Genomic DNA, 57,671 nt, shown 5'->3' with positions numbered 1-57,671 from the left:
TTGTTTCCTAAAATTTGTTTGAGGATTGCTGAAGAACCCATCCCCAAAAGGATATATCCCGTATTGTCAAAATTAACACCGTCTAAGAACTGTTCCGCTTCATACCGCGGATCATACATACTTGCAGAGAAAAATTCATTCCCTTGTTCATCTGCCAGCTTAAAGGCAATATCATCTCCGACGTGAATGATTTCAAGATCATCGGCACTAATCAATTCCATTTGTTCCAACAGCCATTCGTTGTATTCAGTTAAGAATTGTGCATTGCTGTCGTAATAGTTCATACTAAGCTCCTTCTATTCGGAAGAACCGGCAACAGCCTTTATTCGACCGAGCAATTCATACATTAATAAATCAGCTGCAATTAAATAGTCTCTATTATCCACAGCTAGTAAAATTAGCTTCAGCAGTTCTATCAAATCCTGCTGCTGCGCTTCAGAGATATGTTGATTCATCAAAATGCAGTCTATTTCTTCTGTTAGAGCCTCGAACTGACTCAGACCATTCTTAATTTCATAGCGGTAAAAAGCGTAACAAACACGCTTCACTTTCTCATGCAGTGCCTCGACGCTTTCGTCGTACATAATTTCCTCCATTCATTGGCCCTAAATCAATTGTTTTAAAAAAGCCAACCGCAAACGGGTTGGCTTTTTGATAAATCCGAATGTATTAACGCAGCAATTGAAGAACACCTTGTGGTTGTTGGTTTGCTTGTGCCAACATAGCTTGTGCTGCTTGGGAAAGAATGTTGCTCTTCGTGTAGTTCATCATTTCTTTCGCCATATCTACGTCGCGGATACGGGATTCAGCGGCGCTCAAGTTTTCGGAAGAAGTATCCAAGTTAGCGATAGTGTGCTCCAAACGGTTTTGGTATGCACCAAGGTTTGCACGAATTTTGGAAACCGAGCCAATACCTTTGTTGATAGCGGCAATGATGGAACCAACAGTACTCGACTTGATCGAGGAGAACTTGGATCCGTAATTCGCACCAACCAATAAACTTGCTTTCGCGTTTACAAGTACAGACATCGTGATGGTTTGACCGGAGTTCGCACCAACTTGGAAACCAACTTTACTGATTTTGGAGTTCAGCAATTTCTTAGTGTTGAACTCTGTAGCAGAGGAGATACGGTTGATTTCTTTTTGCAACTGTTGAACTTCCAAACCGATTTTGTTACGGTCAGTCGTTGTATACGTGTCGTTACCTGCTTGTACAGTTAGTTCACGCATACGTTGCAGAATGTTTTGCGTTTCGCTCAATGCGCCCTCAGCTGTTTGAATCAAGGAGATACCATCTTGGGAGTTACGGGAAGCTTGGTCCAAACCACGGATTTGGGAACGCATTTTCTCGGAAATTGCCAAACCAGCTGCATCATCGCCAGCACGGTTGATACGCAGACCGGAAGACAACTTCTCCATAGCTTTAGCAGTGCTGTTGTTGTTAACAACCAATTTGTTGTACGTGTTAAGTGCTGGTAGGTTGTGGTTAATAATCATTTGATATTCCTCCTTGAGTTGTAAAGAACACATCCATGTGTCCTAATGTATTGCACACCTCTGGTAGGTCGGCCGCCCTCCAGAGGAGCGATTAATATATATATCGGCTTTTATATAAAAAATGTTTAGAGGAATTTTTGCAAAAATGGAGGAAATTCGACTTTTTTATCACGGAAATTTTTACAAATTTTGCAACGGCATGTGAAAACACAATCTCTACCTCTTCTTTTCCTAAAAATGAGATGAAACGACTCTAAATTCGGTTTGTTATCACTTTTTAAGATCCATTAACTTTTTCAAATTATCTAGATCTATTTTGGAGCGTATCGCCTCTTTATTACTTTTCTGCACTTCCTCATACAACTCCTTTCGCAAAATACTGACTTCCTTAGGAGCACTAATACCGATCTTCACTTGATCTCCGTCAATAGCCGATATTACAATCTCAATATTGTTATTGAGAATGATTGATTGCCCTTTTTTTCTCGTTAAGATCAGCATTAACGCTCACCGCTTTCTTCAGGGGCTTCTTTAAAGAGAGGATCGTTCGTACCATAGGTAGATTGTGGAGGTAGCACCAATTGACGAGCTTGCTCAGTCGCAATGTTCAACACCAGCGGTGCTAGCAAATTCACAGTGGACTTTGTGTACGGCTCCTTAATCGTTACAATATTAATAACAGCAACCTCTTCATTCGAATTCAACTCAAGCAAACTTTTGTCATTGTCCTCGATCTCAAATGTATAGTTGGGATAGAAAACAAAAGGTGTCACTACCAAAAAGCTTATATTTTCATCTTGCACACTTTGCAGATATGCATACGGGCTGCCCTCTTCAACGACAGAGACTTCAAATTCATCCAGTTCTTCGAATCCTAGAATGCTTCCATTAAAACGAAGAACTTTGCCTTGTAAAAGATCAAGCATGCAATAATCTCTCCTAAATACATAATGCTATAGCTTGCGCTATAGCATTATGTTTTATTATTTGTTTTTACCGTGTGTTGGCCAAACTTCAAGAAAGCTAGGTTTTAATATCAATTTGTGGTGGAATTATCTCCACCTTAGGGTACTGAATCATATAAATATCGAGTTTACCCCGAATATAATTAATCTCAGGGGGGTTCGGATGTGTATTTACGTTAACTTTGCCTTCCTTGAATTGAATATCCAGTTTGCCTGGTTCGTAATGCAACTCAACATTGTCCATGGAAGCATCACCTAAGAATTCAAACTCGAAAAACTCATCGCCCTTCTCTTTCGCAATTTCTGCAATAGCGTTTCCACCATTTTGAATAGCCGCTAATCGATTGCCGTTTTCTACAATTTTGGCAATTCCCTGCAGTGCTACATCACGAGCTTTTGAATAAATTCTACTCATTGTTTCCAGGGACGATCCCAATCCCAGTGCATCCCAAGCTTTGCTGGAATCAATGTAAAGCACACCTTTTTCCGAGTGGATTTCCAACTTGGACGGTTCGGTCGTTATTTCGAGAGTAGCTTTAGGCTGCTTGATGTCCAGTTGACCTAAATCAGCATCAATACCTATCTGAGCACGTTGTTGACGTATCTGAATTTGAGGAATTGGAAACGTCATGCTAAACCGCTCCTATCGTAGAAAATCAACGAGACTCGTGCTAATAATTTTAGAACCTACTGAAAGGGACGCATTATAAACATTTTCATCCGTCTTTAAATTAGTAATGACAGCCGGAATATCCGCATCTTCTTCCTTAGCTTGGAGAGTTTGAAGATTGGTGCCTATATCTTCAAGACGAGATTGTGCTAATTCAATTCGATTTTGTCTTGCCCCTACATCTGCACGCGCCTGTAAAAAAGCTTCATTTCGGCTATCAATCTTGCCAATACAAGCACCAATATCATTTTGATTGCCGGAAGCTAAAGCAGCCGATAAATCCTTCATAATCATGAAAATGTTGTCGCTAGCTCCAGCAGCACCAAAAATTTTATCGCCAGAAACATTAGCCGTTACTCTTACACCTACACCAATATCAAACTTAATTTCCCCTTGATCAGCAACATCCGTCGATGCTGTGGCTGAGTTATATGGCGCTTTATCGGTTAACTGGCCATTGAAAACGTACTTCCCGTTAAATTGACTATTACCAATCGTAACCATCTGTTCTGATAGCTGATCGATTTCTTTCTTAATTGCATCTAGTGCTGATTGCGGATTAGTCCCGTTGGAAGCCTGAACCGTCAACTCTCGAACTCGCTGAATAACAGTATTCGCTTGATTTAACGTTGTATCTGTGAAATCAAGCCAGGAAACTGCAGAGTCCGCATTACTCTTGTACTGTTCGTTCGCGGCTCCCTCGCTGCGATAACGCAAAGAGAAACTTATCCCGACAGGATCGTCTGAGGGTTTATTAATTTTTCTACCAGTTGAGAGCTGGTTCTGATTTTCATTAATTCTCGATAAATTTGCAGTTACATTTCGCAGTAATTGATTATTCATCATGCCTTGAGTAATACGGGTGGTCATGTTAGCATTCACCTACCATACAATATTAGTCTTTCTTATCTGCCTACTGTCCCCATGCTATTAATTACTTTATCCAACAGCTCATCAAACGTTGTCATTACACGAGCCGCAGCACTGTAAGCTTTTTGAAATTTAATCATATTAGACATTTCCTCATCCAACGAAACGCCGCTTACTCCTTGTCTGTTAGAGTCAACTTGATCAACTAAAGTTTGCTGGTTCGTTGCCTGCCTCGTAGCTTCCTGACTTTGAACACCTAGTTGTCCGACAATCGACCGGAAAAACTCATCAAAAGTACCATCTTTTAAAACGGTGTTTCCGCCGGCTGCATCTTCGAAACTGATTTTGTTATCCTTAAGACCTGCCAACAATAGTGCCATATCGTTATTACCCTTAACGACTTTTTCTACACCATCGGTATCTATATATGTTCGAGTCGATGTGGAGACATTGGACGGATCACTTAGAATAGTAGGATTAACTGTGATACTGTCGGCAGTAAATTCCGTCGCTCCAGGCTTTAAAGTAAAGAACGGAACACCCGACTTCAAAGGGCTTGAACCAGAATACCCTAATTGGTGCAAACCATTAAACCCTTTGACAACAACCTTAAGATCGCTTGTCAATGTACGTCCCGCACCACTAAATTGCTGCTGAGAAGTTGTCCCGTCAGAGTTAACGACAGTTAACGTAGTCCCCTCCGGGACAACCATTCCTTTTGGCAGTGTCGTTTCAACATCACCTTGAACCATCGTCTTCAACATGGCATCAAGCTGAAATTTATAACCGGCAACATAATTATCTCTAGATTGCAGCATTCCATAGACCTCACCACTATTGAGATCTCCTGAATTAGCAGAACTCGTTAACGAGTCTGTAGATAATGTATTAGCCACATCTTTACCACTAACTAGTTGCACGCTGCCCATCTTCACATTATAGCCGTTGCTATCCTCTGTATAAGTTATATTGATAATTTTAGATAAATTATCCATAAGAAGATCCCTTTGGTCCCGCAAATCATTCGCATCGTCCCCAAGCCCCTCGATACGAAAAATTTCTTCATTGAGCTTTGCAATTTGTCCAATTGCTGTATTGGCTTCCGTCGCCTTAATGCCGATATTTGTCGTTAAATCGGAAGAGAGATCTTGAAGTTGCCTAGATGCTTGGTTAAACGCGTCCGTCATTGCCAGCGCCCGTTCTTTGACTAATACTCTTGCCGTAGTGTTTTCAGGAGATTTACTTAACTCCTGCCAAGCATTCCAAAAACCTTCGACTGTTTGGCGAATGCCAGTATCGGAAGGTTCGTTAATGATCGATTCGATTTTATCCAGTGTATCCTTTCTAGTGCTCCAATCGCCAAGATTCTTATTCTCATTATGAAACTGATCGTCCAAGAATTTCTCGCGAATCCTTGTGATATGGTCAAATTCAACACCTTGACCCATTTGACCAGGAACAGTACTCCGCTGCAAACCAGGATATTCAAGCGGCGCTGCAGCTACCATGTTTACGACTTGTCTCGAATAGCCTTTCGTATTAGAGTTCGCTATGTTATGACCAGTTGTGTTAAGCGCTGCTTGTTGCGTAAAAAGAGCCCTTTTCGAAATCTCTATACCCATAAAAGTGGAACGCATAAATCGAAATCTCCTCTCGTAAACCCTACTAGGCTTTTGTATCGAATAGTCCCGGACGCTTCGCCCCATAGGGCACTTGATTTGGTCTCTGATAGATTACATCATCTTCAGGTACTCCTAGTACTAAATCAACCGTATAATTGATAAAGGATAAAGACTGTTCAATTAATTGCTGATTAATTTCATTCTCAGCCTTTAAAGTTTTCATAGTCTCCACTAATTTTTGTTGCGCTTGCATTAACAGCTGCTTTTCTTCCGCTTTAAAAATGATTTTCACTAAATCTGCAACCGTTATCTTAGGGTTTGGATTATAACCTCTTGAAATTAAATAGGACCCGATATGCTGAATTCTTTCTAAATTCAGCTCTTGTATACCTCGAATCCATCTGCTTTCTTTGTTTACAATGTTATTTAATTGCTCCACATCGTTTTTGACGAGTACGCGAGGCTTCTCACGTGCTAATACGAGCAATGCTTCATGAGCTTCTTGCAGTTTAGACATGGTTTCCATCAAAAGCTGTATCGACACACTCGTTCACCTATTCCATCTTTTGTCATGATATATTTTACTTGAGATAAGGGATCAACTTTTCTGCAATTTTGTTCGCATCCACATAATAGGTGCCAGAGGCTACAGATGCCTTTAATTCCTCGATTCGCTGTGCCTGCTCTTCCGTCCGTACAATGCCCTTTGCATCTAGCATTTCCTTAGCCTCAGCAGAAATTTCGACCTGATCTTTCGCCTTTTCCTTCTTATTGGCTGCATGGGACATAAATTTAGCATCGCCAGTTTTTTTATAAGGGTTTACAGCACCAATTCGCTGATTGTCATTAATTTTCACACTCAACCACTCCCATGATCTGACATAAATAAAATGCCGATAATCTTTAGAGTTATTATCGGCATCATATGTATAATATTTTATATCTCAATCAGCAATTTCGAACAAAATTAATGTCTGTCTTTTAAACGTTCATGAATCTTAAAGCTAATTTTGCCCTCTTGCTTCTTCAGTTCTTCATTTCTCCGCTCGTCCTCGGCCGTGTTCCGTACATCTTTCACAAGCTTCATTCGGCACGGCTCGCAAAGCGTATTTTCCCGAATCAACGTCCCACAAACCTCGCAAGGATAAGCCATGTTCGGCGCATTCATAATAGAGATCCGACCTTCACGAATAAACTTCGTAATCTGCTTAATAGATACGTCCGTCGCTTCACTTAAATCATTTATAGTAGTACCTTTGTTTGCACGCAGATACTTCAGGCATTTATCATACTGCTGCTCCAAATCTTTCAAGCAATTCGGGCATACCTCAGCAAATCCCTTAACAAAAATCTTCCCACAGCGTGGACAATTAGCAACGTTCATGCCCATTATATGGCCCCCTTCTATTGTTCCCTATACCTAAATATTTAATTCCAGTTTACCGCAATCCGACAGCGTTTGCATATCTCTATTTTTCGAGAGCCTGGCTGTAGCCCCTATCGCGCCCATGTAATACCGAACACTTTCGCCGGCAAGGATTCGCCTAAAACCCTTGCACACTGATTCATAGTGCTCCCAGTGGTGTACACATCATCTACGATATATATAACGTATGAAGCTGCCTGGCAACCTGTCAGCTGTTTAATCAGCAGCTCGTTAATCTCAAAAACATGTACTAGATCATCCAGACGCTCACTCCTATTCTTAAAACTTTGTTTATCTGTATGTTTCGAACGATTAAGCAGTTGAACGACAGGGAGCCCGACTTTTCTTCCTAATTCAATAGCCATTTGTTCAGCTTGGTTAAAACCGCGCTCCAGCAATCTACGCTCACTAACAGGTACGAACGTGATAAGTCTCTTAATTGAGACTGGATCCGTGCCGAATTCTCTCATTTCCTCTTGCAATAAATGATACGCATGAACAAGCATTTGACCAATTACAGCCTTGAGTCGTTCATCTCCTCGATATTTATAACGAGCTAATAATTCTTTCATCATTTCATCGTATCTCACTGCACTGCGGCTTTTCGAGAAATAAGCGTATCCCCTTCGTTGACAGTCATAACATACCTCGCCTCGCCCGCATATAGCACAAAGTGCCGTTCGAATCCATGGTATTCTCATATAACATGAACGACAAAGTCCCAGCTGCCTAACAGGGTCAGAGCTAACTTGCTTACACAGCAAGCACTCTTCCTTTACTGGACTCAGCAGTGAAAAGAAAGTTCCTCTCATTGCACCCAGCCAATTTTTCCAATCACTCATTCATTTCCCCCTTTCAAAATACCCCCGTTTACGCGCTATGCGATTCATTTTCTCGATTTGTCGAATAGCCTCCTTTTGTGATCGTGTGATTTCTTTGGCTGCAAAATAAACCTTTCCCGCCGGATCGTCCTTTGATCTACCTGCCCGCCCAGCCATCTGAACAAGCGCTGCTTCATCAAATAACTTTGAATCGGCATCTAGGATAAAGACATCCGACTTCGGCACAGTGACTCCCCTCTCCAAAATCGTCGTTGTCACCAAAACTCGTATGTCCCTGTTACGAAAACGCTGAACCCTCTCAGTTCGGTCAGAGTCCTTTGACGAAGTTCCCTCAATGCACAGCGTAGTACCTCCTTGTAATTTTATCCTAAGTAGATCCACCGTAGGCTCCACCAGGTGAATGTTGGGAACGAAAACAAACAACTGTGCACCCCGCTCCACTGAAGCTACCAGCTTAGCAAATAACGAATTAGGCAGAGCTTGAGTATGTATAGATTTATTTAGGGATGGGGCGGCTATGAGCTCCGGTACTGGCAAGGGGTTCCTATGAAAGCGTACCGGCACTCCAACATGCGGTAATCGCCCCCTCTTTGCAGCGAGCCTTACAGCTCTCGGCGGTGTGGCTGAAAGCAGAATATTCGTTCCGCTAGGCTTACAAACTTTAGCTGCCGCATAAGTAAGCATTGGATTGTTATGGTATGGAAATGCATCAATTTCATCAATAATGACAAGATCAAATGCCTTATCAAAACGCATGAGTTGATGTGTCGTGGCAATTGTAATTTGCCCTTGCTCCCACCGCTGCTCGCTACCACCATAAAGCGTAACGACACTATAGTCTGAGAAAGCTCGTGATATTCTTGGTTGAAGCTCTAACACCACGTCTTTTCGAGGAGTTGCAATCAACACCCGCCCTCCGTTGGCCACCGTTAGGTGAACAAAGGGGAAAATCATTTCCGTCTTTCCAGCACCGGTAACAGCCCATATTAAAAACTTTCGAGGTTCTTTGGCTAGCAATCCTCGTTTATCCTTCCCCCTCTCCTCCGTAATAAATTGTAGCCCCTCCAGAGATGCTCTAGTCTGAGCTTCACTAAGTCCCCATGGTTTGATGTAGGTTTCGAGATTCTCAAAGGACTGTTTCGCGTCTTCCACCACTAACTTTCCATTCTCAGCTGTCCCTCCAAATATAAGCAACGAGCAAAACTTTACCCGTCCCATTGTTAAGCACGCTTCACAGTAGGGGCAGTCATGTCCGCAGAAATGGCAGGCTGACCAATACAAACTCTCCTCACCGCTTCCGCAACGTTTACAGGAGTAGCTCGTCCTTTTCTGGTAACCTCGGCGCCATTCCCGGTACTCCTTTATATAGAGTCCATTCTCTAATGTTAAATCCCCGTTAAGATGAGCTAGCTGAAGATAACTCATCCACGCTTCCCCTGCACCTAGTTCTAAATTTGCCGCTTTTAACAGCTGCTCAAATTCCTCTACAAGCAACGTCCTACCGCTGCAAGCTAATACAATCTTGGTATAAACCCCATAATCTAAAATCATTCTAGAGAACAATCTTTCCTCGTTAAGTGTTATTTTCTTCATTGCAATTTTGTCGCAATTTAGCAAACCGCAATTTTTGGCCGTCTGGCGGAACTGCCTCAGCATACTTTCATCGTCCTCAACCGCTTGTTTTAAATTTGCAGATTTTAGTTTACCAAGCACCCGCACACCTTGCCCAAACGAAATAAAAGGTTCGAACAGTACGAGGCCGGCGTCGGCTGCGTATTGCTCGAACCAATATTGAATGTCTGTCATAGGGTGGATGGTCAAATTCCAATTCCACTCCTTATTTACAAGAACGGCGTAAAGTTGAACCTTCATTGCTCACCTTACCCTCTTTTTAAGTTGCATCTGCAAGCGGTTACTGCTATCAGACAGGTATTTTCACAAGATCTTCCCTATTGCTAAGATGAACAACAACCACAGGTTCGCCTTCATGCTCACTCACAAATTGATCAACTGCACCAAAATCCATTTGATATCTCAAATTAAGTAAATGGGTATGGGATAATCGCTCAATAATTTGTCTTGTGTCGTCAGAAGACCCTTCATCGTAGATCGTTGCCGTAACTTCATAGCCTTTTAATCCAGAGAAAAAAAATAAAGAGCGAATATACCATTCAATTTGATTTTGGTTATTTTTGGTGATAAGCAGAACTTTTGCAGGCTTCTTCTTTCTACCCTTTCGGGCTCCGAACAATAGATGAAGCACTGCGATGCTGATTCCGTAGCAACCCAAGATCCAAAGTAACCCAATCCACATAGCGGATCCCTCCCTTAATTGCAGTGTATGCCACAAAAAGTAGAGGGGTTCCAACAACGGGAGTCTTATAAGGTTACCCAACCATTCTTAATCGCGATGATAACCGCTTGTGTACGGTCATCTACTTCCATTTTTTGAAGAATGGAGCTGACATGGTTCTTCACCGTTTTTTCACTGATGTAGAGGAACTCTCCGATCAGTTTATTGCTTTTGCCTTCTGCCATTAAACGAAGAACTTCCGCTTCCCGTTTGGTAAGTGGACTGTTTGTATTATGTATGTACTTAAGCGCAGAATCCTTAGCGCCCTGACCTGATCCAACCACACCGACGTCATCTAAATAAGTCATGCGTCTTAGTTGGTTGATTAGCTTTCCTGTAACTTTGGGGTGAATATAGGCGTGACCAGCCACCACAGAACGAATCGCATTAATAAGCGACTCCGCTTCCATATCTTTAAGCAAATAACCCGAAGCTCCCTTGCGAAGGGTCTCAAATACATAGCTCTCATCATCATGAAGCGAAAGAATGATAACCTTAATATCAGGGAAAATAAGCTTTAGGCGCTCAGTCGCGACTACACCATTCTCAAGTGGCATGTTGATGTCCATGAGAACAATATCTGGGGTGATTTGATTACATAGCTCGATAACCTGGATCCCATCGCCACACTCTCCGATGACCTCCATATCATCTTCCATATTGATAATCCGTTTAACACCTTCGCGAAACAGCTGGTGATCGTCCGCAATAACAATTCGCACATTGCGTTTATGACTCGCCGTGTTGTCCATTTTGATTTTCCTCCTTGTTCTCTGCACCGCCGCCAATAGGGATTAGCATTGTAATTTTGGTTCCGGAATCTTTGGCAGAATCAATGATCATTGTGCCTTCCAGAAGCTCAACACGCTCACGCATGCCTAACAAACCAAAATTATTTCCCTTAGCTATTTTCTGCTCTGTTTGCGGCACATCGAAGCCGACCCCATTATCTACGACGTAGATTTGTACTTGATCAGGTTCCAGTGTTAGCTCAACAGATAAGAAAGTTGCTTTCGCATGTTTTATTACATTAGATAGAGCTTCTTGCACCAGTCGGAAAATCGCAATTTCAAGCCCTGATGGAATGCGAGTCTGCTTGCCTACGAGATTGAATTGCGTACGAATCCGATATTTCTCTTCGCAATCTTGAACATATTTACGCAGAGTCGGTACGATACCTAGATCATCGAGCGCCATCGGGCGGAGGTTGAAGATGATCTTACGAACTTCTTCAAGTCCCCCTCTGACTTGTCCCTTCAAATCCACTAGTTCTTCCTTAACCGCGGGGATATCTTCTTTAATAAGCATGCGCTGAGCAATTTCTGTTCGTAGCACAACATTTGCCAAGGTCTGAGCCATACCATCATGAATTTCACGCGCAATACGCTTTCGCTCTTCCTCTTGTGCCAAAATAATCTTTAAACCAAGCAATTGCCTGTTTTTAGCGGATTCTAATATGCGAGTGACCTGATTGAGATCTCCGGATAAGTATTCTAAAACTACATTCATCTGAGAAACGATCGTTTCAGCCCGTTCCACCTGCTTGTCCACATTCTTAGTTCGCACTTGCAGGTCATTGCGTCTGGCCTTCAGATTATTTTCTTTTTCTCTAGCAATAGTGAGTTGTAATTGAAAGGCAATAGCCGCTTCATAAGCAACCTTAATATCTTCCTCACGGTACTTATTAAAGTCACGACTGACTTCCGTGAGTCGAATGCGGGAGCGCTTGTAGTCCTTCTCTAACTTGTCAACCAAATCAATTGTGATACTCGTTTCATGCTTAATTTCTTCAAGTTCACGAGTAAGCGATTCTTTTTCCAAGCGAGAAGCTTCTGCGATCTCGAACATCTGATACTTGCTGCTCTCCATGACGTTAATTGCGTTTTTTATGACACGATCTATAGCGTCTGGCTGCAAATGAAACATGCTCCTTTTTTATAACAATATTAGAAATTAGTCTACCCCATATTGTAACATAGTTCTTACAATTTGAAGTGAACTTCTAGCACTATTTATTCAATAGTTATCCCATAATTTTGGGGATCCCAGCCTACTTTAAACCCTAATTTCTCAGAAATTACACGAAGTGGAACCATAGTCACATTATTCATAATTTTTGGCGCAACCTCCGCCGTGATACGATCCCCATTTGCCAGTAGATCTGCATTATCAACCCACAAATCAATTAGCTTATCCCCGCGAATAACAGTAACTTTCCGTTCTTTATCATCCCATTTCACATTGCCGCCGAGAGCTTCTGTTACAAATCGAATTGGAATAAGTGTATTATCATTCACAATCGTCGGCGCTTGCTCTAGCGTCATTGCTTTTGAGTTTACTGTTACTTGCTTCTTGTTCACTGTAAGTTTTACTGAATTCTTCGGTAAAGCCGGCAACTGTCCTTTATAAATAAAAGAGATATCATCTATACTAATTTTCCCTTTCGAAGCTCTTTCATCCTGTCCATTTGCCGGATTAGCTACATATACGCTCTTAAGCTTAATTGGGAATTTAAGATCGGACACATCAGCCGTTAGCTTGCGCCAGCCCGTCCAGTTCGTATTTTCTGTTAAGCTGACATAGTTCAATTTGCCATCTGCATCAACAATTTCAGCACGCACCCAGTTAAAACTTCCATCTCCGAGGACTTTAGCTGTAATAAACTCAGGTTCACCTGCAATTTGCACACCGTTAGAACCATCAAATCGGGCATATGCAGCTTTTGTGCCTGTACCTTTTGTAAAATCATAAGAAATCGCTAAATTCTTATTTCCATTCGCTTGTTCAATATTTACAGAAGAAACAACCTCAGCAGGATATTTATCACCAGTAGTTATAACCGCAGAATTATCTAGGTCGTACCATACCTTTTCTTGTCCCACTGGAAGAGTAACCATGGTACTGAAGCCATCATATCTTGCGATAACCTGAGCAGCTTGGGAACCTGAAGCACTGTCTACATGTAAAACGCCATCTTTCAAGCTCCCTTTTACACCGCTAAGTTCCCATGTTGCTGATGCCGCGGGCAGTTCTCTTGTTGCACCGCTTTTGGTTGTCACCATAATAGGCAGCTTAAAATCTCCGCCCTCGGTCAATGAAAAAGCACCTGAATTGAATTTCATCGAAGTAATTTGGTTCCGGCCGATAACCTCAACATCCATGGATGCAGAACCTTTTCCTGACTTCGCAGTAATCTGCGTTTTACCTGGTAATGTAGGTGTAAACACATTATCCTTAAAGCCACCATTTGCTGTCGAACTACTCCATTGTGGAACAATACCATCCACTGAAATTGGGTTATAATAATCGTCATAGGCTTTGAATTGATAAGTGCTGGATTCATTCATGAATAAAATGTTTTGACCTTTTAAAATAAGACCTTTCAACTCACCTTTAGGCGCCGTTGAATATACGCCTACACCATTTGCAACCGAACGTTGGTTACCATTCTCTGTTTTATTCACCAATTTCGGATCAAAATCACCTAGAGGTCTAGAAACCATCTGTGTGGAACCACCACCATCCAGGACTAAACCTTTCCAAACTCCAGCACTAATCATAAACTGCTGAAGCTCTGGCAGTGTCATACCCGCGCTACCTGCACTGCGATCAGAGGTAATAATATACGCTGTTTTCATATCTTTGGAATAACCTATTGCCGTTCGTGAGCGCGGACTGTAACCGCTGAAATCATTAATATTTCTTGTGAAGTAACTCGGCTTCGCATCGTCAACTAACAACGTGCTTCCTCCGATAAGCATTTTGAAGTTTTTCCAATCATATGTTTTTGAAGCATCATGCGGAACCATATCATATTTGGTAGTGATTTTATCTCCGACTTTGAGGTGATTTACGATAAACTCCCTAGCTAAGCCTGAACCTCTAAGTATGTAGCCGTCCGCGGGAGCGATCATTTTAATATTCGTATCTACCGCAATCTCCTTGACGATATCATTTTGAATAAGCGCCTCAGTTGGAACATGCGTACCATCTACCGCTCTTTGTGTCATTGCCCAAGCACTTGTATATAGGAAAAGTCCATCAGCAATCATTGCGACGTTGTTATCATCCCAATAATATGTTTTATTCACACCACCAAGTTCAAAAGAGGTTCCATCTTTCGCTGTTACCTTGCCCTCAAAGTCAAGAATATCAATAATCGGCTGATTGTTCTTCGTTATTGCAAAAGAATATAATCCCGATATTTTTGCTGGCGTCGCCATCACCGTTCCATTCGTGATTTGAGCGCCTTCCGGGACACCTTCAGCCTGTGTATTGAAGAAATCTCCATTTACACCTGCTACTGCTCCGCTATCCTTCACCATGCCCAAAACACTCTGGTTCTTCGTAAATTGCGTATTCGTCCCTGCCATTGCGTCTATCTTTACGTTCGGATTCGTCAAGTCGACCTCGATCACATTGGCGTTTACCGAAACATCCTTATTGCTTCTAGTTGTTGTCCATACATAATTCTTCATGATTGCGCCTGATGTAATTGTTTCCTGTGAACTAAGCGTCAACGTTGAACCTGCCGCACTTACCGTAGTCCCAGCTGCCAATTGCCACACCAATGCGCAAGCCAGCGCACCAATCCATACTTGCTTCTGTACCGTCATGTTGCTTTTCCACACTCCTCTTTCAGTCTAAGTCTATTATCTATCATTTTCACGATACTTATATAGACTCTTAAACTATGGAAAAAGTTACGATAGGATTGCAGTTGTATTTATACACCAACGAAACACAAAAAAGAGAGTCATCCCTTATGGGGCCTGCTCTCTGCCTGAGATACAAAACCTGTAAAATTTACAGAATACGTTTTATTTTAGCTTCATGCTCAATGGACCGAGCTGACAAAAGTTCAATAATGGAGTGCTGCTGTTCTTGGATAAGTTCAATCCGTTTTACAGTTGCATTGGTTTCTAAAACAGCTTGTTTAACTTGAGTTTGTTCTATTTCAAGCTTGTCTAGGCGGGTATCGATACCATCTAGGCGAGTGTCAATACCAATTATGTGGTTGTCCATACCATCAAGACGAATATCAATGTCAATTAAATGGTTATTGATACCATCTAGACGTTTGTCGATCCCAGTCAGACGATTTTCAATCCCATCCATACGTCTATCCATCAAATCTATCTTATCATACATCGGCAAAAATTCGGCCTTCAGCATTGCTGATAGAGCCTCTTTCAACTCATTATCCATTTTCCATCACTCCCCGATTCATCTATAATAGATGCTTATAATCGTAATTTCAGTATAACATACGAAGTGCTCGTGATGAAAAGTTATTAAGTATATGTATATATTACCATTTTTTATATTGTTAGTCAAACATATGTTCTGTTTTACTGAAAAGTAAAAAGCCATCCTATTATGGATGGCTTATCTAACTATATTAAACTAATGCTTGAGCTTTCAAGAGCTCAGCTTTGTCTGTACGCTCCCAAGGAACATCCAGGTCATTACGGCCAAAGTGACCATAAGCAGCCGTTTGACGGTAAATTGGACGACGCAGGTCAAGCTCTTTAATGATACCCGCTGGGCGAAGGTCGAAATTGTTGTGAATCAGCTCAACTAATTTCTCTTCGCTTACTTTTGCCGTACCAAATGTATCCACAGCAATGGAAACCGGACGCGCTACACCGATTGCGTAAGCCAATTGAACTTCACATTTTTCAGCAAGTCCAGCAGCTACGATGTTTTTCGCAACATAACGTGCTGCGTATGCACCGGAACGGTCAACTTTTGTTGGATCCTTACCAGAGAAAGCACCGCCGCCGTGACGTGCGTAACCGCCATACGTATCAACGATGATTTTACGACCAGTCAAACCAGCATCCCCTTGAGGTCCGCCGATTACGAAACGGCCAGTTGGGTTGATGAAATAGTTTGTATTATCATCTAACAAGTGTGCTGGTACGATTGGAGCGATAACATGCTCTTTAATATCTTTTTGGATTTGTTCTAAAGTAACTTCTTCACCATGCTGTGTGGATACAACGATTGCATCGACACGAACTGGTTTATCATCAATGTACTCAACAGTTACTTGAGTTTTACCATCCGGACGCAGGTATGGAAGAGTTCCATCTTTGCGAACTTCTGTCAAACGACGAGCCAGTTGGTGAGAGATCGAAATCGGAAGTGGCATAAGTTCTGGCGTTTCATTAACTGCGAAACCGAACATCAAACCTTGGTCACCGGCACCAATTGCTTCAATTTCTTCATCGGACATAGATCCTTCTCTTGCTTCAAGTGCTCTGTCAACACCTTGTGCAATGTCAGGGGATTGTTCATTCAAAGAAACAAGAACCGCACATGTTTGAGAATCAAATCCGTATTTTGCACGCGTATAACCGATTTCTTTGATTGTTTGTCTTGCAATTGCTTGAATATCAACATATTCAGAGCTAGAAGTAATCTCACCGATTACCAAAACCAAACCAGTTGCTACAGATACCTCACATGCTACACGAGCATTCGGATCGTTAGCAAGAAATGCATCCAATACCGAGTCAGAAATTTGGTCACAAATTTTATCCGGATGACCTTCTGTTACGGATTCGGATGTAAATAAACGACGTCCACGTACTTGCGCCATATCATTCATCCTCCAATATCATTTAGTATGTTTGAAAAGCTTCTACTCGATGCCTCTATATGAAAAAAAGTGGGCCCGGCTTTAGCGGCAGCTTTTCACGCCAAACGGAATCCCTCTTTTGCGCTCTGCGCTGACAAGAACTTTGAATTCCGCACTGCTAAAATTTAAAACAAGCTTTTAATGAATAAAGACAACAAAAAAATGAACCTTTCCCGATTGGAAAAGGTTAAATTAAACATTGACCTTCAATAAATTATCTTACTTTATTTGTCGTCTAGTGTCAATGAATGCAATCGTGAATAAATTATGAATAAGTTCTAAACTTAGAGAGAAAACAAAGCTTCTTCAGCGCGTTGGATCAACCTCTTTGTTATTGTTCCCCCAACAGCCCCTGTATCTCTCGAAGAGATATGTCCCCAATAGTCTTCTTTCACTGAAGAGGAAGGAATAGAGCCTAACTCCGTCGCGAACTCCGTATCAGCATTTAACGACATTTGCTTACCCACAGGCAATCCTAGCTCAGCAGCAATCTCATATTTGAGTGCATCTAGCGCCTTTTTTGATTGAGGAACCAACTTGTTGTTACTTCTAGCCATAATAAACGCCTCCTTAGAGTTTTTATTAAAACCAAGCTCCGTAAACAGTTGACCCAAGTGGGGACACCTTTATTATGGCTAGATTATCAAACTCGAACCTCATAAGAAGTTGTCATTAAGGGTAAAATTGTGGAGAAGAACTATTTTGCAACCGTGCTTCCATCTGCATTCAACAATAAATAGCTGCCGCGCACCATGACAAAAATGTCCGCTGTATTTTTCGGAGACGATTTTATGCCGCGCCCTTCTGTTGGAAAAATCAAAAGATGATTCAGCGCAGGTTCAGTCCCCGCTGGAAGATCCTTGCCTCCCGTTACATCTGGGATGCCATTATCATCGTTGCTCACGGTGAGAACTCTGCCACTTCGCACGATAAATTCAGCGCCAGCACCGGCATAAAGCGTTTGTCCATTAGCCAATTGGACGACCTTCATCTCCGCTGGCGTTGGGGTAGTGCCTGTGCCTCCGTTGCTCCCACTGCCAGGCTGGCTTCCGCCAGCACTAGCAGCGATCGCTGAGGCAATGAGCTCTTTCACCTTGGCTTCGCTTAACGTGTTCTGATCAAAATAGCTCTTTGTGATCACTGGGTCGGTGGACGAGCCTGGAGTTGGAGCTTCTGCTTGGGAAACTGAAAGGGATGTGGATAATAGTAGAATTGCACCACCTGTTGCCAAGATCATTTTTTTCATATTCATTCGATATTAACTCTCCTGTCTTAATAATCTGTAAAATTAAAGGATATCTTACTTCTTTTGTTGAATTATTTACGGTTAAATAATTTAGCAAACGGAGTGATTCTATGAAAAAATTACTAACAGTCACTATGATTTTATTCTTTATCACAAGCACCGTCAACGCTTCCTCGATCCGGGGAGATTTCGAGGGTAATCCCATCGTGAGTGTAAAAACAAGTGGAAGTGAACTAAAGGTAGAAGATGTCCCTGCTATCAATTATAACGGAAGAACGATGGTGCCGATTTATATGTTAAGGCAGTTAGGTGCCGAAGTTGCTTGGGATGATTCGACTTATAGTGTGAATGTTTCTTTGAAGAATGATCCAACGCAAAACAATGTAAAAGAAACATCTATAATTAATGCTTATAAATGGCTAAGCGATACGGACATGCAAATTTATATGTTTGCAAGTAAATTGCAGCAATACAAGGATTTAGATCAAGTACCAAACCTTAAAGATTTACTTGATCGTGACTATTTGGAGATAACAGATGAGTACAATAAATCTTTGGAGTATGCTACTTCCATATATAAAGAATACGGTGCTGAAACTGGCATCAATGAAATACTCGCTAGCCAATCAAAAGTGCTCGAATCAGTTGGCCAAACGAAAGAATTGTTTAAAATATGGATAACACGTAAAAATGACGCGCAGATCAGTTCTAGTCTTCAAATGAGCGTGTTTACTAGTATTGAAAACAGCCAAAAGAACATTATAAATACCAATAAATATGTACATACTACATTTGTACAAAAACAAAAAGAAGGCCATTAGGCCTTCTTTTTGTTAGCATTAAGCTAATTAAGGAGTTGGAACGAATTTAGGACCTTTTACTGTTACTGAAACTACATCAGACTTACCACTTGGAGATGTAATTGTCAGATCAAATGCTCCATCGTTAGCATCATTTTTAGTAACAACAATGTTACCATTTGGATAGATAGTTACAGCACTAATGTTGTCAGAGTAGCTGTTAGCAGAGAATGTTACACCAAGTACTCCGTTAGCTTTTTGAGCAACATCTTGCTCATACTCTTTACCATAGTTATCTGTAACAATTAGGTCTGGAGTAATAAATGCGTTACCATCAGCTGCTCCAGAAGTAGTTACATTAATTGTCATGTCACTATCAGCAGCAATTTTGTCAACTGATAGAGCATCATTTTTAGAAGTAACAGCTACTGTTGTTTGCTTAATTTCGCCTTTAACAGTTTTGTAGGATACGTTCAATGTAGCAGAACCAACTTTATTACCAAGAACATAAGCTTTACCGCCAACTAGTGCTACTTTAGCAATAGCATTGTTGGAAGTTGTAATACTTTGAATTGTACCTGCTGGAAGTTTAACTACATCACCAGAAGCATTCTTAGCGGAAAGTTTAACTTCACGTGCAAATACTTGAGATTTAGTTACATCTTTAAGGTCATCAGCAATGATATTGTTAATAACCGTAGGATTATCAATTGTGCTATAAGTTGATCCAACAACAGTACCGCTATCGCTCAAGTTGAACAATGTAGGGACAGCATTTACGGAGTAAGTAAGATCATCAGTAGCTTTTGCAACAGTTAATGTTTTAGTCAGCTTGGAAATCTCAACACCGTTTTTAGTGATTTTTGCTGTATATTCAACTTTCGAACCACCAGTAGCACCAGCTGCAGTGAACAATGTGAATTCGTCATTGAAAGCTTCGAAATCTTGTTTAACTGTCACTTGTTTGCCATCTACAGTTCTAGTTTTTGTTTTACCTTTACCAAAGACAGCAGAAGCAATCACATCTCCGTCTGGTGCTTTAAGACCAACTAAGTTAGATGGCTTACCATCAGCATCGTAAGTAGCTGCAGTTACAGTTACTAGATACTCATTAGTGTTTGCATTATCAATATCGTTACCTTGATTATCTGTATAGTGAGCATCGTCAAGTGTTTTACCGTACTGGTCGATAACTGCAAGTTCAATTGCAGCTGTACCACCAGCAACTGCACCCTTAGCTGGATCAGTTACTACTTTGAAGTGATCAGGTACACGAGCGTCAGCAATAGTAAATGTTTTTGTTGAAGTGCTGCTTGCGTTAGCTTCTGCGATAATCGCAGTTACAGAAACTGCACCTTTTGAGTTAGTGCTAATTTCATCCAATTTAATGCTTCCTTTGTGCTCGCCAGAATCAAGGATTGTAGCAACGGATTGTTTACCAGCGCCAGAAACGTTAACTTTAATACGTTTTGTGTTTTGGTCACTAGTCAGATCATCAAGGCTAAGTTGGTTGCCGGAAGCATCGTAAGCAACGATTGGAATGTAGACTTCTTTGTCGCCAGCAGCGATTACATCATTAAGGTCACCAATTTCAACTTTGTTGGCAACTTTAGAGGATTTCACAGAGATTTTTCCAGTTGCTGTTGCAGCTTGGTTGAATACTGTGAAGTTATAGTCACCAGCTTTATCAAGATCTTTGTTCAGAGAGATCTTAACTTGTGGGATATCATTTCCATTGTCTTCGAATTCTGTTTTCACATCATCAGTTGAAATGTAGTCATTCCAGATGATAGTAGTTTCTCCGAACAATTTAGTAGTGCTGCTGTTATCTTTGCTGTATGTTTTAGCATTGATCAAAGAATCGTAGGAAATCGTACCGCCGTATTGGTCAAACAAGTTAAGGTCGAACTTAACGTTTTCTCCTTTACCGTTAAGAGCGTCACCTACGGAGTAACGAGCTGCACCTAGCTCAAGTTTAGTCAAGATTGGTTGTGTACCCAATTTGAAGTTTTTAGTAGCTGTAATGTGGAAATCGTTGTTAACGATTGTTACAGGAATTACAGATACACCTTGAGTTGTGTTTTCATTCGCCGTATCCAAAGTGATCAACAAAGTACCATCAGTATCTTTAGTGATTTTTGTGAATGTTGCAGCAGATGTGTAAACGTTGTAAGAACCAGCGTTAGTAGTTGCGTTCTCACCGTATTGGTTGGAAGCTTTTACTTTAACGATAGTTTTGTCAGCGTAAGCAATTGTGTCGCCAGCGTTTACGAAGTCGATTTTTGTAAGAACTTCATCTTCACCAGTGAAAGTTGCAGTAGTTTTGTCAACAGCAGCTGCATCCAAACCAGAAACTGTTACTGTGTACTCACCTTTGCTAACTTTAACGTCAGTCAATGTCAAAACTGCGGATTTTTTGTCATCAGCAAATTTAACAGTTGTAGCAACTTCGGAAGTACCTTTTTTCAAAGCCAATTTAGCTTTGTCAGTGTCAACTGCTTTGTTGAAAGTAACTGTTACTTGTTGAGCTCCAGTTGCTTTTGCACCTGTAACGGATACTTTACCAGGAGCTACGTATTGTTGTTTTGCTTCGTATGCACCTGTAAGAAGAAGGTCACGAGTTGCGTTGGATTGGCCACCGAATTTACCAGCGTCGCCAGTAGGAAGAAGTTTCAACTCAAGAGCAAGAGCTACATAGCCTTGTGCCCAGTCAGAAACAGTTGTGTCAGTACCAGTTTTACCTTTAGCATCAGCATCTTTACCCAGTACGCGAACCAAGAAAGTAGCCAATTGCTCTTTTGTTACTTTACCAGCTGGGTTGTATTGACCTTCAGCATAGCCGTCAGTAATACCAGCAGTTTTCAAAGCTTCGATGTAAGGAAGAGCGTAGCCGTTAGCAGCGTCGTCAGCTTTAACATCGGAGAAGCTGGAAGTTTTAAGATCTTTGTTTACTTCGATACCAGTGATCAAAGCTGCAACTTTTGCGAATTGAGCACGGTTCATTTCGTCTTTAAGACCAAATGTAGTGTCGCTCACTCCATCAAAAATACCTGCGCTGATCATTGCATCAAATTTTGCTTTTGTAGCTGCGTCAAGATCTTTAAGATCTGTGAAATCAGCAGAGGATTTAGCTGCGAAAGCTAGGGACGAAAACATGGATAATGCCATTGCTGTAGAAAGAACTACGGATAAACTTTTCTTCATAACCTTTTTTTCTCCTCCTTGAATATCTTTGGTTTTATTTTTTAGGTTAAAGCTAGTAATATTTGAGCTCGATTTACTCATAGTTTGGTTCACCCCCTTTCCAGAGTTAGAGCATTATATAACTAAGTTCGCGTGCAGCTCTAGTAGCTGCATTGGAAACTAGTAAACGTAAAGTAGGAAGAAAGACACCCACACCAATTTACATTATACATTGGTCGAATAGCGTCGTAAAGAGTTATTTTGTGATATCTGTATGGCTAGTTATAAACTGGTTAACTCTTTAATATTTGCTTGCTTTCAAAGTATTAAACGCACAGGTTTCGAAAAAGTTGCGATTATTCAAAAAAACTTTTTTAATTTTTGAAAGAACCACAGATCCATCCCAACATAAATACGAATGAATATGTGCATAGTAACTGTATAAACAAAAAAGAAGGCCAATTGGCCTTCTTTTTTAGAAATGGGTTAATCTTATTTGTTATTAGCTGCACCTGTTACAGTGACTGCAACAACATCCGTTTTACCACTTGGAGATGTGATTGTCAGATCAAAGGATCCTGCATCACCATTTGTTTTTGTTACTTTAATGTTACCATTCGCATCGATAGACACGCCAGTAACGTTTGCGGAGTAGCTGCTAGCTGAGAATGTTACGCCCAGAACGCCGTTAGCTTTTTGAGCATCTTCTTGCTCATACTCAACACCATAGTTATCAGTCACAATTAGATCTGGATTGATGAATGCATTGCCGCCAGTTGTTCCAACTGTCATTGTGCTGTCAGCTTCCACTTTGTCGACTGCAAGTGCATCATTTTTAGATGTTACTGCAACAGTAGCTGTTTTGATTTCACCTTTAATTGTTCTGTAAGATACGTTCAATGTAGCTGTACCTGTTTTGTTACCAAGAACATACGCTTTACCACCAACAAGTGCAACTTTAGCTACCGCATTGTTCGAAGTTGTAATGCCTGTGATTGTACCAGTCGGAAGTTTTACAGTGTCGCCAGAAGCGTTTTTAGCTGTAAGTTTAACTTCGCGAGCAAATACTTGAGATTTTGTTACGTCTTTCAAATCATCAGCAGTGATTTCTTTGCCATCAGTACCATAAGTCGAACCAACAACTACGCCGCTATCACTCAAGTTGAACAATGTTGGAACAGCGTTCACCGAGTAAGTCAGGTCGTCAGTTTCGCTTGCAACTGTGATTGTTCTAGTCAACTTGGAGATCTCAGTGCCGTTTTTCGTGATTGTTGCAGTGTAATCTGCTTTTGCACCTTCTTTAGCATCTGCTGTTGTGAACAGTGTGTACTCGTCATTGAATGCTTCGAAATCACCAGCAGTTTCACCTTTACCAAAGATAGCGGAATTAGTTACTTTATCAGCTGGGTTCAAAAGCCCGATTGTATCAGCAGCAGTACCTGTAGCAGTCACATCGACTTTTACTTGATATTTGTTGTTCGAACCATCAATAAACGTTGGTGCATTGTTACCTTGGTTATCTGTGAAATTCGCATCGTCAAGTACTTGTCCATATTGGTCAATTACCGCAAGCTCAATTGCAGATGTACCACCTTTAACAATGGATTTCGCAGGATCTGTTACTACTTTGAAGTGATCAGGTACACGAGCGTCAGCAACTGTGAATGTTTTTGTGGAAGTGCTGCTTGCATTCGCTGTTGCGATGATCGCTGTAATGGATACTGCACCTTTTGTATTGTTGTTGATTTTGTTCAATTTAATCGAACCTTTGTGCTCACCGGAATCAAGGATTGTTGCTGTTGTTTGACCTTCAACACCAGAAACATTCACTTGGATACGTTTGATGTTTTCATCGCTAGTCAGATCATCCAAGCTCAATTGGTTACCAGCTGCATCATAAGCTACAACCGGAATATAAACTTCTGTGTCGCCAGCCGCGATGACATCGTTCATTTCGCCAATTTCAACTTTATTTGCAAGTTTGGAAGATTGAACGGATACTTTACCAGTTGCTGTAGCTGCTTGGTTGAACACAGTGAAGCTGTAATCGCCAGCTTTATCTAGATCGTTGGTCAATGAGATCTTCACTTGTGGAATATCATTACCGTTATCTTCAATTTCTGTTTTCACATCTCCAGCCGGGATGTAATCATTCCAAATCACAGTTGTGTCACCGAACAATTTAGTCGTGCTTGTATTGTCTTTGCTGTATACTTTTGCATTCATCAAAGAGTCATAAGAGATCGTACCGCCGTATTGGTCAAACAGGTTAAGGTCAAATTTCACGTTTTCGCCTTTACCGTTAAGTGCTGTTCCTACGGAGTAACGAGCATCGCCAAGCTCAAGTTTCGTCAAGATTGGTTGTGTACCCAATTTGAAGTTTTTCGTAGCTGTGATGTGGCTGTCGTTGTTAACAACTGTTACAGGAATTACAGATACGCCTTGTGTTGTACTTTCGTTAGCTGTATCCAAAGTGATCAACAAAGTACCATCTGTATCTTTCGTGATTTTAGTGAATGTTGCAGCAGATGTGTAAACATTGTAAGAACCAGCATTTGTTGTTGCATTTTCACCATATTGGTTAGAAGCTTTAACTTTTACGATCGTTTTATCTGCATAAGCAATAGTGTCGCCAGCATTTACGAAATCAATTTTTGTAAGAACTTCATCTTCACCTGTGAAAGTTGCTGTTGTTTTGTCAACGGTAGCTGCATCCAAACCGGAAACAGTTACTGTGTATTCACCTTTGCTTACTTTCACATCAGACAATGTAAGAACCGCGGATTTCTTGTCATCAGCAAATTTCGCTGTTGTAACAACTTCGCTAGATCCTTTTTTCAACGTCAGTTTCGCTTTTTCAACGTCAACTGGTTTGTTGAATGTAACTGTTACTTGTTGCGCACCTGTTGCTTTTGCACCTGTAACGGATACTTTACCAGCTGGTACGTATTGTTGTTTTGCTTCATAAGCACCTGTCAAAAGCAGATCGCGAGTTGCGTTAGCCATACCGCCGAATGTACCATCTTCACCGTTGGAAAGAAGTTTCAATTCAAGCGCTAATGCTACATAACCTTGTGCCCAACCGGATACTGTTGTGTCTGTACCTGTTTTGCCTTTAGCTGCTTCGTCTTGACCAAGAACACGAACCAAGAAAGTAGCCAATTGTTCTTTCGTTACTTTACCAGCTGGGTTATATTGACCTTCAGCATAACCATCTGTTACACCAGCTGTTTTCAGAGCTTCGATATAAGGAAGTGCATAACCATTAGCTGCATCGTCAACACTAACATCAGTGAAGCTCGATGTTTTCAAATCTTTGTTAACGTCAAGACCCATGATCAATGCAGCAACTTTTGCAAATTGTGCACGGTTCATTTCGTCTTTCAGACCGAATGTTGTTTCGGATACGCCGTCGAAGATACCAGCGGAGATCATAGCATCAAATTTCGCTTTTGTAGCAGCATCCAGGTCTTTCAAATCTGTGAAATCCGCAGAAGATTTCGCTGCGAATGCTAGGGATGAAAACATGGAAAGAGCCATAGCGGATGTAAGGACTACGGATAGAGTTTTCTTCATAAGGGTTTGTTTCCTCCTAATATTTTAAAGTTTTTTGTTATAAAAACTTATAACCAACACGACGACATTGAAGTAACTTGCTATCATTTTCGTATAGCTTTTTTTCTATCACCTCGTCTACATGAATTAGTATACTATTATCTCGCTATTAATTCATTGACAAGTATTTTCCAAGTAGAAGACTGGCTTAATCCATGCTCTCACTAGGAAAACGCAAAAAAGAAGACCCCGAAGGGCCTTCTCATCTAAAATAATTACTTCACAATTACCGACGTTACAGTCGACTTGCCATTTGGCGATGTGATGATCAAATCAAATGTCGTGCCACTATCAGCTTTGATTGTTCCATCAGCACCAATCTCCACTTTTCCTTTTACATTATCCGCAGAGAATGCGAGGCCCATCAAATAGTTGTATGCCGGTGCTTCATCTTTGTCGTACTCAACACCATAGTTATCCGTTACAGTCAGATCTGCTACCGCATAAGCATTAGCACCTGTAGAAATCGTTGCTTCTGATTCCCCAGCTTCCAACTTGTCTACAGCAACCATATCGCTTTTTACCGTCACAGGTACACTTGCCTGCTTAACATTACCGTCAACCGTTTGATAGGTTACACTCAATGTTGCAGTGCCTTCTTTATTCCCCATTACGAAAGCTTTACCGGCATCCTCTCCAGTACCCATCGCAACCTGTGCCACGCTAGGGTTTGAAGTTGTAATTTGTGTAGCTACAGCCGGAAGCTCAACAGATTCACCTGCAGCATTTTTCGCTGTAATTTTTACTTCGCGAGACAATTTGCTTGTTGCAATTGCCAATTCACTGTCCTTAACTACGTCACTGTCCATAGCATTGAACAATGGTGCTACTGTTCCAACGCTGTAAGTTAAGTCTGCATTTTTACCAACGACAGTCAGTGTTCTTTCTGCTTTGGAAATCTCTTGATCGCCTTTAAGAATTTGAGCTGTGAACTTAACATAAGTTCCCTCTTTTGCTGCGCTCGTTGTTTCAAAAGTGAACTCATCATTGAAAGCTTTATAGTCGTTTGTACCTTTTTCATACGTATTTTTCGTCAATACGTCTCCATTTGGCGTAAGAACATGCGCAGTAGCATTGTCAATAACATTACCATTTACATCATAAGTCACTGCTGTTGTAACTACGCTATATTTCGTATTGCCATCTGCCGTTGGAACCACAGAACCATTGCTGTTTACATAGTTGGAATAATCCAACACTTGACCATATTGGTCAATCACGCTGAACTCAAAATCAGAAGTTGCCCCTGCTACGGCATTTTTAGCTGGTACTGTTACTTCTTTCAAATGGTCCGCAATACGTGCATCGTGAACAGTGTACGTTTTAGTTGCTGTGCTGCTTGCATTTGCAGTTGCAATGACTGCTGTTACAGATACTGCTCCGTTAGAGGCAGCGTCGATTTTATCTAATTTAATCATACCCTTGTGCTCACCGGAAGTTGCAATTGTGCTGCTACCAGTTGCTCCAGAGATTGAAACTCTAATACGTTCTACGTTTGCATCACTTGCCAAATCGTCTGCACTCAGTTGCTTGCCATTTGCATCATAAGCCACCAATGGAACATAGACGTCTGTGTCTCCGGATGCAATCACATCATTCATAGCGCCAATTTCAATTTTAGTCGCTACTTTTGCGGATTGAATGCTCACTTTACCTGTTGCAGTTGCCGCTTGGTTAAATACAGTGAAGCTGAAATCTCCGGATTTATCAATATCTTTGAGCAAGGAGATTTTCACTTGTGGAATGTCGTTTCCATTATCTTCAATTACATAGCTAACATCTTCACTTGCAAGATAGTCATTCCAGATTAAGCTTGTATCTTTGAGCTTGTCTTCACTGGATAGCGTTTCATAGGACATAACAGAACCATATTGGTCATATAAGTTCAAATCAAACTCAGCATTTTCGCCTTTCGCATTCAGAGCAGTACCCACGGAATAGCGCGGTTGACCTAGTTCAAGTTTCGTCAAGATTGGCTGAGTACCTAATTTGAAGTTTTTCGTTACAGTGATATGACTGTCATTATTCACAATTGTTACTGGAATAACAGTTACGCCTTGCGTCGTGTCTTTTGTGTTAGTATCCAATGTGATCAATAGTGTGCCATCATTGTCTTTTGTTATTTTCGTAAATGTTGCAGCTGATGTGTACACATCGTAAGAACCTGCATTTGTAGAAGCAGCCTCACCATATTGGTTTACAGCTTTAGCTTTAACAATTACTTTGTCTGCATAAGCGATCGTGTCATTCGCGGATACGAATTCGATGTTTTTCATTACTTCGTCTTCACCCTTGAAAGTAGCTGTCGTTTTATCAACAGCAGCTTCATCAAGGCCGCTCATATTTACTGTGTACTCACCGTTGCTGATTTTAACATCTGTTAGTGTCAATACGGCAGATTTTTTATCAGCCGCGAATGCGGTAGTTGTTACAACGTCAGCGTTACCTTTTTTCAAAGACAACTTCGTTTTTTCTACGTCAACAGGCTTGTTAAAGGCAACTTCAACTTTTTGAACGCCAGTTGCTTTCGCGCCTGTAACGGATACTTTACCAGCCGGTACGTATTGTTGTTTTGCTTCATAAGCACCTGTCAAAAGCAGATCGCGAGTTGCGTTAGCCATACCGCCGAATGTACCATCTTCACCGTTAGAAAGAAGTTTCAATTCAAGCGCTAATGCTACATACCCTTGTGCCCAATCGGAAACTGTTTTGTCCGTGCCTGTTTTGCCTTTAGCTGCTTCGTCTTGACCAAGAACGCGTACCAAGAAAGTGGCCAATTGCTCTTTGGTTACTTTACCTGCCGGGTTGTATTGACCTTCCGCATAACCATCAGTTACACCAGCTGTTTTCAAAGCTTCAATATAAGGAAGTGCATAACCATTGGCTGAATCGTCAACACTAACGTCAGTGAAGCTCGATGTTTTCAAATTTTGATTTACGTCGAGACCCATAATCAATGCGGCAACTTTTGCAAATTGTGCGCGGTTCATTTCATCTTTCAGACCAAATGTTGTTTCAGATACACCGTCGAAAATACCTGCAGATATCATTGCGTCGAATTTTGCTTTTGTAGCAGCATCCAGGTCTTTCAAATCTGTGAAATCCGCAGAAGATTTTGCTGCGAATGCTAGAGACGAAAACATGGAAAGAGCCATAGCGGATGTAAGGACTACAGATAGAGTTTTCTTCATAAGGGTTTGTTTCCTCCTAATATTTGAAGTTTTTTTGTTTTTTAAAAACTTAGGATTAACTTTTTGAATGACTCGCAATTAATTTTTCGTATATCATTTCGTATATCAACTTGGCTACAAACTCAGTATACTATCGACCAGTGATAAAAGCATTGATAAGTATTTCCCATGGTGATTTATGCAAAGCACATAAATAAAAAAGAAGGCCAATTGGCCTTCTTTTTTAAAAGCGTTTGTGTATCTTATTTGTTATTAGCTGCACCAGTTACAGTTACTGCAACTACATCGGATTTACCACTTGGTGATGTAATTGTTAGATCAAAAGATCCATCAGCATCAGATGTTTTCGTTACTTGAATGTTACCATTCGCATCGATGGACACTGCAGAAACGTTAGCGGAGTAGCCGTTAGCAGAGAATGTTACGCCGAGTACGCCATTAGCTTTTTGAGCATCTTCTTGCTCATACTCAACACCGTAGTTATCTGTCACAATCAGGTCTGGATTAATGAATGCATTGCCGCCAGTTGTAGTAACTGTCATTGTGCTGTCAGCTTCCACTTTGTCGACTGCAAGTGCATCATTTTTAGATGTTACAGAAACAGTAGCTGTTTTGATTTCACCTTTAATTGTTCTGTAAGATACGTTCAATGTAGCTGTACCTGTTTTGTTACCAAGAACATACGCTTTACCACCAACAAGCGCTACTTTAGCAACCGCATTGTTCGAAGTTGTAATGCCAGTGATTGTACCAGCTGGAAGTTTTACAGTGTCGCCAGAAGCGTTTTTAGCTGTAAGTTTAACTTCTTGTGCGAATACTTGAGATTTCGTTACGTCTTTCAGATCATCAGCAGAGATCGCTGTACCACCAGTACCATAAGTCGATCCAACAACTACGCCGCTATCAGTAAAGTTGAACAATGTTGGAACAGCGTTCACGGAGTAAGTCAGGTCGTCTGTTGCGCTAGCAACCGTGATTGTTCTAGTCAACTTGGAAATCTCAGTACCGTTTTTCGTGATTGTTGCTGTGTAATCTGCTTTTGCACCTTCAGTAGCACCTTCTGTTGTGAACAGTGTGTACTCGTCATTGAATGCTTCGAAGTCACCAGCCGCTTCACCTTTACCGAAGATGGCAGAAGTGATTGCATTATTGTTGTCGTCACCTTTTCTCAGGCCGATCGTACCAGCAGCAGTACCTGTAGCAGTCACATCGACTTTTACTTGATACTTGTTGTTCGAACCATCAACGAAAGTTGGAGCATTGTTACCTTGGCTATCAGTAAAGTGTGCATCGTCAAGTACTTGTCCATATTGGTCAATTACCGCTAGCTCAATATCAGATGTTCCGCCTTTAACCACAGATTTCGCAGGATCTGTTACTACTTTGAAGTGATCAGGTACACGAGCGTCAGCAACTGTGAATGTTTTTGTGGAAGTGCTGCTTGCATTCGCTGTTGCGATGATCGCTGTAATGGATACTGCACCTTTAGTGTTGTTGCTAATTTGATTCAGTTTAATAGAACCTTTGTGCTCACCGGAATCCAAGATGCTTGCAGTTGTTTGACCTTCAACACCAGAAACGTTCACTTGGATGCGTTTGATGTTTTCATCGCTAGTCAGGTCATCCAAGCTTAATTGGTTACCAGCTGCATCATAAGCTACAACTGGAATATAAACTTCTGTGTCGCCAGCCGCGATGACATCGTTCATTTCGCCAATTTCAACTTTGTTCGCAAGTTTCGAAGATTGAACGGATACTTTGCCACTTGCTGTAGCTGCTTGGTTGAATACTGTGAAGTTATAGTCACCAGCTTTATCTACATCATTGATCAATGAGATTTTCACTTGTGGGATATCGTTACCGTTATCTTCCACTTCTGTTTTCACATCTTCAGCCGGGATGTAATCGTTCCAGATCACAGTTGTGTCACCGAACAATTTAGTCGTGCTTGTATTACCGTTGCTGTATACTTTCGCATTCATCAAAGAGTCGTAAGAAATTGTACCGCCGTATTGGTCAAACAGGTTAAGGTCAAATTTCACGTTTTCGCCTTTACCGTTCAGTGCTGTTCCTACGGAGTAACGAGCATCACCAAGCTCAAGTTTTGTCAAGATTGGTTGTGTACCCAATTTGAAGTTTTTCGTAGCTGTGATGTGGCTATCGTTGTTAACAATAGTTACTGGGATCACGGATACACCTTGCGTTGTGCTTTCGTTAGCTGTATCCAAAGTGATCAACAAAGTACCATCTGTATCTTTCGTGATTTTAGTGAATGTTGCAGCAGATGTGTACACGTTGTAAGAACCAGCATTTGTTGTTGCATTTTCACCATATTGGTTAGAAGCTTTTACTTTCACGATCGTTTTATCTGCATAAGCAATAGTGTCGCCAGCATTTACGAAGTCAATTTTTGTAAGAACTTCATCTTCACCTGTGAAAGTTGCCGTTGTTTTGTCAACTGTAGCTGCATCCAAACCGGAAACAGTTACTGTGTATTCCCCATTGCTTACTTTCACATCAGTCAATGTTAGAACCGCGGATTTCTTGTCGTCAGAGAATTTTGTTGTTGTAACAACATCGCTAGTTCCTTTTTTCAAGCTCAATGTAGCTTTATCTGTATCAACCGGTTTGTTGAAAGTTACAGTTACTTGTTGTGCACCTGTTGCTTTTGCACCTGTTACGGATACTTTACCAGCTGGTACGTATTGTTGTTTTGCTTCATAAGCACCTGTCAAAAGCAAATCGCGAGTTGCGTTAGCCATACCGCCGAATGTACCATCTTCACCGTTGGAAAGAAGTTTCAATTCAAGCGCTAATGCTACATAACCTTGAGCCCAACCAGATACTGTTGTGTCTGTACCTGTTTTGCCTTTAGCTGCTTCGTCTTGACCAAGAACACGAACCAAGAAAGTAGCCAGTTGTTCTTTCGTTACTTTACCAGCTGGGTTGTATTGACCTTCAGCATATCCATCAGTTACGCCAGCTGTTTTTAAAGCTTCGATGTAAGGAAGTGCATAACCGTTAGCTGCATCGTCAACACTAACATCAGTGAAGCTGGAAGTTTTCAAATCTTTATTTACGTCAAGACCCATGATCAATGCAGCAACTTTTGCAAATTGTGCACGGTTCATTTCGTCTTTCAGACCAAATGTTGTTTCGGATACGCCGTCGAAGATACCAGCGGAGATCATAGCATCAAATTTCGCTTTTGTAGCAGCATCCAGGTCTTTCAAATCTGTGAAATCCGCAGAAGATTTCGCTGCGAATGCTAGGGATGAAAACATGGAAAGAGCCATAGCGGATGTAAGGACTACGGATAGAGTTTTCTTCATAAGGGTTTGTTTCCTCCTAATATTTTAAAGTTTTTGTTATAAAAACTTATAACCAACGGGACGACAGTTTGAATCATTTTTTCAACCGTTCTATGTAGCTCGGCGGCTATCATCTCGGCTACACGACTTAGTATACGTGAGTATATACTAAATTTCATTGATAAGTATTTTCCAGTAGGCTCGATTTACTAGATAAATAATTATCGGTTTGTGCATGTATCACTCACATTTACAATTTACATGTTAATTGTGAACTAAATAAGTAGAGAAGCTGAAATTAAACTAAAAGTTAGCTTAAAATAAGCTGAAATGATTCTTCGACCATTAAAAAAAGCAAAAGACTGCATCCGATCATATCGGAGCAGTCTTTGTTCGCTTCAATTCAAGTTTTAAGGAATTTTCTTCTGTTGCTTAAGAACACGGTTAGCAATCGCCGCAGCTTGCGCTCTGGTCATATTGCCTTTTGGATCAAAGCTGTAGGTTGGCTTCTTCTGTCCTTGAACAGGCGCATTTTCAATGCCATCCATTAGTCCTGCTTTAATAACTGCTTCTACAGAAGCGAGTGCATAGGTATCAATGTCACCTGCATCTGTGAATTGCTTTTTAAGATTAGCAAGTGATTTGACTGAATCCGCGCTGGTTTTCATGTTTGCTGCTCTTTCGATCATAACAGCGGCATCTTGACGGCTAATAGAATTGGTCGGAAGGAACAAGCCGTTAGAGTTACCTCTGACGATACCCGCCCGTGCTCCGGCTTCAATATGCATGAAGTCATACAAACTGCTGCTATTCGGTAATCCAAGGCCTCTGCGCACATCCGCGAATGTACCTTGGAAGTTAGGGTTGGTCGGATCGTTAGTATGATAGGTTGTATCTTCATTTACTAATGGGATATTAAAAATGTTAACCAACATCGTTACAAACTCACCGCGAGTAATAGCGTCATTCGGCAAGAACTGTCCCGGTGTCTTGTTGTTCATAATCCCTTTGGAATAAAGAATATCCAGGTAATCGCGAGCCCAGTCATGATTCGTTACATCATTAAAGCTGTTATCCATATACATGACTTGGAAATAGCCGAAATTATCAACCGGTACTTTGATTGTATGGGATTTAGCATCTACAATGCCGCCAATATTCTTCCATCCTACATATTGGTTCCCGGTTCCGCTTGGATCCAAGAACGTACCGAATTGGTACACAGTGAGATACTTCCAGGAGTCATTACGAATCTCTTCATCGTATTTCAACGTTAGCGTTCCACGTTCCGTAGGTATGACTAGATTTTTAATGTAACGGGAGTAAAACGCTGTCTCCCCAGGTCCAGGTAGCGATGGAGACGGTAGGTTACCACTGCCTTGTAAAGCGTCTTTAAGTGTCGCATTTGTACTTGCTGCACTACTATCAATCGACCCGCCATCAATCCAGAACAATTTACTGGCAGCTCTGAATCGACCCGTCGGCTCTTGAAGGAAGCGCATGCCGGCTTGAGTCTCAGAAGCCTTATCTACACGCCCGTCATCTTGATTGGCAATCCCAAACACTAATTTACGATCAGATGTGATGAATTGTTCTGTTTGTGTACGGTCATTTCTCATCAACTTTGTGTCTTTCGGGAAAGTTAATGTAAGATCCCCATCGAACAAGCTCATTTTTGCTGTAAGATTCGTACGATACTGCGCACCTTCAATTGGTGTATTCAAATTATTAAGAATGAATGTACCTTTCGATTTAGCACTGCCTCGAATAACTTCAAAGCTAACTGTATTTTTCCCTGCTTTTAAATTCGGTACATCCAGACGGAAGATTCCTGGAGCTGTAAGCTTTGCTTCCGTTTTATTGTAAACAATAGAGTCTGCACCATCAGCTTGAATCACAACAGTTTGGAAATTTGTATTTACATTGGCCTGATCAATCTTATCTGCATTTTTAACGAAATTCGTTGGTTGAAGAAGCAGATAGTCAACAGGCTGTTTTGTAATAGTGATCATTTTGCTTGTCGTACGGCCAGTCTTGTTCTTAGCCACCAGTTCTAACACATAATCTCCATACGCATCCAAACTTAAAGGAGTCGATAATTTGAATTTGGTCGTAATTTGATTACCATCCAGTGGATTGGTCACTTGAGATATTTGCGCTAGTAGCGGCGTAGTACCAACAGTAAGAGTAGAACCATTAGGAACACTTCTTACATATAAAATAGCTGTTGATTTTGGATCAGCAGAATTTAATTGAGCGTTTAACACTGTACCAGAGAGCTGCAGCTTATCAGACGTAGTCAAGAAAGCCCCGGGTACTGAGCTAGGTGTAAAAGGCGTGATAGCTGGATCAAGGGCTAGCTCCTCAACTAGTGGAGCAAAATCACTTAAAACGAAGATCTCATAAATCGTTTGTGTAACAAGCACTTTTACGCCTGCGGGTTTTAAATACAATGAGAATTTAATTGTTTTCTTACCATCTGCATCAAAAAGGGGATTCAATGCAGAAGCAGGGATATTGAAAGTTCCATCAGTCGTGTTAATTGCTCCAGCAATATTGATATTTGTATCATTTACTGTTAATTCAACATCGCCATAGCTTGATGCAGGCAGATTGACAATTTTACCTGTAATACAAGGTGCCGTACCGCTCGCACAAGTGATTTGAGCCGGATTACTAACTACTTTCCCATTATAAAGACTGTTCACAATGACATAAGGGGCACTTGAAATATTCAACTGATACACTTTGGTACCAGCTTGGTTATAACCCGTTGTCGCATTCCACGGAACCAATGTCAGCTTGGTAGCACCATCCGGTATATCATGAAGATCAATCTCCGCTACGCCTGCAGTGACGTTCACATCACCATTGCCTGCAAATCCAGGGATCGTTACTTTCACTTTATCGGCATTCCCATTCACATGGAATTTAAGTTTGGCAGGAAATTCATTGATTTGATTCGTTCCTTGTTCAGTAAGCTTAACTTCATAACCTGCGCCAACTCCAATAGGTGGAGCAAAATATTGCGCAGTGTAATCAATGTAAGGCAAGGTTGGGTTAATGAAATTAAAATTATATCTAGTTGTGTATTCTCCACCCAGACTAGTAACGAATCTGACGTCAATTTCCTGAGAAGTCGCTGTGCCGCTGAGGGGTAGGTTTGCTTCAATATGATGGACGTCATAAGCAGTTCCACCTGTCACGGTCGATGGATTAACCAAACTTGGAGCTGTTCCACTAGGGACATTAGGATTAACATTCAGGAAACCGCCATTAGGAGTTGATGTCAAACCTGTTGCGAATGTATATCGAAGTGTTGTCCCACTTCCGGCAACGCTAATATCCGCAAACAAATAGTCAGGACTACCTGCTGTGATATTTCCTTTGCTGTTCTTTAAATCTGCTGTAAAAACAATGTTATTATCCGTTGAACTGACCAAATTAGGGATATTGACCAATGCTTGGTCTGAGTTCCCTGTTGCTGCCTCTTTAAAACGGACTTTACCATTATAAGCAAAACCTAAACCGTTGTTATAAATAAAGTTTCTTGATGTTGTGTAATAGTTTGTCGGGTTCTTAGCAACGAAAGTGATTAGATTATCCCCTGGCGTTAAGGTGAGATCAGAAGCTCTTCCCGTATTTGTTAAGAATGTAAAAATACCGCCAGAAAAATTAGTAGCTTCATATGTAGTTCCCGATACCGTAGCATCTACTTGATAAGCATTATTAGAATTACCTGTAATTGTAAGATTCGTATAAGGACCTGTTGCTGGGTACATACCACCATCTGCGAAATCAACATCATTGATTTTCAAATTTGTGATATTAGACACCGGTGTAAAGTAAACCCAAGCAGGCTTAGAGTCAACCGTTGAAGTGCTTCCGTATTTAACAACAATTTTATTTAAACCTTCCGTTAACTGAATATTCTCAAAGGTAATTTGGTTGCTGTTATTAGGGTTTTTGATGGCACGATTTGTTTTGTTTGGTGTCGTAATACCTGTAGTCATATTTTTGATTTCGTAGAAAACATTCGTAATCTGATCATCCGAAATACCCCCAATGTCTGCACTTAGCGTAATTGGGTTCGCCGTAATCCTTGGAATCAAAGCATCATAGAAATTCTCAGGATCCTGAACAACGGTAGTATCATTAGGGTCAGTATGTACGTAGTAATTCGTAATATTAATTACAGGTGCGGCCGAAGCCCCGAGTGGCGGAAGCAAGGCCAACAACATAGCAACCATGAGGCTAATGCTAATCCACTTATTTCTTTGCTTGGTCTTCAAAGCTAGTTCCTCCTTATGTCCTCTAAATTCCATTCATTCGACATGGCAATGCTGCTAACCGTCGGTTAGACAAACTTACTTTCGACAATCCCTCCCAAATCCTTCTATCATTCTACATGATTTGACGCGGCATACCGCCAAAAGTTCTTGTACCTTTCTTATCGGTCAAAACCTCTCAATTGTTTAGAGAAAGAAGGAAGTTCACAAAATAGAAAAAAAATCCAACCCGAGGGTTGGATTTGAGTAAAACCTTTATAAGTGCTGATTATTTGCCCATCCGGTCGCTCTGTACGGTCTTGCCTACAAGTCTTTGCAGGAAGTTAAGTACCGGTTTGCGGCTTTTACTAATAATGCCGATCGCTTCTGCTCCGACGAGCATCACCAGGAATAGAGCAACAATGATCATGATTAAACCCCAAGTGGAATCCTGGGAAATGAAGACGGAGCAGATTACCGCGCTACCGCCGAATACGGAAGCAATACCGTAAATAATCAGTACGCTTGTACGATGGCTGAAGCCAAGTTGCAACAAGCAGTGATGAAGATGGCTTTTGTCCGGTGCCGAAATCGGCAATTTATTCACATAACGGCGCATAATCGCGAAGAAGGTATCCGATAACGGTACGCCTAGGATCATAATCGGGATTAGAAGCGATACAACGGCTGCTTGTTTAAAACCTAGGATCGAGAGTGTCGCAAGTGCGAAGCCTAGGAACAAGGCGCCTGAGTCGCCCATAAAAATTTTGGCGGGATGGAAGTTATAGAACATGAATCCTACGATACTTCCTAGTAAGATTACAGCCAACAGAATAACTGTTACATTGCCCATCATAAGCGCTAAAATAAGAATCGTAGTGGTAGCAATACCAGATACACCCGCAGACAGCCCGTCAAGACCATCAATCAGGTTAATGGCATTGGATACGCCAACGATCCATAATATCGTAATCGGGATACTCAGCCAACCGATAGGCAGGTTCGTTTCTCCGAACGGAATGTTAACGAGATCGATTTTGAGGCCAAAAGAAACGACGATACAAGCAGCAATGAGCTGCCCAAGAAGCTTCCATTTGGGGGATAGTTGAAAACGGTCATCCAAAGCCCCTGTGATGACGATAACTAACCCGCCGAGCAGCAAACCGAACGCTGCATTGGAGTTAACGGCATCAAGCGCTGGAGAGACGACGAAATAAGCTCCGACGAAGGCAAGGAAGATAGCTAGGCCTCCGAGACGCGGCATAATTCGCGTATGAACTTTTCGATGGTTGGGGGCATCTACAGCTCCAACCCAGAAGGCAAACTTTTTGACCAGGGGTGTCAGCAGCACTGCAATAATGCAGGCGGCGATGAACCCAATCGCGTATAATCCATACATGTCTTCTTCACAGCTCCTCTTGTCTTGGGTGGCAGGTGATCCGCCGAAGAGAATTATACTCCCATTTGTCCACAAATACTACTGCTAAATTTGTCTGAAATGACCGTTTTCAGCCAATTTTCATAAAAATTTTCATGGTTTTGTGACTTTCTCTTTGTCACGCATCACTTTCATCGCGAATTTAGGGAGTAATAACATTCTTTTGTAGCGCCACGGCTCCTGTAACAGGCGGTAGAACCATTCAAGACGTAGTTTTTGGAATACAACCGGTGCTCTTTTTAGCTTGCCCGAAAGAACATCAAAACTTCCCCCGACTCCCATCATAACCGGAACGCCGAGCTGCCCTTTGTATTTGCCGATCCACGGCTCCTGATTCGCTGCCGCTCTCCCTACAAATAGAAGATCCGGTGCGGCATCTACAATGGATTGAATCACTTCGGCATCCTGCTCATCACGAAAATAGCCATCACGCACACCAACCAACTTGATTCCTGGATAGTTTTTGCGCAGTTTGTCAGCAGCCGCTTGAATCACTTCATTAGAAGCACCGAGCAGATAGACTTTCCAGCCCTTCGACTCTCCGACCTTCATCAGCTCATTTAACAAATCGTAACCTGGGACCCGCTCTGCGACAGGCTCTCCAACATAATTGGCGGCCCAGACTACTCCTGTTCCATCAGGAACGATAAGCTCGGCGCGCTGCATCATGCTCATATAGGCGGGATCATCCAGCGCCGACATCACCATAATCGGGTTGGCGGTTATGATTTGATGAGGCTGTCTTTGTTCAATCGCCTTGGATAGGTAGGCAACTGTTTGGTTCATGCTCATCTTGGAGATGGGAACCCCATATATGCTTACTTTCGGTATAGCTTGGGCAGAAACAACTCCAGCTGAGGTCGTTGTCGATGTTGAGCTCATAGATATCTCTTCCTTTATGTGACGTTGGCTTTCACGTTTTGGTTGATTTTTTTTATTTATTAAAAAAAGAAACGATGCTTTTCGCAGGAAATTGCGCCTGCGCCTTAAGCTCCTCGATGGCGGCGCGTTTGGACGCCGCCCAAGCTTCTCGGCCATCCAGGAGAGCCCCAGCCTCCTGGGCCAGTGCATCCGCATCGAAACGAGACGTCGATGCGGCAGCTTTCATGCCAAGCCTATGGAGAAACTGGTCGATCTTCGGATCGTACGAGATGCCAACCATAGGCACATACTGCGAGGCTGCATAAATCAAAGAATGCAGCCTCATCCCGATCAACAGGTCGCAGCCCGCGACCTGCGCGAGCATATCCTGCGGATGGACGATGCCCGGCACCATCTCCACCCGCGACCCGTGATCGCCCAAACGGTCGATCACGAACTGCGAGGCCACCTCGTCCGAAGGGAGGTGGAAGGGCAAGAACCGCAGCCGCACGTTAGGATCGGCGGCGAGCAGCTTTGCCAGGGACCGCGAGAGAGCTTCCAGCTCTGAGCGGTCCTCGTTCCAGAAGCGGACGGACACGCCCACCGTCCGCACGCCCGTGCCAGCCGACCCGCTAACACCAGCCTCGCCGCGAAGCGGCAGGCCCATGACCGGGTCGGGCACAACAGCGATGCGCTCCCACGGGAGGCGCATCGTCGCCAGCAATGCCGCGGACTCCGTATCGCGGACGGAGATGTAGGCGCAGCGTTTGAATACGCCGCGGATCCAGCCGTCAAACATCCGGCGATTCACCGGGCCGATGCCTTGAGAGTAAATAAACGTAGGCTTCCCAAGCCACTGTGCGATTTTCAGAACAGCTAAGTAATACGGAATCGTCTTGGAGCTTGTAGCATCCTGCAATAAGCTGCCACCGCCGCTGATCAAACCGTCTGCTTCCCGCAGGGCGCTGAGAAGTGGTCCTGGTTTCATACGGTGATAGGATTGGACGCCGTACATTGCTGACGTCTTTTCCGGATTCGCGGAAAGTACAATCGGCTCAATACGAATGCCCTGCTCTCTGCCTTGCTCCTCCAAAGCGAACAAAATAGATTGAAGCACAGCCTCATCCCCGCTATTATCGAAACCGTAATAGCCGGATAGCGCTATTTTGACAACTTTGGCACCCATCGTTTCCAACTCCTTGTGATGATTTCCCAAGCTGCAATCAGAACGAGGCCGATGATAGCGCCAAATACGATACCGTAGGAAATACGGATAAGAGAAATATGAAGCGGTGTATGCAGATGTGCGAATGTATCTACAATGGAAAGCTGCCCTATTACACCAATGAAAATCAAGTAAACAGCATGTCTATATCGTATAGATAAGTAGGCACCGAGAATGAAAATAGGGTGAGCTACTAAGAACTCTTTCGTACGTGGTCGTACGCCAAGTGTGTTCTCCAAGAACGAACGGAATAATTTTTCCACCGTCGAGGCTTGTCCTTCGTTACCTGTGCGAGACAAGTAATAGAAGACAGCAGCCAGACCAATCCCGGCAACAACGATCCATAACACACTAATAAAAGAGGTAAGGATACGGCGAACATGCATGATTTTATCGTTATAGGTATTATTCTCACTAAAGAAGAGCAAATACACACCAGCGATTGCGATAGGCAGTAAATGCAGCGCACCTACTCCACGGAACTGCTGCAGAACCAGCGAATACGTAATGTGGTTGAGGAGCGCAACCTCATAAACGACACCAAGGAGTGAAATCGCCGATGTTTTGATGAGTGTCCACAAGGCAAATGCAAGACCTGACTTCCATTTCGCCGCTGCTCCCGAACGAACTGTTCGAATTGCCAGCATTATGGCAATGCTCGGAGCGGAAATCGCTGCTCCCAAAGCAAGCCCTTGTGCATATAAATTCGCCGACAAGGTATGCAAACCAATCAAACCGAGCAGTCCAATCACGAAAAGTACGAGTGTGGCTTCTGGTATGAAGAAAGAAATCATAAGCACGATGATGCTCAAACCGCCAATCAACATAAAGACACTGGCGACTTTTTGCCATCCTGTTGTGTGTACATCAAATGTCTGAGCTAACCCAAGCGTAAAACCGGCTTTCTCAATGCGCGGAATCGCCCCGTCTTTGCCTTGCAAGCTCTCGTAAAATGCGGAAAGAGGGTCTACTAACTTCCCTTTATCAAGGCTCTTAAGCGGCTTAGCGTTTAAGAAAACCATACGAATGTTGCGATCTTTCACCGCAAGCACGAAGCGATCCGCAACGCCTTGAATGCGGTCCTCCAGCTCGGCCTTTTTCAGCGGCTCCATGAGTTTCTCTCCATCTTTCTCCGTGAAAGAATGCAGCCGGACAACATTATAGTTCGTCTGTTTCGCTAACGTGTTGAAACCCTTTTGAGGCTCTTTCAGTAATTCAATAGCGGCTAAACCAATGCCATACTTGTTCAGCAGATCCGCCATTTTATTAAGGTTAACTTCGGTATCTTCTTCCGTATAACCTGGAACTTCGTTGCCATCGACAATGATTCTTTTCACGCCCATATCATGCAGCTGCTTCAGGAACTTATCCATCTCATTCGTAACGAAAGGTCGGCGATTAGATAGGCGCACTACAATTTGGAAACCTTGATCCTTTAGCATTTGCAGCGTAATCGGGTCAGGATCCATTCCCTTGATTGAAGCATCGTCCATGCTCATTTGAATGATGAGCCCGTTACGGTTTTTGAAGCTCCAAGGTTTAATGCCAACGTTCAGGTCAGCAAATGTTTTCTGAATTAATGGCTCCAGCTTTTGCTGGGTTGCACTGTCCTTGAACAACACATAGGTGAAGTTCTCATTAGGATCACCAAAAGTTTGCGTAAGCGCGGCGGCGTCCCTCGAGTTATACATCTCAATATGACGGCTTTCTTTGAACTCGCCTAGCGTGCTTTCATACACGGCCATTGATCCAATGCCAGCGGCCTTCATATTCTTCAGCTGCTGCGCGATGAAGCTCTGCGGGTTTGTTTGCAAATCCGAAATATCCAATAAGTCACGATAGTCAAAAACGAACTCGACGTTCTTTGTCGAAGTTTCCGTAAGGTGACGCGTATAAGCTAGCGGAAGCGAGCCTAACATGCCGATAATGACAAGCCACCATAATACATTTTTGAGCGGGTTATTCCACGTTTTATACCAATTCACCAATTGTCCACTCCTTAGAGCATTTACTTTCTAGTCCTATATACATTCGAAAACCCCTTCAGCTCCTAAACTCGAGGAAATAGGCCCAATGAATACGGATTTATTCCATCTATTCATTAGACGACCTATCCCTGACTTAGGTTCTGAAGAGGTTCAATTAATCCTATTTCATTATCCGTCTACACGGCTAAGTACATATTGAATGATGCGATCCAACTGTTCTGCAGCTTCTGCGCCTGAAGATCCTTTTACCGCAAAATAGAACTTAATTTTAGGTTCAGTACCCGATGGACGCAAACAGAACCAGGAACCGTCCTCCAGTTTGAATTTCAGCACGTTCTCAAGAGGAAGTCCATTTACGCCTTTGGCGTAATCTTCCATAGCCGTAACCGGCGTACCGGCAATCTCTGTTGGAGGGTTAGTTCTCCACGCTTCTACCATACGTCCAATTTGTTCTACGCCGTCTTTCCCTTTGAGCGTCCTTGACTCCAGTTTTTCCAAAAAGTAACCAAAGGATTCGTACAGCTCTTGCAAGACTTCATATAATGTCTTGCCTTGCTTCTTATAATAAGCTGCCGCTTCTGCGATAAGCATAGCTGCGATGACAGCATCTTTATCGCGCGCGTAGTCGCCAGCCAAATAACCATAGCTCTCTTCGTAGCCAAAAAGGAAAGTATGCTCGCCCGTTTGCTCGAACTGGGTCATTTTTTCCCCAATATATTTAAAACCAGTTAACGTATTTAACGTTGGAATTCCATAATGATCTGCTATTACTGCGCCCATCTCGCTCGTTACGATCGTTTTGACAACTACACCGTTAGCAGGAAGTGTTCCACGCTCTTTCAAGCTCGATAATAAATAATTAACGATAATGGCTCCCGACTGGTTGCCTGTAAGAACAAAGTACTCCCCGTTCTGATCCTTCACTACCGCACCCATACGGTCAGCATCCGGATCTGTCCCAATAATAATATCAGCATTCCATTCTTTAGCTTGTGCGATAGCGAGTGTAAAAGCTTCGCGTTCTTCCGGATTCGGAGACTTCACGGTTGAGAACTGTGCATCCGGCAGCTCTTGTTCAGCAACAACACGGACTTGTCCAAAACCCAGAGTTTGCAATACGGCTCTGACTGGCACATTCCCCGCACCATGGAGCGGCGTGAAGATGACACGGAAATCATCGCTAATTTCCTTAATCACATCCGGATTCTGGCTAATCGCGGTTACTGCCTTTATGTATGCTTGATCGACATCTTCGCCAAGCCATGTAAGAAGACCTTGTGCTTCTGCTTCCTCTTGACTAAGCTTCTTCACTTTATCAAAAGAGTCAATGCTCTGAACTTCGGCGATCACTTGCTCCGCAAACTGAGGTACGAGTTGTCCACCGTCTGCGCCATATACTTTATATCCATTATATTCAGGTGGATTATGACTTGCTGTCACGACAACGCCTGCTGTCGCGCCTAAGTATCTCACGGCAAAAGACAGCTGTGGTGTAGCATGTAAAGTTTTGAATAGATAGGCCTTAACGCCATTTCCTGCAAAAACCAGGGCAGCTTCTAAAGCGAACTCCGGCGACATATGACGTGAATCGTAAGCCAGTACAATAGAAGGGCTTTGTACGCCTGTGCTATTCACATATTGTGCAAGACCTTGGCTTGCACGACCAACGGTGTAGACATTGATGCGGTTCGTTCCGGCGCCAATAACGCCACGAAGCCCGCCTGTACCGAATTCGAGATCTTTGTAAAAGCGATCCTCAATTTCTTTCTCGTCTTCCCGAATTGCAAGCAGTTCCTTTTTCGTTTCTGCATCCACTGCTGGATCGTTCAGCCATAATTGATACTCTGTTTGTACGCGCGTCATAGTAGTCAGGTTCATCTCCTTTTTATCTATGGGGTTATTTATTAGCAAGGGCGAACATAAGTTCACCTTCGACTACCACTTTCTCGCCTACTTTTGCCACAGCTTGGCCTTTGACAATTGTTCCTTTAACACGTGTAATCGTCATTTCTAATGTCAGTGTATCGCCAGGCACCACTTGTTGACGCCAACGAATGCCATCTGCACCCGCAAATAAACCAATTTTACCTTTATACTCAGGCATGGAAAGGACAGCTACAGCGCCCACTTGTGCCAAAGCTTCAATAATCAGCACACCCGGCATAACCGGATAACCTGGGAAATGGCCTGCAAAGAAAGGTTCATTGATGGTAACATTCTTAATCCCTACCGCTTTCACGCCTTGCTCTACTTCCAAAATGCGGTCAACGAGCAGAAAAGGAGGGCGATGTGGAATAATTTCTTGAATCTGGTTAATATCTAGCATAACGGGTAATGCTCCTTTCAATTTCTTGTATAAAATACAAGGTAATCACTTACAATACTGGTGTCCCTTCATTAACTGCAGAAGTGAAGGTTCATATAGGGGGAGCTTATGTAAGGAGGTGTGTGCACAGCCCTCGCATAGGCTCTTTTTACGTAATTGTCTATTTCGCTTTGGCCCTCCGGTTTAAAAGCAAGAATTGAAAAATATAAATGAAGGAAGTTAAGAAGGATATCCCGATCACGAACCACAAGTACGTAATGGCGAAATCTAAATGAAAAACAATGAAGAGAATGGCGAGATAGTAAAGTACTGTCGTTAATTTCCCCATCACATTGGCGGGAACGGTTAATTTCCCCCTGAAGTGGACGAAAGCAGAACCCATGATCATGCCCAGATCACGTATAAAAATCGCTGCCGCCGCCTGCCATGGTATCATCCCTGTAATAAGCAGAGAGAGAATGACTGCAATCATCATGCACTTATCCGCAAGGGGGTCCAGCATAACACCAACAGGTGTTACCAAACCTCGAGTTCTGGCAATATAACCGTCTAAGATATCTGTAAGCCCTGCTGCCAGCAAGATCAGAAAGGCTATCTGGATATGGCCGCTGAAAAAAATGATGAGGTACACAGGGATAAGAACAAACCTGCTAATGGTGAGCATGTTCGGAATATTCAAAGTACCCCTCCTGCGCCTTTTATCTGGTATCTGACGATTAGCCTTCATTCATTATACATTTGCTAACACAAAAATAAAACTCCCAATAAGGGAGTTTGAATTAATTCGCAAATACCAAATCGTATAAATGCCGCCAAGTGCTCATATGGAAGATCTCCGCTGATGGCTGATGGCCCAGCTTGGAATATCCGACCCATAGTCCGATATAAACGGCTAGCAAGCAAAGAACAGGAATACGTATGATTTTGAAAATAAGCCATATGATGTTTAGCCATTTCGGCCTTGGTGCCTTTTTCTTCTTTGGAGTAGGCTTGTTAGGCTTGTCAGACATCGAGCCCTATCCCTCCCTTTCTACGATCAGGCGCGCAAATTATTCGCGATATTCATCATCTGATCGGCAGATGTAATCGCCCGGGAATTGAGTTGAAGCGCTCTTTGCACCATCACAAGATCCGTCATTTCGTCGGAAAGCGTCACATTGGATTGCTCCAAAAACCCCTGCATTAATGTAACCCGATTATTGGTTGTATCCAGCCCCGGATCCACATTTTGCAAAATGTTCGCCTTCTCGGCATCCGTAATTCCCGCAGGAAGTGCGTATAGGTTATCTCCAACATCTTGGAGCAACTGCGGGCGCACAACGCGAACCAGCTTGATCTGTCCAAGGTTAAGCGGCTCAGCACTCGGGTCCTGCTCACTGTATCCATTGATAATGCCATTTGGTTGAACAACGGGTCTGAAGCCAGCAGGTATACGAATAGGATTACCGTCTGTTCCTGTAACAAAATGACCCTCTTTGGTGGTAAGCACCGTATCGCCATTGGCATCAGGCGTCAAATTGAAAGACCCATTACGCGTCCATGCAGGTTGAAACACTTGGTTTCCGTTTCCATCAACCTTGCTGACGGACACTTCAAACAATCCGTCTCCCTGAATCGCAAAATCCGTAATACCGCCTGTAGACTGAATAGGTCCTTGCGCAAGGTTGGTTTGGATTTGCACCAACTTTGATCCCCATCCTTGGTTGAAACCAAGGGGAGAGAATCTGCCCTGCTGACGGAATCCTTCCGGCTGCGACTTCACATTGGTCAGAACATCCTCAAAGGAGGCATCCTTTTTCTTAAAACCTGTCGTATTGAGGTTCGCTATGTTATTGGACAAGATATCCAGCTTCTGCTGTAAGCTGTGCATGGATACCGATGAGTTAATCATGGAATTGTTCATGTGTGGCTCCTTCGCAAGCTAGATTAGACGCGTCCGACTTCGTTCGCTGCCTTGTCCATACTTTTATCATAAGATTGAATGACTTTCTGATTGGCTTCATAGGCGCGGAGTGCCGACATCATATCGACCATAGACTGCGCAGAATCCACGTTAGAGCGCTCGATAAAACCTTGGCGAACTTCGACCTGATCACCAACGGCAACCTGTGTAACCGTTGCTTCGTCGCCTGGATTAATCCGCAGCAAACCGTTCCCTTCACGCAGCAGAAGATTCGGATCCTCTGCACGCGAAAGCATCAATCCTACAGGTTGTCCAGCCTGATTCAACAGCGGTTGGCCGTTCCCGTCAAGGAACTCCCCTTTGTCTGTTACTTTAAAGGAACGAATGGGCTGGCCCGCTCCATCTACAAGCAGCAAGGGTTGTCCATCGCGACCCAACACCTGATTGCCATTGGCGTTCACGAGTTGTCCTGTCGGATCGACGGTGAACTTACCATTCAAGGAATACCGGCGTTCTCCGTTCGCATTCATCACGGTGAATAATGCCTGCGGCTGGAACGTGCGCTCCCCGTCCGCATTCACGTATTTCCCCGAAGCGTCGAATGCCATGCCAGGCACTTGGATGTTCGACACGAGGGCAAAATCAAAAGGATTTTGCGTTTCCTGCAGGTCGCCTTGTGCGTGGATGGAGATATTCTCCTCTGAAAACACACCAAGACTCATCTTCCCAAGCGGTGCCGTTGAGGCGCCTTGTCCACCGCGAATTGTAGAAATAAGCATCTCCGGGAACGAACGCGACAAGGCATTACCTTGTTTAAAACCCGGGGAATTAATATTAGCAATATTGTTCGTAATGGTATCGTGTCTGCGCTGCTCGGAGATCATTCCTGCCGCCGCGGTATACAGTCCTCTTAGCATCTCTTCACCTCTTGGATAAACTTGTCTAGTTAAATTTACGCTTGGAAACTTTATCTAGGTTATCGAGCATGATCCCAGTTCCTTTAACTACGCAAGACATCGGATCTTCCGCAATTAATACCGGAACCTTCAGCTCGTCTGCTAACAACTGATCCAGGCCGTGCAGCAAAGCTCCGCCGCCTGTCAGGATAACGCCACGGTCAATAATGTCTGCGGAAAGTTCAGGTGGCGTACGCTCCAAAACGCTTTTCGCAGCCGTTACGATCGATGAAACCGGATCCCATAGGGCTTCCTGGACCTCACTGGAGTGAATCGTAATCGTAAGCGGCAATCCGGATACCATATCTCTACCGCGAATATCCATCTCTTGATCTCTGCCATGTGGATATACCGTTCCGATTTTCAACTTAATATCTTCGCTCGTCCGCTCACCAATCAGCAGCTTGTACTTATTTTTGATATACTTCGTGATTGCAATATCGAACTTGTCGCCAGCGATTTTGATGGAAGAGGAGGTGACGATGTCGCCCATGGATAACACGGCCACATCCGTCGTCCCTCCGCCAATATCCACAACCATGTTGCCGCTAGGTTGGAAAATGTCCATACCGGCGCCAATTGCCGCTGCTTTCGGTTCTTCTTCCATGAATACCTCTCGGGCACCGCTGCGCTCAGCCGCTTCGCGGATCGCTTTCTGCTCAACCGAGGTGATGTTGGTAGGGGCGCAGATCAAGATACGCGGATGCGAATACCAGTTCTTGCCCCCTACTTTTGCAATGAAATGCTTTAACATCATTTCCGTAATATCGAAGTCCGCAATAACCCCATCTTTCAATGGACGAATCGCGATAATATTGCCTGGAGTTCTACCCACCATGCGGAAAGCTTCTTCTCCTACAGCAAGCACGCGTTTCGTATCGCTTTCAATCGCTACTACAGATGGCTCATCGAGCACAACGCCGCGTCCTTTCACATGAATGAGCACATTTGCCGTGCCGAGATCTATTCCAATATCCTTGCTTAACATTTCAAGTTAATCCTCCCTAAATCTACCGTCCATCCCGTGAAGAATCGGCGCTCTTATAGATAGTTCTAATTATAAGCTAAATTCGCTGTAAATGCATTAATTCCTCTTTTTCCGTGAAATTTCGACATGTCCAGTTCCAGGATACCGTCGGGATGATCGTATTTTTAGGATTTGACCGTGACTAAGTTCTCGGAGTGCTTCGGGTTTCGTGTCTTTCGATACTTGATTTTCGTCGCTTCTCCTCCCCTTAGATGTCTAATGGACTTGTGATACTCCAAAATGTGCTTCACCTGGTTGGCCAGGTCCGGGTTGATTTCCGGCAGTCTTTCCGTCAAATCCTTATGCACCGTGCTCTTGGAAACACCGAATTCCTTCGCAATCGTGCGAACCGTATTCTTGGTCTCGACGATACAGGTACCAATCTTAATGGTTCGCTCTTTGATGTAATCGTGCACTCCCCTCGCCTCCCTACTCGAGATAGTTTGGTAAAGTATATGAGGGGCATGACTAGATATTCTACGTAACCAAGCCTGACAAGCCCTTTTCCTATATTTATTTTCAAAAAAATCAGGAAATAAGGGCTTATGCGGTCTTTTTTGGCAAGGACAAGTCTGTTGTGTCCCTGATGGAGGGCAAGCCGTGGAGTAAATCCCCTAGGTTTCAAAGCAAAAAAGCAGCAGGATATACCCGCTGCCCTCATTCTATGTAGGCTGGTTGGTGACGAAGCCACCTGCTTGCCTTTTCATTTTAACCGATTACTGTTTAGCGTTTAGAATCGTTTCCGGATTCAGAGCGGCATTATCGCTAACTTGACGCACTTCAAAGTGCAGGTGCACGCCGTCTTCCTTCTCGAAATCATTACGTCCCGCTTTGGCGATGACGTCGCCTTTTTTCACTTCAGCGCCTTTGGTTACTTTGACTTCCGCTAAGCTTTGGTACACGCTGATCAAGCCATTGCTGTGTGTAATTTCGACAAGATTGCCGACAACTGGATTCTGCTCAACTGCCGTAACCTTACCGCTCATAGCGGCCAATACATCAAATGCTGTGCCATCTTTGGCTTTCAAATCGATTGCGGTATGCGGCGTCAATTGATCGTTATACTGAATCATTGCCGCCTGTTTAACTTCATTGGTTGCATTGGTGTCATAGAACGGAATGGATACGTCAAGAGCCGCTCTGTCTTTCACAGGCCATTGCATAGCTTCTGCTGGTGCGTTGACGGCAACCGCTCCATCTTTGGAATTGTCAGGTGCTTGATCGTCGCTGCTTACCTTAATGCCCAGATCGTCTTGGCTGACTGTTTTCGTACCTGTGTCCTGGTACACCCACATTAAGGTTAAGATAATTGCCGCTGCTGCTACATACGTTGCTGGGAATACCCATTTCTTAGCAAGCAACCTCTTCCATGCGGATGGACTTCCTTGTGCCCCTTGAACAGTTTTAGGAGCTTCTTCTTTTTGAAAACCTTTGTTTTGATCACTCATGGTTAATCACCTCATCAACCATTCTTGACACATTTAAAGGTTTTATACTTGAAGAAAGATATTTTTATAGAAACGTTATGAACTAAGATTTCTGGATAAAAGGGGTCGCTTTTTCAATAGAGATCCCTGTGTAATAGTAGGTTACAATCTGCTCTGCAGTCTTGCCCTCCTTGGCCATTCCATTAGCGCCCCATTGGCTTAAGCCAACGCCATGGCCGTATCCGTAAGTCGTAAACGTAATTTTGGAACCGGACCATTTCCATGCGAATTGAGAGGATGCTAATCCTAGCTTCTCTCTTACTTCTCGGCCAGAGAAGGTTTTTCCTCCGATAGTCATCTTCTTGATTCGGTGTCCCATTGACCACTCTAGTACTTTCATACTCTTTGTTCCGGTACCAGTTGTGGCTATACTCGTAACGCCTAGTTTCTGCAGCATACTCTTGTACGTAATGTCTACCGTTTCTTGGTAACGTGAAGACAGCTTCACATCCCACGGACTGGGCACGCTGCGTAGATAGGGACTCATGAATGGCCAGTAATCTTCTGAGTTTTCCGTATACCCGTTACTCGTTGAGAAAAAAGTAGCATTGATAGGCTTGTGCTCGTAAGTCAAAATCAGATCTTTCGTTTCATTCACAGCTCTATCGATTTTGGCCATATTCGTTTCATACGTACCTTTGGTCCACTTCTCTCTTAACTCTTGATCGGTCAGATAGGCTTGATGTGCCGTTGTGTCTGTTACAAGCGCATCATTTACAGGCACATTACTATAATCCTTCTCTAGCACCCTGCGTATGACGTATGTTCTAGCTGCCATTGCTTGCGCTTTGAGCGCTTCCAGCTCGAACTCTACTGGCATTTCTGCAGCGAGTACACCTTTCACATACTGCTCCAATTGCACCGTTTCGATTTCATCTTTTTTGGTCAAATAGACAGGGATCATCAACCCTCCAGCAGTCACCGTCTCCTGATGAGAGCCATCAATCGCTAGCTGTACAGAGGGCGAATCGTCGCCCCCCGGAATCTTCTTGACTAGCAATCCAGGAACAAGAAGGATGACGCAGAGCATAGAAGACAAACAAACAGCCATCCATAGGATGGCCCCGCGGCCAGGAACACGTTTTTTCTTCAACATCGTCTCAGCAGCCTCCATAAGCGCGTTTACTAGCAGGTATTTTGGTATGACTTAGCTTATGAGAGGCGCTAATAGATTAGAACACGTTGCAATTTGAGATTTACAGACCTGTGACTTGAGCAGGCGTATAATGGTCCGTCCTTGTGCCGTCTCCAAGCTCGCGCCAATAGTTATGACCCCAAGCCCATACCGTTCCATCGGACTTTAACGCTAAACTATGGTAGAAACCAGCTTCTACATCGGTTACATCTGTTAAGTGCCTAAACCGTTACCTAATTGCCCTAAATTGCCATCGCCCCAAGCCCACAAAGTGGCATCTGTCTTTAAAAATAACGAATGCCCCCATCCTGTTGCCAGGACCGTCTTCAATTGAGGTGGATTCGTTGGATTTCCCTGCGCCGATGCAGGTACGATCATCATGGCGAGTAACATGAAAGTAAGCATTGAAGTAAAACTTTTTCTTTCATCAACATTAATGTTCTCTCCTTCGCTCGATAAAAATGGTTACTTGATTGGTTGGTCAGAATCATAGATTCCAACATCCTAGATAAACTTATCCCCCTTTCTATTAGTGTAAAAATATGGAATTAGTTACATAATTAATAATACTATCTAGCATGGTTAAATCAATAGTAAACTTTTACAATATTTGTATAAAGTATTGGAATCTCGCAATAAAGCATAGAGAGCAAATAATCAGCTATCAGTAGGCAAAAAGAAGGGGACTTTGGCCAGATAATCAACTGGCACAAATCCCCCTCAGCTAACGCTCAATTAGAGGAACTAGAGTCCTCTATCTTCGTGAAAAAACGAGCTATTGCCACTCTGAGCGGAACTACAGGGTCTTAATTGTCCACAATAGCGCCTTTTACAGATGAAATCGACAAAATAGCGGATCGTAGTTCCTCTTCCCACATGGAAATTCCGCCTTTTCAGAAAAATAGCGGACTCCAGCTCCCATAACAGCTGCATATGACCATAAAAAAAACCGCCGGAGCTTTCTCCGACGGTTCTTACTTATCCTACGCTAACGTTGGCTGGATATTGAAAAAAACCAGCTCCGCCGCTTCTTGCTCCACTTGTTGCGGCACCGACCGATAAATATCGGCACCAAGCCCGCGCAATACGTCTGTAATATCGACATATCCGCGATCAATATGGTGAACGCCTGTAATCTCGGTCTCACCTTCTGCTGCCAACGCCGCCAAAATCAGCGCGGCTCCAGCACGCAAGTCGGTTGCACACACTTTTGCTCCGCGCAGCTTCGCGTTACCGCTGACGATAGCCGTGCGGCCATCGACTTTAATATGAGCGTTCATGTTCGCGAATTCTTCCACGTGCATGAACCGATTCTCGAACACCGTCTCCGTTACAAGACTTGTGCCATCCGCCACCATTAACAGCGCCATCATTTGCGACTGCATATCGGTTGGGAAGCCCGGATACGGCAATGTCTTCACGTCAACCGCACGCAACGGCCCCGTGGCACGCACGCGAATACCGTTTTCGTCTTCTTCGATGACAACGCCCATTTCCTGCATTTTGGAAATAACAGGACGCAGGTGATCCCCGATAGCATTTTCCATGTACAGTTCACTGCCGGTAATAGCAGCAGCAATCATATATGTGCCCGCTTCTACGCGATCCGGTATAACCGTATGTACGGCCCCACAAAGTTTCTCTACGCCTTCTATGCGAATAACGCCCGTTCCAGCACCGCGAATAATTGCACCCATCGCATTCAGATAGTTAGCCAAATCGACAATTTCCGGCTCTTTGGCTGCATTCTCAATGATGGTTGTGCCTTCCGCAAGCGTAGCCGCCATCATAATATTTTCGGTTGCGCCAACGCTGGCTACATCCAAATAAATTTTAGCACCCTTCAGGCGCCCCTTCACTCTGGCTTCAATATACCCTTGGCCTAATTCAATATCGGCACCCATCGCTTCGAAGCCTTTGAGATGCTGATCAATTGGCCTCGTACCAATCGCACAACCGCCTGGGAGTGAAATTCTTGCTTGCCCCCGTCTTGCTAATAATGGCCCCATAACAAGGAAAGAGGCTCTCATTTTACGGACTAGATCATAGGATGCTTCGCATGTGTCAATGCGTTCCGCACGAACACGAATAACCTGACGGTCATAGGCGACTTCAATACCTAAGCTTTGCAATACTTTATTAATGACTAGTACATCGTCAAGGGGAGGCGCATCGTGGATGACGCTTTCACCTTCCGACCCCAGAATGGAAGCTGCAATAATCGGCAGTACCGCATTTTTCGCTCCGTTGATTTTCACATTGCCAGCTAACTTTCGGCCACCGCGGACGATAATTTTGCTCATCATGGTCCCTCCGCGCACTTATTTTAATTACAAGGTTTTGCACATTTCCTAAGTTTATCATCACAAGCCACATAGTTACAACTGTGTTCTTTTGGTATTCTGAAGCACCTACATAGAGTTCGAACAGGATCTCCATTTTCGATCCGTTCTACTATCCATTGTTGACAACAATTTAAATCATTATTCGAAAAAAGGAATTAAAACATCTTTCCGAATCCCATGGAGAAGCCTAAATATTGGATGAAAAAACTGGCAACTAAATGCCCGAGCCCAATAGAAAGTAGAATTTGTAGCATAATGGCTTGTGCGCCTTTTGGATTCTTAAGCAGCACATCAAAGCGAAACGCTTGCAGCGCCCACCACGCGAGGCCGATACACAGGATATAAACCACGATATCGACCATGTTCATTACCGAAGCATACTTCGCGGCTTCATTCCATTTATCCGCTTCTCCCATAGGTCACTCCTTCTCGGTTCTACCGATTCATTACTTTCACCAGCATAGAGACGAATTCAGCGCGTGTGGCTTGCTCATCAGGATGGAAGGAACCATCTGAATAGCCGGTGATCCAGCCGTCAGCCCACATTTGTTTCAAAATACCCAAACCCCAATAAGACTCATCTACGTCGTTAAAAGGTGAATTCCCCCGCTTCTTCCCTGTCATATTCATGCTGCGGGCAAGCATTTGTGTCATTTCCATTCGCGTAAGCGTACGATCAGGTCCGAAGGTTCCGTCAGGGTAACCAGCAACAATATCTGCTTGCAGCGCTTTGGCGACATAATCATAGGCCCAGTGTGAAGTGGGCATATCGGAGAACTTCAGATCTTTACGCTTCGTCAGCTTCAGGGCTCGAGTCAATACCGTTGCTGCTTCTGCCCGGGTAATCGACTGATTCGGGGCAAAACGATAATTGCCATACCCGCTAATCACGCCTTGCTCCGTAAGCTTGCTTATCGCATCTTGAGCCCAATGCCCTTCAATATCGGCAAATCCGCTTACGAGCGTATAACTGTTAATTTTCAATCTGTAAATTTGACTCATGAACCATTGATTGGCTTGCAGCTTAATATAATAGGTGCCTGCATTCAACGTTTTCTCAACAAAAAGCTGATCAGAACCATACTCGTTTCTATAAAAACCTTGTTCCTTCAATGTGCTGTCATATAGCGTTGCATACATCGTCCTCGAAGTAGGGATGTTAGTCAACCGTACTTGCGCCAGACCATTTTGGCCCATTCGGAATTCAAACCAATCAACATCATCATTGTTATTAAATAAACCTTCGTACACGGAATTCATCGCTGCAAATGTTGCCTGATACGACTTATCATTAGGTTCATTCGGATCAATTAATTTCGGCGTATATTCAATTTCCAGCGTATATTCACCTGTTATCGGCTCCGTATAATCCTTCGTATTACTGACTCGAATATAGTATTGCCCTGGAAATACATCCATGAGCGAGCTGATTTCAATCCCGCCATCTCCACCTTGATCTATAGTGATCGACTTTTCTCCTTCTTTCTGAAAAAGAATCATCGGATCTATACGACCCGTATCGACGGAGAGCTTCAACCTTATTGAGCCTGAATGCTCTAGAGGTAAGACAAACCAATCGACATCCCCTTTCTGGTGAAAGGTTCCGCGAATCGTTTGGCTGCGTTCAGGAAGCGCAAATGCTTTGTACTGCTTATCATTATCTTCAAAAGGGTCCGTGTAGATGATAAAATCCGTTTGCAAACTGTAACTGATCCCTGTTTTCCGTTCGCGATCTACGGTTTGAAGCTGCACATACGTGCGCCCTTTTGTCACTTTCACCTTAAAAGGCTGAGTTCCATCCGAGGAACTATTGGAAATAAAAGTTTCCCCGGAATCAAAGCGTACACGAATACCCGCACTATCGGTGTTTTGCAACCACAGCTCAATATATCCGTCATAGGCCGCATCAATCGCGTACCAATCCTCATCCAGCGCGGAGGATAACGCTGCTTTCACAGAGGTATGTATAGGCAGCTTAGCTGCTTGACTCTGACGATCATTTGGCTCAAATCGATCCTCTTTATAAGGCTTAGTCAGCGCCATATCCACACGCAGCAGCCCATAACCTGTTTTAGCATCCCAGCCGGTTTCTGCCAGATCATCCGCCGTCTGCTCCAGTTGAGATCTCACTTCATACGCGCTCATCGTTGGAAATTTACTCCACACAAGTGCCGCTGCCCCAGCAACCTGCGGTGCGGACATCGAGCTACCGTCTTGATACTGATAGCCGCCGCCTAGTGCTGTAGTATACACATCCCACGGTGCAACCAGATCCAGCTCCGGCCCGAAATTCGAACGAGGATCCGCCTGCTTATCAGCCGTAACGCCTCCTACAGCCAGAACCGTTGGATACGCTGCAGGGTATTTCACACTCATGCTTTCATTGCCGACGGCAGCCACCAGAAGGACATTGTGATCCTCTGCATACTTTACTACCCCTGCCATGTAATCGGAGTACTTATTCAGTCCCAGAGAGAGCACGACAATCTTCGCCCCATGATCCACAGCATATTTGATGCCTTCGCCAAGCTTCGCTTCGCCGCCTGTTCCATCTGACTCCAATGCTTTGATCGGCATAATTTTAGCGATTGGAGCTATGCCTGCAATGCCTTTATCGTTATTGATTGAAGCCGCAATGATGCCAGCTACGTTCGTTCCATGTCCATTATCATCAATTGGCTTTTTTGAGGGCTGTAGCAAATTCACGCCTTCTACCAAATTACCTACCAAATCAGGATGTGTAAGATCAACGCCGGTGTCAACCACAGCTACTACAATGGATGCACGCGAATCTCCAGCCGCAGCCCACGCTTCATTGATGTGGATCATATCCAGATAGGTCTGTTTGACCCTCATGGGATCCGTCGAAACGGGATAGGCTGCTTCTGTTTTTGTAACCATCACTGTAAGTTCCACAACAAGCATCATCAGGACGATGAACCCTAAGTGTCGAATGAATTTCATGAAATCACAGTTCCTTTATCTCGTAATGGTCTTATGCCTTCTCTATCTATACCACATTACCCGTCTTCTCGATACATATAACGGTTTTTCTTCGCAAAAAGTTCAGAACTTTTGAAAAAAATCCGGGGGGTTATCCACTTCTGTCTATTGTACATGCAATTATGGGATTTGTGTGTGATTTGGAGGCAATTACCACATTCCGTTTCTAGGTGCAAAATCAAAAAGCCCTCCCCAGCAAGGGGAGGGCTCATTCCTATTTACATCAAGATAAAATCCTTCGTGAGCATGAAGATAGATTCAATCCATTTGAGCACAAGATGCGGCACCAAACCTAGCGCTACGCTGATAAGAGCACATAACCAGACTGTTATGCCCAAAGCAACAGGCACCTTAACTTCAGCCGACTCATAATCGCTGCGCATAAACATTTGGCGAACGACACCAAAGTAGTAGTAGAAAGATACGACGCTCGTCGCGATCATTAGGGAGCCGAGCCAGTATTGATGGGTTTGCATTGTACCGAATATGATGTACAACTTACCGAAAAATCCGCCGGAAATCGGAATTCCAGTTAAGGACAACACAATCAGTACCATGGCAGCAGCTGTAAAAGGAGCACGGTAATACAGACCTCCGAAGCCCTTGGCCTCGGTATGCCCCTCTGCTTGCTCAATAATCATCAGTACCGCGAAAGCACCGATGTTCATGAACAAGTACGCGATCAGATAGAAAATAAATTCAGAGAAATTCGCGTAGTGGACACCAGAGAAGTACGTTGCAATTGGTACAAGCAAATATCCTGCATTGGCAATTCCCGAGTAAGCCAATAGCCTTTTCATGTTGGTTTGCTTCAGGGCGATGAAATTACCGACCACCATGGCGATCGCAGCCATAACTGAAATGGCCAGGAACACATCGGATTGGAATTTCGATTCCTCGAAAGAAGAAAACCCGAACAAGACGTAGAAAACTCGGAAAAGGATGGCGAATCCGGCACCTTTGGACACGACAGCCAAGAAAGCCGTCACAGGTGTCGGTGCGCCTTCGTAGACATCCGGTGCCCAGCTGTGGAAAGGGGCAGCGGCTATTTTGAAGCCGAAACCGGCAAGCAGCATGAAAAATGAAACGTAGAGCAGCGGCTCATAGGAACTAATGAGCGATGGAAGCGCCGCGCCAATCTGTGCAAGATTGCTCGATCCCACCATCCCATATAGGAAGGACATGCCATACAAGATGATGGCAGAAGATATGCCACCCATTACTAAGTATTTAAAGGCTCCTTCATTGGACTTGCTATCTTTCTTCTTCATCGCCACAAGCAAGTAAGAGGTAATACTAAGCAGTTCCAGCCCTACGTACAGCGTTATTAAGTCGCCCGAGGATGACATAATCATTGCGCCGAGCGCTGCAGGCAGATAGAAGTAGTAGTACTCACCTACATGCGGGATCGTATCTTCCTTCACGGAACTTAGACTCATCAGAACGACGAGACCCGTTCCTACCAAGGTGAA

At 43.3% G+C, this 57,671-nt stretch carries 46 protein-coding genes and 1 pseudogene (2 of these 47 cut by a window edge); 1 reads left to right on the top strand and 46 read right to left on the bottom strand.

Annotated features, from left to right (window positions below; genetic code table 11):
- From RQP52_RS31950 to RQP52_RS31850, 21 genes are all read right to left on the bottom strand, one after another.
- Window positions 1-284 carry the 5' end (the start) of a motility associated factor glycosyltransferase family protein gene (locus tag RQP52_RS31950; RefSeq protein WP_315955581.1) on the bottom strand. The gene continues 1,720 nt to the left of window position 1, outside the view, so the window shows 284 of its 2,004 coding nt (coding positions 1-284); its start codon is at window positions 282-284; the stop codon falls past the left edge of the window.
- A 12-nt stretch (window positions 285-296) separates the two neighbouring features.
- Entirely contained in the window at window positions 297-584 is a 288-nt protein-coding gene (locus RQP52_RS31945; protein ID WP_315955580.1) for a hypothetical protein, read from the bottom strand.
- Window positions 585-669: 85 nt separating this feature from the next.
- Entirely contained in the window at window positions 670-1,497 is an 828-nt protein-coding gene (locus RQP52_RS31940; protein ID WP_145668370.1) for a flagellin N-terminal helical domain-containing protein, read from the bottom strand.
- 270 nt (window positions 1,498-1,767) lie between these two features.
- Window positions 1,768-1,998 (bottom strand): carbon storage regulator CsrA, encoded by a 231-nt coding sequence (gene csrA, locus RQP52_RS31935; RefSeq protein WP_315955579.1) that lies wholly within the window; start codon window positions 1,996-1,998, stop codon window positions 1,768-1,770.
- Window positions 1,998-2,423, bottom strand: a complete 426-nt coding sequence (gene fliW / locus RQP52_RS31930; protein ID WP_315955578.1) for a flagellar assembly protein FliW — start codon at window positions 2,421-2,423, stop codon at window positions 1,998-2,000. The genes csrA and fliW overlap by 1 nt, the downstream gene beginning before the upstream one ends.
- A 97-nt stretch (window positions 2,424-2,520) precedes the next feature.
- Window positions 2,521-3,093 (bottom strand): DUF6470 family protein, encoded by a 573-nt coding sequence (locus RQP52_RS31925; RefSeq protein ID WP_315955577.1) that lies wholly within the window; start codon window positions 3,091-3,093, stop codon window positions 2,521-2,523.
- Window positions 3,094-3,105: 12 nt separating this feature from the next.
- Window positions 3,106-4,002: a flagellar hook-associated protein FlgL gene (gene flgL / locus RQP52_RS31920; RefSeq protein ID WP_127453339.1), complete on the bottom strand. Its 897-nt coding sequence runs from the start codon at window positions 4,000-4,002 to the stop codon at window positions 3,106-3,108.
- A 35-nt stretch (window positions 4,003-4,037) separates the two neighbouring features.
- Window positions 4,038-5,639, bottom strand: coding sequence for a flagellar hook-associated protein FlgK (gene flgK, locus RQP52_RS31915; RefSeq protein ID WP_315955576.1), 1,602 nt, complete (start codon window positions 5,637-5,639; stop codon window positions 4,038-4,040).
- 28 nt (window positions 5,640-5,667) lie between these two features.
- Window positions 5,668-6,168, bottom strand: a complete 501-nt coding sequence (locus tag RQP52_RS31910; RefSeq protein ID WP_315955575.1) for a flagellar protein FlgN — start codon at window positions 6,166-6,168, stop codon at window positions 5,668-5,670.
- A gap of 37 nt (window positions 6,169-6,205) precedes the next feature.
- Window positions 6,206-6,481 carry a flagellar biosynthesis anti-sigma factor FlgM gene (gene flgM / locus RQP52_RS31905; RefSeq protein ID WP_315955574.1) on the bottom strand — a complete coding sequence of 92 codons (276 nt, stop codon included), beginning with the start codon at window positions 6,479-6,481 and terminating at the stop codon, window positions 6,206-6,208.
- Between the two features lie 110 nt (window positions 6,482-6,591).
- Window positions 6,592-7,008: a TIGR03826 family flagellar region protein gene (locus RQP52_RS31900; protein ID WP_315955628.1), complete on the bottom strand. Its 417-nt coding sequence runs from the start codon at window positions 7,006-7,008 to the stop codon at window positions 6,592-6,594.
- Between the two features lie 113 nt (window positions 7,009-7,121).
- Window positions 7,122-7,625 (bottom strand): ComF family protein, encoded by a 504-nt coding sequence (locus RQP52_RS31895; protein ID WP_315955573.1) that lies wholly within the window; start codon window positions 7,623-7,625, stop codon window positions 7,122-7,124.
- A 267-nt stretch (window positions 7,626-7,892) separates the two neighbouring features.
- Window positions 7,893-9,764: a DEAD/DEAH box helicase gene (locus tag RQP52_RS31890; protein WP_315955572.1), complete on the bottom strand. Its 1,872-nt coding sequence runs from the start codon at window positions 9,762-9,764 to the stop codon at window positions 7,893-7,895.
- 49 nt (window positions 9,765-9,813) lie between these two features.
- Window positions 9,814-10,206, bottom strand: a complete 393-nt coding sequence (locus tag RQP52_RS31885; protein ID WP_315955571.1) for a hypothetical protein — start codon at window positions 10,204-10,206, stop codon at window positions 9,814-9,816.
- A 65-nt stretch (window positions 10,207-10,271) separates the two neighbouring features.
- Window positions 10,272-10,997, bottom strand: a complete 726-nt coding sequence (locus tag RQP52_RS31880) for a response regulator (protein WP_127453353.1) — start codon at window positions 10,995-10,997, stop codon at window positions 10,272-10,274.
- Window positions 10,975-12,171, bottom strand: coding sequence for a sensor histidine kinase (locus RQP52_RS31875; protein WP_315955570.1), 1,197 nt, complete (start codon window positions 12,169-12,171; stop codon window positions 10,975-10,977). Before RQP52_RS31875 ends, RQP52_RS31880 begins: the two co-directional genes overlap by 23 nt.
- Window positions 12,172-12,257: 86 nt before the next feature.
- On the bottom strand, window positions 12,258-14,861 hold the full coding sequence (locus tag RQP52_RS31870) for a stalk domain-containing protein (RefSeq protein ID WP_315955569.1): 2,604 nt from the start codon (window positions 14,859-14,861) through the stop codon (window positions 12,258-12,260).
- Window positions 14,862-15,051: 190 nt separating this feature from the next.
- Window positions 15,052-15,453, bottom strand: coding sequence for a hypothetical protein (locus RQP52_RS31865; protein ID WP_315955568.1), 402 nt, complete (start codon window positions 15,451-15,453; stop codon window positions 15,052-15,054).
- Window positions 15,454-15,646: 193 nt separating this feature from the next.
- Window positions 15,647-16,852, bottom strand: coding sequence for a methionine adenosyltransferase (gene metK / locus RQP52_RS31860; RefSeq protein WP_315955567.1), 1,206 nt, complete (start codon window positions 16,850-16,852; stop codon window positions 15,647-15,649).
- A gap of 323 nt (window positions 16,853-17,175) precedes the next feature.
- A complete protein-coding gene (locus RQP52_RS31855; protein ID WP_315955566.1) occupies window positions 17,176-17,448 on the bottom strand; it encodes an alpha/beta-type small acid-soluble spore protein in 273 nt (90 codons plus the stop codon).
- A gap of 140 nt (window positions 17,449-17,588) precedes the next feature.
- Window positions 17,589-18,143 (bottom strand): hypothetical protein, encoded by a 555-nt coding sequence (locus RQP52_RS31850; RefSeq protein ID WP_315955565.1) that lies wholly within the window; start codon window positions 18,141-18,143, stop codon window positions 17,589-17,591.
- Between the two features lie 104 nt (window positions 18,144-18,247).
- Between RQP52_RS31850 and RQP52_RS31845 the strand changes: the two genes are divergently transcribed.
- A complete protein-coding gene (locus tag RQP52_RS31845; RefSeq protein ID WP_315955564.1) occupies window positions 18,248-18,958 on the top strand; it encodes a stalk domain-containing protein in 711 nt (236 codons plus the stop codon).
- A gap of 27 nt (window positions 18,959-18,985) precedes the next feature.
- On the opposite strand, the gene RQP52_RS31840 is transcribed toward RQP52_RS31845, so the two are convergent.
- The 25 genes and pseudogenes from RQP52_RS31840 to RQP52_RS31725 form a co-directional block, all read right to left on the bottom strand.
- Window positions 18,986-22,222, bottom strand: a complete 3,237-nt coding sequence (locus RQP52_RS31840) for an S-layer homology domain-containing protein (protein ID WP_315955563.1) — start codon at window positions 22,220-22,222, stop codon at window positions 18,986-18,988.
- A gap of 390 nt (window positions 22,223-22,612) precedes the next feature.
- On the bottom strand, window positions 22,613-25,696 hold the full coding sequence (locus tag RQP52_RS31835; RefSeq protein WP_315955562.1) for an S-layer homology domain-containing protein: 3,084 nt from the start codon (window positions 25,694-25,696) through the stop codon (window positions 22,613-22,615).
- 254 nt (window positions 25,697-25,950) lie between these two features.
- Window positions 25,951-28,926 carry an S-layer homology domain-containing protein gene (locus RQP52_RS31830; protein ID WP_315955561.1) on the bottom strand — a complete coding sequence of 992 codons (2,976 nt, stop codon included), beginning with the start codon at window positions 28,924-28,926 and terminating at the stop codon, window positions 25,951-25,953.
- A 242-nt stretch (window positions 28,927-29,168) separates the two neighbouring features.
- A complete protein-coding gene (locus tag RQP52_RS31825; RefSeq protein WP_315955560.1) occupies window positions 29,169-32,258 on the bottom strand; it encodes an S-layer homology domain-containing protein in 3,090 nt (1,029 codons plus the stop codon).
- Window positions 32,259-32,647: 389 nt separating this feature from the next.
- Window positions 32,648-36,529, bottom strand: coding sequence for an S-layer homology domain-containing protein (locus RQP52_RS31820; RefSeq protein WP_315955559.1), 3,882 nt, complete (start codon window positions 36,527-36,529; stop codon window positions 32,648-32,650).
- Between the two features lie 265 nt (window positions 36,530-36,794).
- A complete protein-coding gene (locus RQP52_RS31815; RefSeq protein ID WP_315955558.1) occupies window positions 36,795-37,904 on the bottom strand; it encodes a glycosyltransferase family 4 protein in 1,110 nt (369 codons plus the stop codon).
- Window positions 37,905-38,036: 132 nt separating this feature from the next.
- Window positions 38,037-38,825, bottom strand: coding sequence for a WecB/TagA/CpsF family glycosyltransferase (locus RQP52_RS31810; protein ID WP_315955557.1), 789 nt, complete (start codon window positions 38,823-38,825; stop codon window positions 38,037-38,039).
- Between the two features lie 52 nt (window positions 38,826-38,877).
- Window positions 38,878-39,990 carry a polysaccharide pyruvyl transferase CsaB gene (csaB, locus tag RQP52_RS31805; RefSeq protein ID WP_315955556.1) on the bottom strand — a complete coding sequence of 371 codons (1,113 nt, stop codon included), beginning with the start codon at window positions 39,988-39,990 and terminating at the stop codon, window positions 38,878-38,880.
- The gene (locus tag RQP52_RS31800) at window positions 39,966-42,014 is read right to left on the bottom strand and encodes a DUF5693 family protein (RefSeq protein WP_315955555.1); all 2,049 of its coding nucleotides are present in this window, start codon (window positions 42,012-42,014) and stop codon (window positions 39,966-39,968) included. The genes csaB and RQP52_RS31800 overlap by 25 nt, the downstream gene beginning before the upstream one ends.
- 171 nt (window positions 42,015-42,185) lie before the next feature.
- Window positions 42,186-43,880: a phospho-sugar mutase gene (locus RQP52_RS31795; RefSeq protein ID WP_315955554.1), complete on the bottom strand. Its 1,695-nt coding sequence runs from the start codon at window positions 43,878-43,880 to the stop codon at window positions 42,186-42,188.
- Between the two features lie 34 nt (window positions 43,881-43,914).
- Window positions 43,915-44,343, bottom strand: a complete 429-nt coding sequence (gene fabZ / locus RQP52_RS31790) for a 3-hydroxyacyl-ACP dehydratase FabZ (protein ID WP_127453383.1) — start codon at window positions 44,341-44,343, stop codon at window positions 43,915-43,917.
- 160 nt (window positions 44,344-44,503) lie between these two features.
- Entirely contained in the window at window positions 44,504-45,022 is a 519-nt protein-coding gene (locus RQP52_RS31785) for a CDP-alcohol phosphatidyltransferase family protein (RefSeq protein ID WP_315955553.1), read from the bottom strand.
- 100 nt (window positions 45,023-45,122) lie between these two features.
- Window positions 45,123-45,353 (bottom strand): DNA-directed RNA polymerase subunit beta, encoded by a 231-nt coding sequence (locus RQP52_RS31780; protein WP_315955552.1) that lies wholly within the window; start codon window positions 45,351-45,353, stop codon window positions 45,123-45,125.
- Window positions 45,354-45,379: 26 nt separating this feature from the next.
- Entirely contained in the window at window positions 45,380-46,246 is an 867-nt protein-coding gene (locus RQP52_RS31775) for a flagellar hook-basal body protein (protein WP_315955551.1), read from the bottom strand.
- Window positions 46,247-46,269: 23 nt separating this feature from the next.
- Window positions 46,270-47,163 (bottom strand): flagellar hook-basal body protein, encoded by an 894-nt coding sequence (locus RQP52_RS31770; protein WP_315955550.1) that lies wholly within the window; start codon window positions 47,161-47,163, stop codon window positions 46,270-46,272.
- A gap of 25 nt (window positions 47,164-47,188) precedes the next feature.
- Window positions 47,189-48,190 (bottom strand): rod shape-determining protein, encoded by a 1,002-nt coding sequence (mreB, locus tag RQP52_RS31765; RefSeq protein ID WP_079417018.1) that lies wholly within the window; start codon window positions 48,188-48,190, stop codon window positions 47,189-47,191.
- 164 nt (window positions 48,191-48,354) lie between these two features.
- Window positions 48,355-48,645 (bottom strand): sporulation transcriptional regulator SpoIIID, encoded by a 291-nt coding sequence (gene spoIIID, locus RQP52_RS31760; RefSeq protein ID WP_029195640.1) that lies wholly within the window; start codon window positions 48,643-48,645, stop codon window positions 48,355-48,357.
- A 300-nt stretch (window positions 48,646-48,945) separates the two neighbouring features.
- Window positions 48,946-49,677, bottom strand: coding sequence for a M23 family metallopeptidase (locus RQP52_RS31755; RefSeq protein ID WP_315955549.1), 732 nt, complete (start codon window positions 49,675-49,677; stop codon window positions 48,946-48,948).
- An 82-nt stretch (window positions 49,678-49,759) separates the two neighbouring features.
- Window positions 49,760-50,812: a stage II sporulation protein D gene (spoIID, locus tag RQP52_RS31750; RefSeq protein WP_315955548.1), complete on the bottom strand. Its 1,053-nt coding sequence runs from the start codon at window positions 50,810-50,812 to the stop codon at window positions 49,760-49,762.
- A gap of 100 nt (window positions 50,813-50,912) precedes the next feature.
- Window positions 50,913-51,023 (bottom strand): annotated as a pseudogene (locus RQP52_RS36560) (RCC1 repeat- and reductase domain-containing protein); the annotation flags it as partial.
- A gap of 41 nt (window positions 51,024-51,064) precedes the next feature.
- Window positions 51,065-51,256: an RCC1 domain-containing protein gene (locus RQP52_RS31745; protein ID WP_315955547.1), complete on the bottom strand. Its 192-nt coding sequence runs from the start codon at window positions 51,254-51,256 to the stop codon at window positions 51,065-51,067.
- Between the two features lie 578 nt (window positions 51,257-51,834).
- Entirely contained in the window at window positions 51,835-53,154 is a 1,320-nt protein-coding gene (gene murA / locus RQP52_RS31740; RefSeq protein ID WP_315955546.1) for a UDP-N-acetylglucosamine 1-carboxyvinyltransferase, read from the bottom strand.
- 197 nt (window positions 53,155-53,351) lie between these two features.
- Window positions 53,352-53,612, bottom strand: coding sequence for a DUF1146 family protein (locus tag RQP52_RS31735; protein WP_246069053.1), 261 nt, complete (start codon window positions 53,610-53,612; stop codon window positions 53,352-53,354).
- A gap of 19 nt (window positions 53,613-53,631) precedes the next feature.
- Window positions 53,632-56,160: a S8 family peptidase gene (locus RQP52_RS31730; protein WP_315955545.1), complete on the bottom strand. Its 2,529-nt coding sequence runs from the start codon at window positions 56,158-56,160 to the stop codon at window positions 53,632-53,634.
- A 257-nt stretch (window positions 56,161-56,417) separates the two neighbouring features.
- Window positions 56,418-57,671, bottom strand: the 3' portion of a protein-coding gene (locus RQP52_RS31725) for an NADH-quinone oxidoreductase subunit N (protein WP_315955544.1). The gene runs 258 nt beyond the window's last position; the window shows 1,254 of its 1,512 coding nt (coding positions 259-1,512); its start codon lies off the right edge, out of view; it ends in the stop codon at window positions 56,418-56,420.

The sequence above is a fragment of the Paenibacillus violae genome (assembly GCF_032461945.1).
GTDB classification, from domain to species: Bacteria; Bacillota; Bacilli; order Paenibacillales; family NBRC-103111; genus Paenibacillus_E; species Paenibacillus_E violae.
The sequence above is the reverse complement of the archived record's forward strand: the minus strand, read 5'-3'. Positions and strand labels throughout refer to the sequence as shown.

Coding starts and splice junctions, on each gene's coding strand:
- RQP52_RS31945 (WP_315955580.1), bottom strand. CDS start 584: ATGTACGACGAAAGCGTCGAGGCACTGCATGAGAAAGTGAAGCGTGTT.
- RQP52_RS31940 (WP_145668370.1), bottom strand. CDS start 1,497: ATGATTATTAACCACAACCTACCAGCACTTAACACGTACAACAAATTG.
- csrA (WP_315955579.1), bottom strand. CDS start 1,998: ATGCTGATCTTAACGAGAAAAAAAGGGCAATCAATCATTCTCAATAAC.
- fliW (WP_315955578.1), bottom strand. CDS start 2,423: ATGCTTGATCTTTTACAAGGCAAAGTTCTTCGTTTTAATGGAAGCATT.
- RQP52_RS31925 (WP_315955577.1), bottom strand. CDS start 3,093: ATGACGTTTCCAATTCCTCAAATTCAGATACGTCAACAACGTGCTCAG.
- flgL (WP_127453339.1), bottom strand. CDS start 4,002: ATGACCACCCGTATTACTCAAGGCATGATGAATAATCAATTACTGCGA.
- flgK (WP_315955576.1), bottom strand. CDS start 5,639: ATGCGTTCCACTTTTATGGGTATAGAGATTTCGAAAAGGGCTCTTTTT.
- RQP52_RS31900 (WP_315955628.1), bottom strand. CDS start 7,008: ATGAACGTTGCTAATTGTCCACGCTGTGGGAAGATTTTTGTTAAGGGA.
- RQP52_RS31895 (WP_315955573.1), bottom strand. CDS start 7,625: ATGATGAAAGAATTATTAGCTCGTTATAAATATCGAGGAGATGAACGA.
- RQP52_RS31890 (WP_315955572.1), bottom strand. CDS start 9,764: ATGAAGGTTCAACTTTACGCCGTTCTTGTAAATAAGGAGTGGAATTGG.
- RQP52_RS31885 (WP_315955571.1), bottom strand. CDS start 10,206: ATGTGGATTGGGTTACTTTGGATCTTGGGTTGCTACGGAATCAGCATC.
- RQP52_RS31880 (WP_127453353.1), bottom strand. CDS start 10,997: ATGGACAACACGGCGAGTCATAAACGCAATGTGCGAATTGTTATTGCG.
- RQP52_RS31875 (WP_315955570.1), bottom strand. CDS start 12,171: ATGTTTCATTTGCAGCCAGACGCTATAGATCGTGTCATAAAAAACGCA.
- RQP52_RS31870 (WP_315955569.1), bottom strand. CDS start 14,861: ATGACGGTACAGAAGCAAGTATGGATTGGTGCGCTGGCTTGCGCATTG.
- RQP52_RS31865 (WP_315955568.1), bottom strand. CDS start 15,453: ATGGATAATGAGTTGAAAGAGGCTCTATCAGCAATGCTGAAGGCCGAA.
- metK (WP_315955567.1), bottom strand. CDS start 16,852: ATGGCGCAAGTACGTGGACGTCGTTTATTTACATCCGAATCCGTAACA.
- RQP52_RS31855 (WP_315955566.1), bottom strand. CDS start 17,448: ATGGCTAGAAGTAACAACAAGTTGGTTCCTCAATCAAAAAAGGCGCTA.
- RQP52_RS31850 (WP_315955565.1), bottom strand. CDS start 18,143: ATGAATATGAAAAAAATGATCTTGGCAACAGGTGGTGCAATTCTACTA.
- RQP52_RS31845 (WP_315955564.1), top strand. CDS start 18,248: ATGAAAAAATTACTAACAGTCACTATGATTTTATTCTTTATCACAAGC.
- RQP52_RS31840 (WP_315955563.1), bottom strand. CDS start 22,222: ATGAGTAAATCGAGCTCAAATATTACTAGCTTTAACCTAAAAAATAAA.
- RQP52_RS31835 (WP_315955562.1), bottom strand. CDS start 25,696: ATGAAGAAAACTCTATCCGTAGTCCTTACATCCGCTATGGCTCTTTCC.
- RQP52_RS31830 (WP_315955561.1), bottom strand. CDS start 28,926: ATGAAGAAAACTCTATCTGTAGTCCTTACATCCGCTATGGCTCTTTCC.
- RQP52_RS31825 (WP_315955560.1), bottom strand. CDS start 32,258: ATGAAGAAAACTCTATCCGTAGTCCTTACATCCGCTATGGCTCTTTCC.
- RQP52_RS31815 (WP_315955558.1), bottom strand. CDS start 37,904: ATGTATGGATTATACGCGATTGGGTTCATCGCCGCCTGCATTATTGCA.
- RQP52_RS31810 (WP_315955557.1), bottom strand. CDS start 38,825: ATGAGCTCAACATCGACAACGACCTCAGCTGGAGTTGTTTCTGCCCAA.
- csaB (WP_315955556.1), bottom strand. CDS start 39,990: ATGGGTGCCAAAGTTGTCAAAATAGCGCTATCCGGCTATTACGGTTTC.
- RQP52_RS31795 (WP_315955554.1), bottom strand. CDS start 43,880: ATGACGCGCGTACAAACAGAGTATCAATTATGGCTGAACGATCCAGCA.
- fabZ (WP_127453383.1), bottom strand. CDS start 44,343: ATGCTAGATATTAACCAGATTCAAGAAATTATTCCACATCGCCCTCCT.
- RQP52_RS31780 (WP_315955552.1), bottom strand. CDS start 45,353: ATGTCTGACAAGCCTAACAAGCCTACTCCAAAGAAGAAAAAGGCACCA.
- RQP52_RS31775 (WP_315955551.1), bottom strand. CDS start 46,246: ATGAACAATTCCATGATTAACTCATCGGTATCCATGCACAGCTTACAG.
- RQP52_RS31770 (WP_315955550.1), bottom strand. CDS start 47,163: ATGCTAAGAGGACTGTATACCGCGGCGGCAGGAATGATCTCCGAGCAG.
- mreB (WP_079417018.1), bottom strand. CDS start 48,190: ATGTTAAGCAAGGATATTGGAATAGATCTCGGCACGGCAAATGTGCTC.
- RQP52_RS31755 (WP_315955549.1), bottom strand. CDS start 49,677: ATGAGTGATCAAAACAAAGGTTTTCAAAAAGAAGAAGCTCCTAAAACT.
- spoIID (WP_315955548.1), bottom strand. CDS start 50,812: ATGTTGAAGAAAAAACGTGTTCCTGGCCGCGGGGCCATCCTATGGATG.
- RQP52_RS31745 (WP_315955547.1), bottom strand. CDS start 51,256: ATGCTTACTTTCATGTTACTCGCCATGATGATCGTACCTGCATCGGCG.
- murA (WP_315955546.1), bottom strand. CDS start 53,154: ATGAGCAAAATTATCGTCCGCGGTGGCCGAAAGTTAGCTGGCAATGTG.
- RQP52_RS31735 (WP_246069053.1), bottom strand. CDS start 53,612: ATGGGAGAAGCGGATAAATGGAATGAAGCCGCGAAGTATGCTTCGGTA.
- RQP52_RS31730 (WP_315955545.1), bottom strand. CDS start 56,160: ATGAAATTCATTCGACACTTAGGGTTCATCGTCCTGATGATGCTTGTT.